This window comes from Serratia sp. T13T92, from assembly GCF_047530105.1.
Classification (GTDB): Bacteria; Pseudomonadota; Gammaproteobacteria; order Enterobacterales; family Enterobacteriaceae; genus Chania; species Chania fonticola.
Genome location: NZ_JBLJAK010000030.1, coordinates 1 through 57,671, shown reverse-complemented (window position 1 = coordinate 57,671; position 57,671 = coordinate 1). Strand labels below are relative to the sequence as shown.

Here is a 57,671-nt window from a genome sequence, read left to right as displayed (position 1 = left end):
CGCCATCACCGGCTATGGTGGCCTACAGGCCAGCCAGGATTACTACGCCCTGCAGTTGGGGGCGGCGGTTGGCACGCCGATTGGTGCCTGGGCATTAGATGTTACGCAGGCGCGTACCCATTTGGGCAACCGCACCGATGCCAATGGCCGACATGAGGCGGGTAATAGCCTGAGTGGGCAAAGCTATAAGGTGAGCTACAGCAAGCTGATCAGCGAAACCAACAGTAACCTGTCGCTGGCGGCGTACCGCTTCTCAACCGATGGCTTTATGGACTTTATGACCGCGATGCAGACTCGTGACGCGGTAGCACAAGGGTTCTCGCCGGAGTCGATCTCGCGAGCCAAAAATCGCCTGACGGTGACCGCGGGACAAGGTCTGCCGGATAACTGGGGCCAGTTGTATATCAGCGGCTCCTTGCAGAATTACTGGAACAAAGACGGCAGCGAGAAGCAGTACCAGGTAGGTTACAACAATCGCTACAAGGACCTGTCCTACGGCCTGAGCATTAACCGCAGTTTTTCCAGCCTGGGCACTGCGCAGACCAACTATCTGTTGAGCTTCAGCCTGCCGTTGGGGCGTAGCGACGCAACCCACACGCCACAGTTGCGGATGGATTTGTCGCATGACAGCAGCGGCCGTTATGGCCAGCAGGCTACGGTATCCGGCACCACAGGGCAGGATAACCAGTTCAGCTATGGCGTTACTGCGATGAATGCCAATCAGGGCATGGGCTCCAGCGGCTCGCTGAGCGGTAACTACCGCAGCCCGGCCACGGCGTTGAGCGGTACTTACAGCACCGGTAAAGGCTATCAAAGCGCCTCTGCCGGGATGAACGGCACGGTGATCGCCCACTCTGGTGGGGTGACCTTTACGCCGTACACGTCGGACACCTTCGCGCTAGTGGAAGCCAAGGGTGCAGAGGGAGCGAAAGTTTCCTCCTATCCGGGCGTGAGCATCGATTCACGGGGTTACGCGATAGTGCCTTACCTGAATCCGTACCAGATGAACGAGATCAGTCTCGATCCTAAAGGGACGGCGGCCGGTGTGGAATTGGATAACACCAGCCAGAAAGTGGCGCCATATTCCGGTGCGGTGGTGAAGGTGAAATATACTACTAAGCAAGGGACGCCAATTCTGGTGAATGCGACCTATCAAGGGGAGCCGGTACCGTTCGGGGCCGATATCTTTGATAGCAAAGGCAATAGCGTAGGTTCCGTAGGCCAGGGTGGGCAACTTTATGCGCGTGTGGCGCAAGACAAGGGCCAATTGCAAGTGAAATGGGGCGAAGGCGGTGAGATGCAATGCACCGTCAGCTATATGCTGATGCCCATGGCCAAGGGCCAGGCGCAGATACAACAATTCAATTCGCCTTGCACGACGACGGCCCCCGCCAGTTCCCTGCGGTCGAAACTGGCGAACAATGACACGAGATCGGCTGTTAACCATGGTTAACAGCCAGGTATGACAACAGTTTTCCTTTCTGGTATCGCCTGCCAGAAAGAGGGTTAATGAAAGATGAAATTATCAATAAATAAAGTGTCGGGTCTGCTCGGCGGTATTTTATTAAGCGTTACCAGCGTCAATAGTTGGGCTGTGGCGAATTGTTCGTTTCCGGCTGGCTCAACTCAGACTGAAACGGTGCCGTTGAGCCCGCCGGTGATTTCTGCCGGGGCCGATATTCCCGTGGGGACAGTGCTTTATCAAGGCAGCTGGTTGATGAAAAATACCATTATGGAATGCCAGTGGGCACAGGCCGATGTAGGTAAATCATTTTGGTACAGTAACTCAACGCTGATTAGCAATGCTCCGTTGCCTCTCAGCAACTTGGCGACCGGCCCGTTTGCGGGGGCGGTCTATCAGACGAATATTCCAGGGATTGGCGTGGTGATTTCACGCTCCCCTGATGGCAATCCGATAATACCTAATAGGCCTGCAGTGACCACCGATGCAGAGAACCCTATCAGGCAGGTTGGCAATGAATTAGGTGGAGCCTTGAATTTTGCTGGTTCGACACGTTATGTCTCGCTCATTAAAACAGGGCCGATCACGCCCGGCAGCTTTTCCTTGAGCGGGGCAAATCTCCCGAGTATCAAGACAGCGCTTGAACCACCGGTAAATAGCCATCCTGGTTCCGTTGCCGTCACCGGGCTGCCGTTTACTTTTTATAATATCAATTTCCAGGGAACCCTGACGATCTCTACGCAAACCTGCACCACTCCGGTGGTTGCTGTTTACATGGGAGCTTATGACATTAATGAATATTTGGGCCGAGTGGGAGCGGCAACACCTTGGATTGATGCGTCTATCAATCTGACCAACTGCCCGACATTTCACGGTTTTTATAATGCGACCAATACTACGTCACTGATGAATTACAACACGGGATTGGCGACGGTTTCCAATGCACTAAATAACAATATTGGTGTGAGATTAACCCCGACAACGTCGGTGATTGATGCGACCAATGGGGTGATGGCTATTGATTCTACGGTATCTGGCGCGGCTTCAGGCGTAGGCATCCAGATTGGCTGGGGTGAAAAAAGCCAAGCGCCGACGCTGTTTAATTTTGCCGCAGAGCAAACGGTCACACTGCCGAAAGATGGCAGCCCAACCATTCGCATCCCTCTGTCTGCCCGTTATATTCAAACGGCTGCGAACCCTACGCCGGGTCAGGCGAATGGCAAAGTGACGTTTACGATTAACTACTATTGAGCAACAACAAATTCGCCTCTCGGATAAATAAAGACGGTTGACCCTAGTTAGCGCAGCCACTAAATCCAACTTTATTCTTTCTGTCATGGCCTACATAGAATATGAGAAGGAAGATGTTACTCATGAAAAGATCGATAAATAAAGTATCAGATTTGCTGATGGGTATAGTGCTAACGTTTGTCTCTTATCCTGGTTGGGCAATATTGACCGTAACACAAGGAAGCGCTCCGCAAACGGTCATCGTTCCCGTTAATCCACCGGTGATTTCGGCAGGTGTAGACGTACCCGTGGGGACGGTGATTTATCAGGCAAGCCTGATTATGAAAGATACCTATGCTGAGACAAAATGGGTGACCGCCGATATTGGAAAATACCTGTATTATGCGACATCATTGAATTTGATCACTACGCCAAAGCCTCTCTCTGGCCTGACAACCGGACCTTATGCTAATGGGGTCTATGAGACCGGTATACCCGGTATCGGTGTGGCGATTATAACCGGCGTGTCAAATAGAGCGCTAACCACAACCAAACTTTATGCTGAGGGGCAGAATTTATTAGACTCATCATTAGGTTTGAGGATTACCGGAGCAGGTGCAAGCTCACCGAGAGCTGTCGTACTGGTTAAAACCGGTCCTATTGTACCAGGAAGTTACACTATCAGTGCTGCCAATTTCCCTACCGCTCGCGAGGGGATGGAAGTTTCGCAAACCAGCCACACTAACGCCGCAACAATCAGTGGGTTGCCATTGTATTATTGGATCTTCAGTTTCCAAGGCAATATAACCATATCTGCGCAAACCTGCACCACACCAGACGTTACCGTTAACTTGGGGAGTTATGATATAGCTGAACATTTTAGCACGTCGAATGCGACCACGCCTTGGGTTGATGCCTCCATTAACCTGACTAACTGCCCTACATTCCACGGCTTTTATAATTCGACTAACGCACCGCTATTAATGAATTACAATACCGGGAGCAGTACCAGCACCATCTCGCTAAATAACAGCGTAGGCGTACGCCTAACGCCAACGACCACGGCGCTGGATGCCACCAATGGCATTATGGCTATCGACTCGACGGTATCCGGAGCGGCATCGGGCGTCGGGATACAGCTGGGTTGGGGGGAGAGTGCCCAAACGCCGACGCTGTTTAACTTCTCGGCAGAACAGAGCGTCACATTACCGAAAGACGGAAGCTCAACCATTCGTATCCCCTTGGCTGCCCGCTATATTAAAACGGCTGCAACACCGACGCCAGGCAAGGCGAATGGCAAAGTGGTATTTACCATTAACTATTATTGAGTTGTGGCCTGTAGATAGCATAACTCATGACTATGCAAACGTTCCACTCGCCATATTTGGGCCTCGATTTGCTGTGGCAGCGATGAGGTGGAGATTTATTTTTTATAAAGGAATGCCATTAATATGCCTGGGAAAATTAATATAATTACCGATAACTACTATTTTTTTGTTGGGCTCAAGGCGTATTTGCATGCCGAGGGTAGAGTGATTAACCAAATGGCACTCAATGAACTGAAAAACACCAGCACCAGTAGCTTTGGCAAAGAAGATGTGCTGGTTTTTCATATGTTGAATTCAATCAGTGAGATGTCGTTCTTGATTGCGGTTGCTAAATTCCCGGGGAAAATAATTTTTTTGCCACGTGAAATGAAAATAAAATTCAACCTGGATTTTGGGCGGAATATTGCCTTTGCAGAGGATGCTGATGTAGACGCGGTGTTCAATGAGTTAGTCAAGATAGTCGGTGGGGAGCTTCCCGTAGCGACTTTTCTCCAGGATAGCTTAACCCGCAGAGAGAAGGCCGTACTGCTGTCTATGATCGATGGCATGAATATGCAGGCCATCGGCCACAGTTTACGTATCTCAACCAAAACCGTGTATACCCACCGGCGTAATGCCTTGCAAAAGCTGGGGGTGCGCAACCTGTTTCAGGCGTGCCCCATAAAAACCAGCGTGCTCAATTCGGCTATTTTTGCCAGTTGAAAACACGGCCAGCGCCCAGGGGGCACTGGCCGTGGTTAACCGACCTTATTTCGTTGGTGCCGGGCCGATGTTGTCATCGATACGCTTGAGCATATAAGGGAAGAACGGGTTTGAGGACAGACGCATCAGTGAGTCCAGCCCGACCACAAGCACCGCCCGCTCGCCACGTGCGGCAAAGGTCCCCAAGCTGATGCCGTATTGATTGCGCGGTTCTGGGTAACGCCCGTACAGGGAATCACTCAGCGGGAACGGCAAGGCGACGTGCGACAGCGAGAAGATATCCGGCAAGTAGGTGATACCGAGCGGATCCGTGGTCTCTGCCGTTTGTCCTGCGACGATGGTACGTGCCTCAGTATCCGTGGTTTCTGGCGTAACGTTAGTGACGATGGTGGCCGTATAGTTACGCGGTGCCGGTGGCAGCAGCCGCGGCAGCGCGGTATAGGATGAACTTCTGAGTAACGGCCCAAACGCCACCGCCTGGTTTAAATCAAATAACACCACCTCACTGCCGTTGGCTGGCAGGTGGTTATACAGGGCGGTGATCACCGCGCGGGTACTGACGGTAGAATCCATCACCGATTGGAACGTCAGGATCGGCGGCAATTCGCCCATTTTGCCGTTGCGCGAATCGGCGGCAATCTGCTTTTGCAATGCCTGGGTTAGCTGGAAGGACTGGCGTGCCGCATTCACCGGGAACGAATTGTATTTGAACGGGTTAAACTCTGGCACGATCCCCAACCACGCTGCTTTGGCAAACGCAGGGAAGATGGCTGGCCAACCGGCAATACCGGCAAAACGGGCAAAGCTGGTGACGCCAATCATCGGCGAAATCAGCACCACGCGTTGGGGTTTCGTCAGCCGAGGGTCATCCAACGCATCTAACGTGTATTTCATCGCCAATGCGCCGCCGTTGGAGAAGCCAACGATATGCAGCGGTACGTCGTCACCCGCCAGGCGTTTGGCTTCACGGATCGCCAGCCGTGTCGCGGCCATCCAATCCTGCCAGTCTACGTCGGTCAACGCACCCGGTACGGTGCCGTGCGCCGGTAAACGAATACCGACCGCCACATAACCATATTCACGGTAATTATCCGCGATATGCCGCAGGCTGTAAGGGGTATCGGTCAAACCATGTAACAGCACCACGGCGCCTTTCGGTTTGCCGTCCGGCATCATGATGTAGGAGCGGTTCCAGTCGGTGGGAAACTTTTCGGGATAGATTGGGCTGTCGGCATAGTAGCGGTTCAACGAGGTTTGTTGGCTGCTGTCCAGCTTGTCGGTCACATTCTGGCGGACCTCTTTGAAAATGGCGTCCTCGGCAGTCAGATAATCCGCCCAACTGGCCTTATCGATCTCATCGGCGCGCATTTCATTTGGGACAAAGGTATGCCAAAGCTCTAACGATGGCCCACGCTGAGTATCATAAACTCGCATGCCTAGCGCACCGACGATTAACACCACCAGCAGCAGGGCAATGCGTTTAATCCATTTGATAAACATCAGGTTTAACTCCGTTTTTTATTGTAATGGCCGAGCCGGAAAACTCGCTATTATCCCGCAAGGGGAGTTCGTCCCTGAATTCTGTATCCTATCAGCAAGGGGGCCATGTTGCGGCCTGACACCTAAACCGTGAAGCAACTTGTTCCCTTTAGCGTGGTGATACGGTGGTGGTGCTGCCATTGGTCACCAGAGCGACGCGCTGCCCGTTATGGAACTGGGTTGAGCCCTGTGCCTGAACGACCACGATATTCACGCCATCATCCCGGCGCACTTCCAGTTCCACCCCGGCGCTGCGGTTCATGGCGCTTTGGATCCCTGAGCCAGCAGCTGCGCCCCCCACGGCACCCGCCGCCGTTGCCAGGCTGCGTCCTGAGCCGCCACCCACGGTATTACCCAGGAAGCCACCGACCACGGCCCCACCAATAGCCCCAGCGGCGTTGGTGCCATCACCACCCTGGATGGTTACCGGACGCACGGAGACCAGCGTGCCATAAGTGACGAAGTTGGCCTGCCTGGCCTGTGCTGCTGTAAAGGTATCGCCGGAAGCGGTGCGATTAGCGTTACATCCGCTCAGAACGGCGGCAGCAAGAGCGACAACAATGATTGTTTTATTCATGAGAAAACTCCGAGCAAGTTAAGTGCGCAAAGAGACAGTCGTTGTCTCATGCAAATAAGTATGGCAGGAACTTGATTTTATTCAGGTGGTACAACAAAAAATTATATTCGGGCGTAAGAATAGAGATTGAGAGTTTTAGTATGTTGTTTTGCGTCAATTTTCCAAGAATATTCTCATTAATAAGTCTTAAATCAGTCTTATTAATTGTTCTTTAGGGGGGAATGAATAGCGGGGTGACAGCCTGAGCGATTCTGGAATGGCGAAGAGTTGGCGGGAGAAACCAGAACAGGTCTGGTGTTCTCCCGATTTTATCTGAGGGTAATGTCAGGGCTTAACGGCAGCCGCGTCCGCCGTGCATCCCCGCTCCGCCCATCCCATGGCCCATCACTGGCACACCGGCCTTGGCCAAATCGGTATCCAGCGCCACGCGTTGTTGGTACAGACTGTCACGCAATGCGGTAACTTCTTTGCTCACGGCTAAGACTTTTTGTTCATCCAAAGGTTTGCTGGTCAGCAGCGCCTGATATTCGTATTGCTTGGACATCAGCTGTTGGCGCAGATCGGCGGTTTTCGACTGGAACTCATCAAAGGCTTTCTGGCTGACGGCTTGCTGTTCAGGCGTCAAGTTCGCGCGGTTACCGTGCTGATAACCCATCCCCTGATGAGTTCCCTGCGCATTGGACATGTTTGCGTGGTAACCATTTTGCGCCAACGCGGTAGTGCTAACACCGGCCAGCAAGGCAACGGAGATAATGGCGGCGAAGGTGGTTTTAGTTAGCGTCATGATTGATTTCCTTTTGTTTAGGGTTCATGGATTCCATTTCTTTAGTTGCAACCCGCGTGCCAGCTTCAGGCTGGCATGGGAATTGTATAGATCCAGGATCGCCGTTAGGGCTTGGCTATCTCAGCCAACGGGCGCCAGCCAAGGAACTCCAGCATGCAGCGCGTTAAGTTTATGACAGTAATAAAAATAACTGAGGGTGGAGGATGGCCGTTGGCTGGTCGCAATCCAGAGATAAAGTGGGTTATTTTTACTCGCCATACTGATAGTGTGGGTAATAATTACCCGCACGCTGGCGTGCCGGTTGCAGAGGAAGCCAATGGAATTTAAAACCAAATCGACGCTCTTACCTGCCTGGATTGCGATCGCCGCGGTCGCGTTACTGCTTGGCATTATCATCACGCTGGCCATTAAAGATCTGCAGCGTGGGCGTGAGGTGGAGATCCAAACGCTACGAGAGAAAAGCGCGGTGTTGATGAGTTCATTTGAATCTGGTGCTCGTACCGGTATGGGCATGCGCTGGCGTCACGATCAGCGTCAAACCCTGTTGGAGGAGATGGCCTATCAGCCAAACGTGCTGTACATCGCCATTACCGATCGTTCTGGCCGCATCCTGGCGCACAGCGATCCACAACGCGTTGGCCAGCAGCTGTATAGCCCGGAACAGATGGATGAGCTGAAGGTCTCCAGCGAAGCACAGTGGCATATGACGACCTTTGATGATCCGCAGGCTCAGCAGCAGACTGCTTTCGAAGCCTACCGTTGGTTTAAGCCGCTCAAGCGCGGTAGCGGCCACTCTGGCCATATGATGAACCGATCGCGTATGCAGGAGGCTGCCGAGCCTCAGGATGATGAGCAGGCCGTTATTTTTGCGGCGTTAGACACCGTCGCGCTGGATGCCGCCCAGGCAAAGGATATGCGCAACACCTCGATTTTGCTGTCCATCCTGCTATTGCTGGCGTTAGCCAGTTTGTTGGCGCTGTTCTGGGGGCGGCGTTATCAACGCTCCAGCCAGCAGTTGCAGGACTCAAGGGCCTTCTCCAGCGAAATTATCAGTAACTTGCCGATGGGCTTGATCACCACCAATGATCAGCACCAGATCCGGGTGGTTAACCATGCGGCAGAAGTGATGCTGGGTTGTAGCGCCGCCGAGCTGTTTGGCCAGCCTAGCCATCAGGCGCTGCCAGCCGAATGGCAGCAACTGGCGCAGAAAAGTAGCCACGGCCAGCCGATTATCGAACAGGATATTGACCATCGTCTGGCTGGTGGGCAGAGCCTGCCGTTGAGCCTCAGCGTGGCGAATATTGTTAATCACAGCGGCCATTTTCTGGGTAACGTATTTATCTTCCGCGATATGCGGGAAATTCGCCAACTGCAAGAGGAGATCCGCCGCAAAGAAAAACTGGCGGCTATCGGCGATTTAGCGGCTGGCGTGGCCCACGAGATCCGCAACCCGCTTTCCTCCATTAAAGGCTTCGCCAAGTATTTTGCCGACCGCTCGCCTGCGGGTAGCGAACAGCATGAACTGGCCAAGGTGATGGCGAAAGAGGTCGATCGTCTCAACCGGGTGATCACCGAGTTACTGGCGCTGGTGCGCCCTGCCGATCTGCGTTTGCAGCGGGTGGCGATTAACGAGGTGATCGAACATTCGCTGCACCTGATCCGTCAGGATGCAGAGAGTAAAAATATCGTCCTCCGCTCCCGTTGTGATGAAGCTTTGCCGCTGGTGGAGATCGATCCCGATCGCCTCACTCAGGTGTTGTTGAATCTGTATCTCAATGCCATCCAGGCGATTGGCTCGGATGGCGTACTCGAGGTTGACGTTGAAGCGACCAAGGAGGGGGCGATGCGCATTACCGTCTGCGACTCGGGTGCTGGTATCCCACCTGACGAGCTTGGAAAAATCTTTAACCCTTACTTCACCACCAAGGCGGCGGGGACTGGCCTGGGCCTGACTATGGTGCAGAAAGTGATCGAGGAGCACCAGGGGACGATCGCCGTTACCAGTTGCCAACCAACGGGCACCCGATTTGAAATAGTGATCCCGCTCAGGCACAACAATCAACAAGGGGAGGCTCATGCAGACGTCTAATGCACATATTTTGCTGGTTGAGGACGATCTCAGCCACTGCACCATCCTCCAGGCGCTTATTAGCGGCTGGGGCTACCGGGTCAGCGTGGCGCATAACGGTCGACAAGCGTTGGAGCAGGTCAGGGCACAGCCGTTCGATCTGATCCTCAGCGACGTGCGAATGGCGGAAATGGACGGCATCGCGGCGCTGAAGGCCATCAAAAGCTATAACCCGGCGATCCCGATCCTGATCATGACCGCCTACTCCAACGTGGAGTCTGCCGTTGAAGCGATTAAGGCGGGGGCTTATGACTATCTGACCAAGCCTCTCGATTTCGATACGTTGCAGCTCACATTGGCACGCGCGCTGGAGCATACCTCGTTAAAAAGCGAGAACCAGGATCTGAAGCAGCGTTTGCGGTTCGATCAGCAAAATTTTATTGGCCGCAGTGAACCGATGCGCAAGCTGCTGGAAATGATCGCCATGATCGCCCCTTCTGATGCGACAGTGTTGATCAGTGGCGAATCAGGCACCGGCAAGGAACTGATAGCTAGAGCCGTGCACGCCAATAGCCTGCGCAAGGAGCGGCCATTGGTGAGCATCAACTGCGCCGCCTTGAGCGAATCTCTGCTGGAGTCGGAGCTGTTCGGTCATGAGAAAGGGGCATTTACCGGTGCCGATAAACGCCGGGAAGGGCGTTTTATGGAGGCCGATCAGGGTACGCTGTTCCTGGACGAGATTGGAGAAGTCTCGCCGTTGATGCAGGCAAAATTACTGCGGGCAATCCAGGAGCAGGAGATCCAGCGGGTGGGCAGTAATCAGACCCTGTCGGTGGATGTACGCCTGATCGCAGCGACCAACCGGGATCTGTTGGCGGACGTGGAGGCTGGCAGGTTCCGCCAGGATCTCTACTATCGGCTGAACGTGGTGACGGTGGACAGCCCGCCGCTGAGGGCGCGCCGCGAAGACATTCCCCTGTTGGCGATGCACTTTCTTGCCAAATTTGCCGAGCGTAACCGTAAGCCGGTTAAGGGATTCACCCCGTTGGCGATGGATATGCTGCTGAAATACCCCTGGCCGGGCAATGTGAGGGAGTTGGAAAACAGCGTTGAGCGCGGGGTGATCCTGCTGAGTGGGGACTTTATCAGTGAAAAAGAGCTGCCGCTGAGCATTAGCCAGTGTGTTGATGTGCAGCCGGATCGCCAATGTGGGCAAGCGATCCAGCCGTTGGAGCAGGTAGAGAAACAGGCGATTTTGGCGGCGCTGGAACAAACCGCCGGTAACAAGACCGAGGCGGCCAAACAGCTGGGCATTACCCGTAAAACGCTGTTGGCCAAGTTACAGAAGTAGCTTCTGGCTTTCGTTCACACCCCTCACCCTAACCCTCTCCCACAGGGAGAGGGGACCGATCGAGTGGGGCTGAAAGTGTAGTAATTCTTAATAAGCACCGGTGGTTGAAGGGACAATCAAAGGTTGCTGATATAACCTCCGTTCTTCCAAAAGAGCAGGGGCTATCAGCTCCCTCTCCCTGTGGGAGAGGGTTGGGGTGAGGGGTCAGTCTCCGCGCGTAGTTCAGCCACCCGTTGTTGCAAATCAGGCCACGGTTTTTGCTTGGTAAAGTCCTGCCGTAGATACTGCAGCAGCGCAGCGATTTGCTCGTCGTTGAGGTTATAACGGAACGCAGGCATATAGCCCAATTCGCCTTTGGCCGGATGCTGGATACCGGAAAGCACCACGCGGATGGCATTATCCGGGCTGTCGCTATACAGGTTGCTGTTCAGGGCCAGGGAAGGGCGTACGCCCTGCATCTGCGCGCCTTTCTCCTGAGAGTGACAAGCCATACAGGCACCGGAGAAAATCCGCGATCCCTGCGAAGTCAGCGGCTCAACCCTTTGCTCCGCCAGCCGGTTAATCTCTGTGGCTTTACCGGGGGGGCTTTCATCCTGAGGATGGAAAGAATGCAGATAGGTAGTAATGGCCTGCAAATCCTCTGGTGGCAGTTGAGAAAGACCTTCCTCGATCACCGGCGCCATCGGCCCTGCAGCCACACCGTGGTTAGCGGAGTAGCCGGTTTGCATAAAGGTCAGCAGATCCTGCTGGCTCCAGGCCAGCGGCAACTGAGGATTAGCGGTCAGGGCCGGAGCGGTCCAGCCTTCTGCGACACCGCCGCTCAAGTGTTTGCTGCCCCCTTGCTCGCCAAACAGGAAGTTTCGTGGCGAATGGCAGGCGCTGCAATGGCCCAACCCCTCCGTCAGATAGGCCCCCCGATTCCACTCTTTACTCTGGCTGGCGTCTGGCTGCATGGCACCGGGCGTCAGATAGAGCCAGTTCCAGGTCACGATCCCCTGACGGATATTGAACGGGAAATGCAATGAGGTTTTCGGCGGCTGGTAGTGCACCGCTGGCTGCGTCATCAGGTAGGCGTACAGTGCCTTGAGATCTTCGTCACTGGTGCGCGTAAATGCGGTATAGGGGAAAGCCGGGTAGAGGTAATTGCCCTGGCGATCGACCCCGTGTCGCATGGCGCGCTCAAAGGCGGGATAGGACCATCCGCCAATCCCCGTTTCCAGGTCGGGCGTAATATTGCTGGTATAGATGGTACCGAACGGGATTTCCATTGCCAGCCCGCCGGTATTGCGTTCGCCACCGGGGCGCGTGTGGCAAACCGCACAATCACCAACGGCGGCCAGACGCTCACCTTTTTCAATCTGCGCCTGGCTGAAGGTATGGGTATCCAGACGATCGATTTGCACCATTTCTGGCTGCCAGGTGGCAATCGCCCCCACGGCGACGATGATGGCAACGGCCAGCGCGCCCAGCCCGGCGATTTTCTTTATCTTGTGCATAATGTGTTACCCGTTTGCATGGCTGGAAGAGGTGGCAGTAGCTAAAGCCTTCAGGATCCGTTCCGGGGTGAAGGGGACTTCGCGCAGCCTGACGCCCAGCGCATCAAATAACGCATTGGCGATGGCGGCAGCGCTCGGTACGGACGCGGATTCCCCTGCTCCCATCGGCGGCTCATGCGGGTTATCCAGCAGTTGGATATCCACCTCTGGCAGTTCGTCAAACCGCAGCAAGGGGTAACCGCCCCAATCCAGTGAGGTCACACCGCTGCTGTCAAAAGTGACAAACTCTTTCAGGACCCGGCTGGCCGACTGGATGATGTTGCCATGCACCTGATGGCGCACCCCGGCCGGATTGACGATTTGCCCGCAGTCGTGGGCCACGTAGATCTTGTTCAGTTTGATCTGCCCGTTGCGGCGATTAACACTGAGATCGCAGACCCAGGCTGCCCAGGCGGCACCAAACCCGGGGAATTTGCTGTGGAAGTAACGGGCATAGGCGAAACCTCGGCCATTGACCACCTCTTGATCCTCGGCCACCGGATTACGATGGGCGGGGCCATCCTGCCAGTTGGCCTGTTTTTTCAGCGCGTGGATCAACGTAATGGCGCGCGGATCGGTTAAATATTGCAGCCGATAGGCGATCGGATCCTGTTTGGCGAGGTAGGCCAATTCGTCGATCCAGCTTTCATGGGCAAACACGTTCGGCAGCGCCGACACGCCACGCATCCAGGAAGCCCGCACGATGGGGGCCGCATCTTCTGAAATCACCCGCATATGCGGATATTCATACTGCGGCACGGCGGTACGGTCCCCCATCTGCTGTACGTCTGGCCGATTGGCGACCTTGCCGGTTAATACCAGCGGCAGGGTGACGGCGTTGTTGGAGGGATAGCTGGTTCTCAGCTCGTAGGCGGCGACCTGATGATTGGCATCCAGCCCGCCACGTACGCGGATCAATTGCCCGGTACCTTTTGGCTCCCAACCGGCTTCCTGCTCGCGCATCAACTGCACCCGTACCGGCTTGCCGGTGGCATGTGACAGTAAGGCCGCATCTGCCGAAACGTCGTCGGCGCAGTTACGACCGTAGCAGCCGGAAGCTTCCATGCGGTTGATATGCACCTGCTCCGGCTCACGGCCAAGCAATTTAGCAATGTCTTTGCGCAGGTCGTGGGGGTTTTGCGTACCGGACCAGATTTCCACCTGATGCGCGTTTACCTCGGCCACGGCACAGGAAGGGCCGATAGAGGCATGTAAATGATATGGCCAGACGTAGTCGACATTGACCGGCGTTGCGACTGCGGCAAGGGCGTCGGTGGTGCCCGGATCGTCGCGCAGAATTCGCTCGGCTTTCGGCATGGCTTCCAGCGTAGCGTGCAGCTTGTCCAAAGATAGATCCGGTAACCCGGCCCAGGGCTGCCATTGCACCTTCAGTTGGCGCATGGCTGCGATCGCCTGTTCCTCACGCTCGGCCACGATACCGATAAAGTCATTGATGACCACCAGTTTGACAATACCGGGCAGGTGGGCGATAGAGCCCCGATCGACGGAGATCATCGCTTTTCCCAATGGCGCGCTGCTGTCTGCTCCGGCATAAGGCGGGCGCACTACCCGGCCATGTAACATGCTAGGTAGGCGCATATCGTGCACATAGGTCAGTTGGCCGCGAACCTTGGCCGGAATATCGACGCGCGCGACCGGTTTGCCCACATACTGGCCGCTTTGCGGGCTTTTCAGCACCACATTGCTGTCCAGCGGCAGATGCAGATCCTGCCCACGCGCCAGTTCGGCGTAGCTCAGGCGGGCTGAGGGGGCATCTGGGGCAAACACGAAGCCATTGGCGGTTGTCAGCTGTGCGGCCGGGCGCTTGAAGGCAAGAGCAGCCAGTTCCACCAGCAATTGCCGCACCTGCGCTGCCGCCTGACGCAAGGGAACCGAGGTTACCTGAATGGTGGCGCTGGCGATGGTTGGGCCTTGATCGGGCGTGCGATTGGTATCGCCCAGGATCAGCGTGACATCGTCGAAAGCCACGTCCAGCTCATCGGCGACAATCTGCGCCAGTGAGGTGCGTATGCCGGTGCCGAGATCGACGTGGCCGTTAAACGCGGTCACTTTGCCGTCGGCACTGAGGGCAATAAAGCTGCTGATACGGTCCAGGGGGATCGCTTTGCCTGCGGCGGCAGGGCTGCCTGCCAGCGCGTTGAAGGGTAACAGGCTGCTGACCATCACTACGCCACCCGCCTGCAGCAGGCGGCGACGGGTTATTTGCATTTCCATCATTGGGCACCGCGCTCGGCCAGTAGCCGCTTGGCCTGTTGCGCCGCAGCCAGAATTTCCAGATGAGTACCGCAACGGCACAGGTTGAAGGCTAATTCGTTTTTGATCTGTTGCTCGCTGGCTTCGGGATCGCGTTCAAACAGCGCCACCAGCGTCATAATCATGCCGTTGGTGCAGTAGCCACACTGTGCGGCCTGTTCATCGATAAAGCCCTGTTGCACCGGATGTAAATGGCCTTCCTGGCTTAGCCCTTCCAGCGTGGTGATCGCTTTCCCCTGGGCAGCAGAAAGCGGGGTGGAACAAGAGCGGGCCGCAACGCCGTCGATCAGTACGGTACAGGCACCGCATTCACCCAGGCCACAACCATATTTGGGGCCGTTGAGTTGTAGATCGTTGCGAAGGACATACAGCAGGGGAGTCTCTGGTGGGATATTGCTCAGTGCGACCAAACGGCCATTAACCTTAATTTCCATGTAAAACCCTATCCTTGATGAGTTTAATTTTTTGTGAATTCTATGTTGATGGCTGGAGGCTTGTTTGATCAAAAGAGGGATTTTCAATAATTAGCAGAATAATTATTGAAACAGGATGTGATGTAATGCATTGATACTCAAGAAGAGTTATAAGCAGCGGCGAGCCAATGCCCACCGCTGTTGTGAGGGGTTACCTAAGGGTTAAGCGAGAAACTCAACTTTGCCGCCGTCCAGGTGGTACATGCTGCCTACAATCTTGATTTTTCCTTCCTCTTCCAGTTTTTTCAGTACCGGGCTGTTTTTGCGGATATCGGCGATGGTCATCTCGACGTTGGTTTTGGCGACGGCATCGACAAATTCATAGTTGCTACCGCTGCGTTCGCCTTTAAATTCGGTCTTGTCGATGGCCGGTTTGATCTTGTTGAGCAGCCCGGTAAGGTTACCCAGCTCGACATTTTCGATGGCTCCTTTTACCGCACCGCAGGCGGTATGCCCCATCACCAGTACCACTTTGGCTCCGGCAGCGGCGCAGGCAAATTCCATGCTGCCCAGAATGTCGTCATTCTGGATATTACCGGCAACGCGCGCGTTAAAGGTTTCACCGATGCCGGTGTCCAGCAGGATCTCCGCCGGAGCGCGTGAGTCAATGCAGCTTAAAATGACTGCCGCCGGGAACTGCCCCTGAGCGCTGGCCTGCTTCTGGGCAACATAGTCATGCTGCTGCATTTTGCCTTCCCGAAAGCGCATATTACCTTGTTTAAAGCTGGCAATGATGTCGTCCGGCGTCATTTTATCGCGCTGTTCTTTGGTCATCGCGGCGGCAAAGGCCACTGAAGGCGCGGTGAAACCGGCTATGCCGGTCATGGCTAATACTGAAAGGGCTGCGGTACGTTTTAGCAGGGCACGGCGTGGCGGTTCTTGATCGGGGAGCTTACTCATATACGTTATTCCTCGTGTGCTGTTTTGGAGAGAAAACACGTTGATTGCGCCAGTTCCCAGGGGCAATGAAACAACCGGGCGTGGTGGCGTTGAACGGGTATCGCCTTGATAAAGGTAAGCACTAGTAAGTGTATATGTGTCCTTGCTTTTCAGCTGGGTATTTTGTGAACAAAATGAGGTCACCGGGGACCAGATTCCTGTTTGTTCGCGCCAGACAATGGCTTAACATAGCGACAACTATTTTTGCCTGGCCTATATGGATATCCGATGCGTCATCTGGTTACGCTTTTACCCCTGATCCCTTTGCTGGCTGCCTGTAGCAGCGAGCCTAAACCTACCGAGCAATTGGCTCCCCCAGAGAGCCTGGTGCAGAGTGGTTTTGTGCTTGAACCGGAGCATGCCATACATCCACTCGGCGGCGACTTTGCCAATAATCCGGCGACGGCGCGCTTTATCGACAAGATGGTGCAGGAGCACGGCTTTGAGCGCCAGCAGTTGCATGACGTACTGGCCCAGGCCAAACAGCTGGACTGGGTGGTGGCGCTGATGGATAAGCAGGCACCCGCGGGTAAGCCTGCGACGTCGCCAAACGGCGCCTGGATCCGCTATCGCAACAAGTTCCTGACGCCGGACAACGTGCAGAATGGGGTGGTGTTCTGGAATAAGTATGAGGCGGATCTCCAGCGCGCCTACCAGGTTTACGGCGTACCGCCAGAAATTATCGTGGGCATTATCGGGGTGGAAACCCGTTGGGGCCGAGTGATGGGCAAAACGCGCATTATCGATGCGTTGGCGACGTTGTCGTTTAACTACCCACGCCGTGCCGAGTACTTTAGCGGTGAATTAGCCACCTTCCTGCTGATGGCGCGCGCCGAAGGTGACGATCCGCTTTCCCTGCGCGGCTCCTACGCCGGTGCGATGGGCTATGGCCAGTTTATGCCTTCGTCGTTCAAGAGCTATGCGGTTGATTTCAACGGCGACGGCCATATCAACCTGTGGGATCCGGTGGATGCCATCGGCAGCGTAGCCAACTACTTCAAAGCTCATGGCTGGACGCGTGGGGCAACGGTGGCGGTGCCGGCTAATGGCCAGGCTCCTGGTTTAGAGACGGGTTTTAAAACCAACTATTCGGTCGCTACGCTGGCTGCTGCTGGGTTGACGCCGCAAGGCTCGTTGGAAGGGAATCAGCAGGTCAGCCTGCTGCGCCTGGATATGGGCAACCGTTATCAATATTGGTACGGTCTGCCGAACTTCTACACTATCACCCGCTATAACCACAGCGTGCATTATTCGATGGCGGTGTGGCAGTTGGGTGAAGCGGTGGGCAGGGCACGGCGCGGGCAGTGAGTTTTACTGATTTTGAGCGAATTTCAGGCGTAAAAAAACCCGATGGTGAATCGGGTTTTTTTACATTCTGGCGCTGAGTTGGTGGCTCTGGCCAGGATGAGAACATCATCATCTAACAACCCAATATTATTACCTTAAAGGTAATTTCGCAAATTAGGTGCTGAGTTCATCCCCTCACCCTAACCCTAACCCTCTCCCATAGGGAGAGGGGACCGAATGTGCTCACCATTGGCTGCTGTGATTAAATCTAACTCATTGTTAATTAAGTTATTTTATTTAGAGCTTTGTATTTGACTACAGCTCCGGGCTGCTCCCTCTCCCTGTGGGAGAGGGTTGGGGTGAGGGGTCATTAACGCTCGCGAAGTGACTCTTTCACCTTGTTCAGCGGTTTGATCAGGTAATCCAGCACGCTTTTCTGCCCGGTCTTGATCTCCACGCTGGCCACCATTCCCGGCACAATCGGGAACTTCTTGCCCGCCTTATTCATCAGCTCCGCCTGCTTGGTGCGCACGTAAACCCGGTAGTAATACTGGTCACGTTTGACCTCGTCCTGAATGGTATCCGGGGAAACGTTCTCCACCTCTCCATTCAGGTTGCCGTAGATCGAAGAGTCGTAGGCGGTTACTTTGACGGTGGCGGGCAGGCCAGGGCGGATATAGGCGATATCGCGTGGGTTGATGCGGGTTTCGATCAGCAACTGATCTTCCAATGGCACGATCTCCATCAGCTTGCCGCCTGGCTGCAACACGCCGCCCACGGTGGTCACCTGAATATCCTTCACGATCCCACGCACTGGCGAGACCATGGTGGCGCGATCCAACTGATCTTCCTTACCATTCACCAGCTCCAACTGGGCGTCCAGATCGGCGTTGTTTTTTACCTGCTCCTCACGCGCCCGCACGGCATACTGGTTAATTGCCTCGTCAATCTTGCCGCGCAGTTCGCTGACCTGTCGCCGCAGGCGGATCACTTCAACCTGACCGGCGGCCCCTTTGGCGACCAGCGGCTCGGTCATGCGTAACTCCTGCTGGACCAACTGCATCGACTGTTGCAGATTGCTGACGGTCTCATCGCGGTTGCGCTTGCGGGATTCATACAGCTGGCGTTCACGGGCCACCAGACTTGGTTCTTTCAACGTATCGGCGCTGAACTGCAGTGGCTCGCCGGTCAGCTCGGAACGCAGGCGTTCGGCGGAGGCGCGCAGGGTGCGCACGCGGGAAAAGGCCTCGCCATAGTTGGACTGGAAGCGTTTTACATCCAACTGCGCCAGTTTCTGGCCCTTGTTGACGATGTCCCCTTCGTGCACATACAGGTGATCGATAATCCCACCGTCCAGGCTCTCAATCAGCTGCGCCCGGCTTAAGGGCGTGACCTTGCCGGTGCCGACGGTGACCTCATCGAGTATGGCAAAATAGGCCGAGACCACAAACAGGATCATCCCCAGCAGCGTCAACCAAAGTACCGAGGAATGCCGCCGCCCCTGGCGAGCCAGATCGTCTTGCATGGTGATATTGCTCATTGCTCGCTCCTCATGCTACGCCCTGTTCTTTATTGATCGGCTTATTGGCTGCTTGCAGGATCTGATCCCGTGGCCCATCGGCCACCACGCGGCCGTTATCCAGCACCACGATGCGATCCACCAGCTTCAACAGCGCTGGCCGATGGGTGACCAGCACCAGCGTACGGCCGCTGAGCCAGCCGTGCATCTGGCGGATCACGTACTCTTCCAACTGTTCATCCATGGAGGCGGTAGGTTCATCCAGCAGCACGATTTGCGGGTTGCGCAGGATCATACGGCTCAGCAACACCATCTGGCGCTGGCCGCCGGACAGGCCGCGGCCTCCTTCATGAATAATGCGATCCAGGCTGGCGGCATCTTGTTGCACCAGGCTCAGTGCCCCCGAGATCCGCAGCGCCTGGAGCATTTCCGATTCGGTAGCATGGGGGTGGCCGAGCATCAGGTTCTGGCGCAGGCTGCCGAAGAACAGCCGCGACTCCTGCGAGAGAAAGCCCAGTTGGCGGCGCACATCGCTGGGATCGATATGGCTGATATCGACACCGTCGATGATCACCTTGCCCCGGGTGGCGCTGGCCTGGCCGGAAAGCAGCTTCAGCAGCGTCGATTTCCCCGCACCGACCTTGCCGAGGATCGCTACCCGTTCGCCGGGTTTGATCTCCAGATTATTGACGGTGATCGAGTTATCCCCTTTCTCCACGTCGTAGCTGTATTGCAGATTACGCAGCTGGAAATGGCCGCTGAGCACCGGGCAATGAGCCATCTTGCCCTCTTCCGGCTTGTCGAGCGGCTTCTTCAACAGATCGTCAAGGCCGGTCATGGCGGTTTTGGCGTGCTGCCAGCGTGAGAACACCATGGTCAACTGCATCAGCGGGGCGATGGTGCGTGAGGAAAGCAGGCTACAGGCCACCATGGTACCGGTAGTGATATCGCCAGCGAGCACCAGATAGCTGCCAAACACCAGCATCCCGGCATAGGTCAACTGCTGTACCGTTGAGGCCCAACCGCTGAGCCGAGCGCCCCACAGCCGCTGCTGCATACCGATGTTGGCGCTGACCGCGTGGGTCTGTTCCCATTGGCGCTGGAAGTAGGGCTCGGCTTGCAGTGCCTTGATATCTTCAACCCCTTCGATCGACTCAACCAGCACCGCGTTGCGCAGAGCGCTTTCCCGCATGCCTTCCTTCGCCAGCCTGGCCATCGGCCATTGCAGCAAGATGCCAGGAATGACGATCAGCGGGATTGCCAGCATCGGGATAAACACCAGCGGGCCGCCGACCAGCGCCATAATGGCGAGGAACAGCAGCACGAACGGCATATCCGCCGCCGCACCCACGGTGGTGGAGGTCAGCAATTCCCGTACCTGATCGATCTCCCGCAGCTGCGAGATAAACGAGCCGGTCGATTTTGGCCGCGCTTCGTTTTTGATTGCCAGGGCGCGGGCAAACAGCATGCCGGAGATCTTCAGGTCGATTTTCTTGCCCATCAGATCGGAGATCACGGTGCGCGACAGGCGGATGGCATACTCCAGCGCCGCCGCGATCAGCACCCCAAAGAACAGCACCCACAAGGTGGAGTAAGACTGAGCCGGAATAACCCGGTCATAGACCTGCATCGAAAACAGAATACCGGCGAGTGCCAGTACGTTGCTGATGATCGAGGCCAGCGAGATCTCGCCGATTTGCCGTTTCGCCCCGCGAAAATGTTGCCAGAACCAGTGTTTGCGGTAGGGCTGTACGAAGTCGTCGATACGCGCATCCTGCCCGCGCTCCGCCGCCCCCAGCAGCACAATGCTGCCTTGCCCTTTCAGCAGCAACTCCACCAACTCGGCCTCTCGTTGCACGTCGCCGCTGTCGTTGAGCCAGTACAGCGCCTTGCCTTCGCTGTCGAGGGATTCGATCACCATCAGGCCGCCGTCGTCGATCTCGATCAGGGCGGGTAGGATCTCGTTACGCCAGCGGACTTTCTCCCGCGGCTGCAAGCTGACGCTAAGCCCCATCAGGTGGCCCAGACGTTCCAGCCGGCGCGGGGCAGGCAGTTGTTCATACCAGCGCATTTGCTGGCGGACGGATTTGATATCGACAGCCAGACCGTAGCCGTTGGCCGCCCGGGCCATGGCTGCGATCCAGGCTTCGAGTGATGCAGGTTGTGACATAAGCGCTCCTGGCAAAATCATTCAGACTACAGCGACGGTAAGCTGTCGCCACTGGCTCGTTGGCGCTCGATACCCAACATATCCAATAAGTTGTCGACCGCGGAGGCGTAGCGCACCGCCGCGTCCCAGCCGTCGTACAGGGCGGTGACGCGTGAGGTTTCTGCCTGCAGTACGTCTTGTTCCACGCTGAGCAGGTCGTTCAGGCTGCGCTTGCTGAGCTTGTACTCGTCCTGGTAGACGCTGCGGGTATAGTCCGCGCTGCTCAGCTGTTGCGCTCCGGCCAGCTCCCGCTGCTGCGCACCGATCAGATCGGCATAGGCGGTGGAGGCTTTCTGGTTCATATCCAGCTTGGCGGCCTCGACCTGAGCCTGTGCCGCCTGGCGGTCGCCCTCGGCGGCATCGACCTTGGCATTGACCGCACCGCCCTGATAGATCGGTGCCTGCACGACGAGCTGCAGTTGATCGTTCCAGTATGATTGGGCGTCGTTGCCATCGCTCTCATAGCGGGTGCGGCCGGCCTGAACCGAGATGGTAGGCCAGTGCTGGGCCTCGGCCTGGCGAATGCGCTGGGTAGCGGCTTCCTGCTTGGCCTGGGCGCTGAGCACCGCATTGCTTTTTTGATAGGGCAGCGACTTGAGGGTGATTTTCTGTTGCAGCAGTTGCTGCGGCAGGTCCGGCAGTTTATCCGGCACGACGCCGGTCAATACGGTAAGTTGCGCCAGGGCCGAACGGTGTTGGGCGCGATACTGTTCCAGCGTGGCGTTCATCCCGGCGATGCGGGTTTGCGCCTGTAACACGTCGGATTGTGAACTGAGGCCAGCATTGGCCCGCAGCTCGGCAATTTCCTTGACCCGGTTCAGCGACACCAGGTTGCGCTCCGCCGCAATGCCCAAGTCCTGATAGCGTTTGACCTGTAGGTAAGCCTGCAGCGTTTGTTGGCCCACCTCGGTCATGGTTTGGTACAGCGTGTAGCGATAGGCGTCGGAGAGGTTATTTTGCTCCTCAATGCTGCCGCTGGTTTTGCCGAAGTCATACAGCAACTGGTTCAGGGTCACGCCTGCCGAGGCGTTGTTGTTCAAGGTACCGGAAGAGTCGGTCTGGCTGGATTTGCCAAAATTGCTGTTGAGGGCAATTTGCGGGAACCAGGCGCTTTGCGCCAGCGCCAGATCGGCTTTACCCACGTTAATCTGCGCCGAAGCCTGGGCGATCTGCGGGTTACGAGCAAAGGCTCGTAGGATCGCATCCTGTAACGTCAGCGTCATTACCGAACGTTCTGTTGGTGCGGCTTGCCAGTTAAATTCGACTTGCGGTGCGGCGAGAGTCTGACCAGTCAGCCCGCCTAATCCGCCCAAAAACAGTCCGATTGTGGCCGCACGCCGTAGCGTGAGCCGAGCTCCATCCATGCCATAAAGGTGTCTTTTCATTATCGCTACCACATCTATGCCGATAACTGCGCTTGGTTGCCGTTTCGGCTTTGTTATTGTGACGATCGTTAATTTCGGCGGCCCGTCTCCCGAACGGAACCGCCGCACTGCCTTGGCCTGAACTCTGTCATTCCCATGCCACTGGCTTGCTGCGTACGAGCCAGTGGCTGACGGAGAGGCCGGGTACTACACCAGGTTGACGTGCAGGCCTTGCTGCACCAGAACATCTCCCAGGGTGTTGCCGCTTTCGAGGGCGGAGTTGTGGTAAACGTCGAACACTTGGCCATCGACCGTCCGTTGACCCACTGAGCTCCAGGTGCCGCCTTCGGCCTGGGTCAGATTGACCTGGTCACCGACGCTGCCCTTGATCAGCAGGTTGTCGCTGGCAGCATCCTTGACGTTCAGCGCCTCGTGCAGATCCAGCGTGATGCTGTTGGTGCCGCTGGTGCCCAAATCGAAGATATCGATGTGTTGCACCTTCAGACCCAAGGCCGTCAGATCCAGGTTGAGGTTTTTGCCATCCAGCTCCAGGGTATCGATACCCGCGCCGCCGTCGATCGACAGGAAGTCGAGGGCGTTGACGTGGATCACATCGTTACCGCTGCTGCCATGGATGGTGTCGCCGCTGGCAGTAGTGCCATCCGCCAGATTGATGGTGACGCCGCCAATGCTGAAGGTGGTGTCTTCAACCGTGGTAACACCAGCGGTATCCACCGGCAGCGTTGGGTTCACCACCAGCGTGCTGGTGACTGGCTCGCTGGTATCTGTGGTGGTCTGGGTAGTGCTGACCTCGCTGGTTGGCGTGCTGGTCTCGGTGGTGGTGTGCTGCACTGCAGCTACCTGAGTATGCTGTACAGCGGTGTTATCGGTGGTGCTGTCGGTGCCGGTGTTTTCTGAACCTGACGTATCCAGCGACAGCGTTTCGACCGCCGCGTTGGCCGTCAGCAGCAGTGGCAGTTCGATACCGGAAGTCAGCCCCGCAGAGACGCTGACCCCGTTACCCGCCAGGTCGGTGACAGAAGCCGCCACCACGGTGCCCAACAGGGTAGGTATCAGGTTGAGCACGTTCAGACCCTTGAGGGCGTTGGTGGTGTCGAATTTCACCGTCCAATGTCCGGTGGCATCCACGGTGCCTTGCAAGGTGCTGCCCAGCAAGGTCACGCTAACCTTCGCGCCTTGTTGCACGTTCAGGCTGGTACCGCTGACGGTCAGGCCGTTGGTCAGAATGCCCAGAGCACCCGTCAGGGTTCCTAGGGCATCGATGCCCAACAACGGCAGCGCGTGGGTTTTCACCGTTGCGCTGGCGTTGGCCGAGCTGGTGTTACCGTAGCGGTCGGTGACGGTAACACCGACCGACAATGGCCCATCAGCCAGATTGACCAGGTTCAGGGTAGGAACGCTGACGCTCCATTTCCCGTCGTTGCCTACGGCGGCGGTCAATACCAGCCCTCCCACATTGACGCTGACGCTACCGCCGATGGCGTTGGTGGTGGTGCCGCCGATCAGCTGGTTCAGGTTGGCTTCGCTCAGGTTGAGGAAACCATCGCCAAACAGGCTGCCCAGGTTAACGGTCGGCAGGTTGTGGATGCCCACGCCCAGATCGGCGCTGATGCTGCCGGTTTTCCCTGCGGAGTTGGTTACCGAAACGCCCAGTGACAGATTGCCATCCAGCAGGCTGGACAGGTTGAGCGGCGTCAGGCTGAGTGACCAACTGCCATCGGCCTTCACCTGGGTGGTGAAGGTATTGCTGCCGAGGTTAACCTGAATGGTTGAACCCGGCGCGTTGGTGGCGTGACCGCTGATGATCTGGTTGCCGGTCGCTTCCAGCGCATTCAGCAGGCCATCACCGCCAAACAGCGGATCCAGCGTCAGGGTTGGCAGGGCGTTGATCAACACGTTGAGCGGGCTGGCCTGGCTCACGGTGTTACCTGCCGCATCGGTGAGGCTGGCGGTGACGTTGGTCACGCCATCCAACAGTCCTTGCAGATCCAGAGTTGGGATCGGCAACTGCCATTTGCCGGTGGCATCGACGCTGGTGGTGTAGGTGTGGCTGCCCAGCGTCAAGGTGATGGTGGTCCCTGCCGACACGTTACCTGCGTTACCGCTCAGGATCTGCGGTGACAACAGATCGCTCAGATCCAGCGTGCCGTTGCCAAACAGTGGGTTCAGCGTCAGCGTTGGCAGGATGGTCGCTACGTTGAGGCCTACGCTGGCACCGCTGGTGTTACCTGCCGGATCGGTGACCGTGGCGCTGACGATCAGATTACCCGCCGCCAGATCCGCCAACTGCAGCGGATTGATGGTGGCGCTCCAGCCACCATCGGCATCGACAACGGCATTCAGTTGCAGCGTGCCGACCTTGATTACCACCTGGGAACCCGCCGCCGCATTGGTGGTGGTACCGCTGATGGTCTGGGTCAGCAGCGCTTCGGCCGCATTGAGGAAGCCGTCACCGCCAAACAGCGGGTTGAGTGCCAGCGTTGGCAGCTTGTTGACGATCACATCAATCGCCGTATTCAGCACGCCGGTGTTACCTGAGCCATCCAGCACCGAAACGCCAACGTTGATATTGCCGTCCAACAGGGTGTGCAGATCGGCAGGTTGCAGCACCAGGCTGAACTTGCCGTCGCCACCGACGGTGGTCAGGAAGTTTTTACCGCCAAGAGAAACCTGTACCTGCGCACCTGCGCTGGCAAAGGCCACGGTACCACTGACGGTTTGTGCCACTAACGCTTCGGCCGCGTTGAGGAAGCCATCACCACCAAACAGCGGATCGAGCGTGATCACCGGCAGTAACACATCCAACTGTAGCCCGGCAGTGGCGCTGGTGGTGTTACCTACAGCGTCGGTCGCCGAAGCGGTGACGGTAAAGTTACCGTTGCCCAGCCCTTGCAGGATACCGAGGATATCCGGCGTGACGGTGGCGCTCCACTTGCCGCCGTCGCCCACGATGGCCGTCAGTGTCTGCGAACCGGCAATATCCAGATTGATGGTGGCGCCCTTCGCCAGATTGGTGACGGTGCCGCCGATGGTCTGGTTCAGCAACAGGTCTGCCACGTTGAGGATGCCGTCGCCAAAGATCGGATCCAGCACGATGTTCGGCAGATTGTGGATGATGGCGGTGATATCGATATTTTTGCTCACCACGTTACCGGCAGAGTCGGTCACCGAGACGCCCAACGCCAGATTGCCGTCGCTCAGGGCAGCCAGATCCAGCGGTGGGATCGCCAGGCTCCAGGTACCGTCACTGCCAACGCTGGCGGTGTAGGTTTTGGTGCCCAGGCTGACGCTAACGCTGCCACCGCCGATACCGAGACCGTTAATCACCCCGCTGACAGTCTGTGATACACCGGCTTCTACCGCATTCAGCAGGCCATCGCCAAAGGCGGTGACCGGGCCGATCACCGGCAGGTTCTGCGTAAGGACATCTATATCGATCAGGTCGTTGACCACGTTGCCGTGGGAATCGACGATTTGCACCTGTATCTGCGCCAGACCGTCACCCAACAGGCTCAGTTGGCTTGGCAGCAGCGAGACGCTCCACTGGCCATTGCCGCCCACGTTGGCATCCAGCGTTATCCCGGCAACGGTGACATGTACCACCGCACCGTTGTAATCGCCGGTGGCGTTACCGCTGATCACCTGAGTCAGCAGCGATTCGGCCAGGTTTAGCACGCCATCACCGCCAAATAGGGCGTTAACCCCCGCACCGAGCGTTTTGTTCAACGCCACGTTCAGCGTTACGTCGGTATGGCTGCTGTTGCCAGCGGTGTCGGTCAGCGTGACGCCGATGATCTGCGGCCCATCGGTCAGGCTTTGCAGGTTGAGCGACGGCAGTGGAATGCTCCATTTGCCATCCGGGCCAACCACCACGCTGGCGGTCAATGGCCCCAACGTAATAGTGACGGTTTCGCCAATGCCGCCAGTACCGGTCAATGCCTGGCCGAGCAGGGCTTCTGCCAGCGTCAGGATATTGTCCCCGGCCAGCAGATCGACCGACAGCAGCGGTGCCGTGGTATCGGTAGTAATGACGTGCGTTGCTGGCGTGGTGTTGCCTGCGGCATCGCTCAAGGTCGCATTGATGGTGTTGCTACCCTGCGGCAGGTTAACCAGATCTGCCGGTGGCACATTGACCGACCAAGTGCCAGTGCCACTGACTTGCGCACTGTAGGTTTTACCATTCAGCGTGACCGTGACAATGCGACCCGCTTCCGAGACCGAGGCGGTACCGGAGATTGCCTGGGCGACGGTGCTTTCACTGGCGTTCAACACGTCGTTACCCGCGAAGGTATTGATGGTGAGCGTCGGTGGAATGCGGTCGACCAACACGGTTTCGCTGGCGGTGAAGACGGTCGGTAGCGGCGTCAGCAAGGTGGTGCTGGCGGAAACCACGATATTGCCGTCAACCGGGAAGGTCACCACGGTGCTGAAGGTGCCATCCGCCAAGGTAGTGACCGGAATACCCAGTGGTAAGCCACCCACGGTAATGGTGACGACCTGCCCAAGGCCGATCCCACCGACCACTTTACCGGTCAGGTTGATGATCAACCCGACTTCACTGGCGTTAACGATATTATCGCCGGTGATCGGATCAACGGTAATAATCTGGCCCGGAGGCGTCAGGTTAACGTTGAAGCTGTGGTTATCGACGGCAAGGTTCCCGGCCTGATCGCTGACCTGAGCCGTGATGCTTGGCGTCCCGCTCAGGGCTTTCAGATCGGCTGGTGGCACCGATACGCTCCAGCTGCCATTCGCCAACACCACCCCGGTATAGGTTTTGCTGTTGAGCGTAACAGTCACCTGTTGCCCAACCGCGACGTTAGTGGAGGTACCGCTAATCAGCTGTACCGATTGGCTTTCGGCATAGTTGATGGTGTTATCCGCTGTGAAGTTAGAGATGGTCACGGTTGGCAGAGTGGTGATTGAGACATGCACCGAAGAACCGGCCGTGCCCTGGTTGCCAGCGGCATCCGTGGCGGTCACGGTGATGGTGTTATCACCTTCAACCAGATCTCTGAGCGCGCCGCTGTTGAGCGCCAGGCTCCAGGTACCATCGCCGTTGACCTGAGCAGCAAAGTTGATGTTGCCGATCTTCACGTTGACCGCAGTCGCATCACCGGCGCTACCGGTCAGGGTTTGCCCCAGGTTGGTTTCGGCCAGGTTGAGGAACCCGTCACCGAACGGTGTGTTGATGGTTGGTACCGGTGCGGTGAGATCGCTAGTGAAGTTCAGGGCGCTGCTGTTGGTGTTGCCCGCGGCATCGGTCGCCGTGACGGTCAGCACGTGTGGCCCATCCAGCAAGGTGCTCAGGGTGGCCGCAGGCAGCGGTAACGACCAGTTGCCGTTGATATCAACCTGCGCGTTGTAACTGACGCCATTGACATCGATCACCACTTTCACCGCCTGGCCTGCGCCATTCACCCCGGTGGTGCCGGTGATCGTCAGCGCACCGGCGGCTTCGCTGATGCTCAGCACACCGTCAACGCCAAACGGCGGAATGATGGTAGGAGTCGGCAGCGTCAGCAGGGCGTTAACGTCCAGCGGCGCGGTGGTGGCCGTATTGCCGCCACGATCCTCGACGGTGACCTCAACGGTATGCTGCCCGTTGGTGAATACGGCAAGCTGTGCTGCGGTGAGTTGCAGAGACCAGCCACCCAGCCCATCGGCCTGAGCGGTAAAGGTCTGCTGATTTGGCAGACCTTCGTCCACCGTCACCGTGACGATCTGGCCGCTGCCGATCAGACCGGTTTTGCCGGTCAGGGTTTGCGTCAGCGCGGCTTCGGCAATATTCAGCAAGCCATCGCCAAACGGCAGGTCCAGGGTTGGCAACGGCAGCTTGTTGATCAGGATATCGACCGATCCGTTGGTGCTACTGGTGTTACCCACGCTATCCGTTACGGTTACCGTGATTGGCCAGGTGCCATCCGGCAGGCCAAGCAGGGTGGCACTGTCGAGTGGCAGCGTCCAGCTACCGTCGGCATTTACCGTGGCGTTCAGGGTCAGGCCATTAACGTTCACTTTCACGGTCTGGCCAAGATTGCTGGCGATGCCGGTGGTACCGGTGAGGGCTCCGCCCAGCAAGGCTTCGGCATGGTTGACAATGCCATCGATAAACGGCGTGTCGAACCCGGCGACCGGCAGCCCGGTGAGGATGCTGTCAAAGTCCAGCGTCGCGCCGTGGCTGTTGCCGCCTTTATCAGTAGCAACCACGCTGATGGTGTGTGGGCCATCCAGTAGCCCCAGCAGATCGGTGGTTGGCAGGGGGACGCTCCATTGGCCGTTGTTGCCGACCGTGGCGTTGTAGTCTTTACCGTTGAGGCTGACCACCACCGTTTGGCCGTTGCCGATAATGCCGGTGGTGCCGGTCAGCAGCTGATTGACCCCGGCTTCCACCAGGTTCAGAGCGCCGTCGCCAAACGGCAGGTTAATGGTTGGATTCGGCAGGAGATGAGACAGGATCTCCAGCGAACCGCCCGCACTGGCTGGGTTACCTGCCGCATCCACGGCGGAGACCACCACCTGCACGGTGCCGTCTGCCAGCAAGGCCAGGGCATTGGCTGGGATCAGCGCGCTCCAGGTACCATCGTTATTCACGATACCGTTCACCACGTAGGTACCAATCTGGACCAATACCGTGGTGTTAACCAGCAGGTTGGCTGCTGCACCGCCGATTGGCGTAGCGATCCCAAGTTCGGCAATATTAAGAATATTGTCACCGAACAGCGGGTTCAGCGTCAGCGATGGCAGCGTATGGGTGTTGACCGCCACCGTGATGGAGTCTGACACGCCGTTACCTGCGGCGTCGGTGACGCTCACGCCGATGGTCACGTTACCATCCAACAGCCCTTGCAGGATATTGCTTGGGATATTGACGCTCCATGCACCGGTCGTCGGATCCGCCAGGGCGGTGTAAACGTTGGCACCCAGCGTGACGGTAACGGTCAGACCCGGGTCGGTATGCCCGCTCAACACTTGCCCCAGCAGCGCTTCCGCCAGGTTCAGGATGCCGTCACCAGCGAAGATATCGATCTCCAGTAATGGTGGCACGGTGTCAACAGTGACGTTATGGGTGGCGCTGGCCGGGTTCTCGGCGATATCGGTCACCGAGGCTGTCACGGTCTGCGGGCCTTGTGGCAATGCCTGCACGTCGGCTGATGGAACCGTCGCGCTCCAGCTACCGTCTGCTTGTACCACTGCGGTGTAGGTTTTGCCGTTAAGCAGCACGCTGACCACTTGGCCAGGCTGCACATGGCTGGATCCTCCGCTGATGATGATGGCAGCATTCGCCTCATTGGCGTTGATGATGTCATCACCGGCAATCACGTTGACCGACAGCTGCGGCAGATTACCCGCATCGGTGATCACGGTGAGGTTGTGGTTGGCGGTAGCCTGGTTGCCAGAGGTATCGCTAACCGTGGCGGTGAGGGTGTCTTTACCGTCTGGCAAGGCCCCCACATCCACAGCCGGAACCTGCAGGCTCCAACTGCCGTCCGCGCCGACGATGGCGGTATAGGTTTTGCCATTGAGCGTTACGGTGACCTGTTGCCCCTGTTCGACGCGTTGGCTACCCCCGCTGATGGTCAGCGGCAGGTTGGATTCCGCCAGGCTGAGGTAGTCATCGCCGGACAGGGTGTTGATGGTCAACAGCGGCGCCTGGGCCGGGTCGGTATCCAGGGTGATGCCGTGGCTGACGCTGCCGGTGTTGCCAGCGGCGTCGGTCAAGGTGGCGGTGATGGAGGAGGCACCGTTCGGCAGGTTAGCCAGATCGCCAGCCGGAATGGTGACGCTCCAACTGCCATCCGCCAGCACCAGCCCGTTATAGGTCAAGCCGTTGATGGTGACTTTCACCACCACTGGCTGACCGCTGTCGTTGATCGGTGCGGTACCGGTGATTTGCAGCGCTTGCTGGCTTTCGGCGATGTTGATGATGTCATCACCGCTGATGGTGTTGATGGTCAGCACCGGCACGGTCAGGTCGACCGTGGCGCTGGAGGTGATGCTGGAAGTGTTGCCAGCCACGTCGCCGACGGTGACCCCAATGCTGGTTGGGCCGTCAGGCAGAGCCGCCAGATCGGCACTTGGTACGCTCACGCTCCAGTTGCCGTTGTTATCGACGATGCCGGTATAGGTTTTCCCTCCCAGTACCACGCTGACGGTTTGCCCGCTACCGCTGACGCCGGTGGTGCCGCTCAGCGTTTGATCGCTGGTGGATTCCGCCTTGTTCAGATAGCCATCACCAAACGGTGTGTTCAAGGTGGCAACCGGCAGGCTGTTGATCAGCACACCCAACTGCTGCGAACCGGTGACCAGATTGCCCGCTTCGTCGGTGGCACTGACGGTGACGGTCAGGTTGCCATCGCCCAGGATCGTCAGGTCGGCTGAAGGAACGGTCGTCGTCCAACTGCCATCGGCCTGCACGATTGCTTCGTAGAACTTACCGTTAAGCGCGATGGTGACGCTGGCTCCGGCGGCAACGTTGGTGGAACTCCCGCTGATGCTGATCCCTGCGGCGGCTTCGATGGCGTTCAACTGGTTATCGCCAGTGATTGGGGCAATCGCCAGGGCGCTCTGGGTTAGATCGACCGTAACGTCATGGGTGGCGCTGGCCGGGTTACCGGCTTTATCGGCCACTTCGGCGGTGATCGTTACACTGCCGTTGGTCAGCAGAGCCAGATCGGCCGCCGGTACGCTGGTGCTCCAGGAACCGTCTGCCTGCACGGTGGCGGTATAGGTTTTGCCATTGAGGGTGATGGAAACGATCTGCCCGGCTTCAACATTCAGACTGCTGCCGCTCAGAGTTTGCGTTGCCTGCACCTCGGCACCGTCAATAATATTGTTGCCCGCAAAGGTGCCGATGGTCAGCACCGGTGCGTTCAACGCGCTGGCATCAACCCCGATGGCGTGGGTGACGCTGGTGCTGTTACCGGCGCTATCGCTCAGGGTGGCGACCAGGTTATAGCTGCCATCGGACAGTGCGGTGAGATCGGCGGTTGGCAGTGAAGTGCTCCACGAACCGTCCGGCTGAACCACCGCAGTGTAGGTTTTACCGTTCAACGTCAGCGTCACGGTACGACCTGCATCCCCGATGGAGGCGGTGCCCGAAACCGTCTGGTTGAGCAGCACTTCTGCGCTGTTAAGCACGTCATCCCCGGCAATCACGCTGACGGTGAGGGTCGGAGCGACCTTATCGACCACTACGGTACCACTCAGGGTGTTGCTGTTGCCTGCAGAATCGGTGACCACTAAGCTGAGCAATGGCGTCCCATCCGGCAGTGCCTGCAAATCGCCAACCGGAACGGTGACGCTCCAGTTGCCGCTACCGTCCACGGTACCGGTGTAGGTTTTATCCCCAAGAGTCACGGTGACGGTTTGCCCCGGCGTGGTGATGCCGGTGGAACCGGTGATGGTCTGCGGTTGGCCTGCTTCCGTACCGTTCAGGATTCCATCGCCAAACGGCGTGTTCAGGGTGGCGTCTGGCAGATTATGGATAAACACGCCCAAGGTATGGCTGCTGCTGACCGGGTTACCGGCCTGGTCGACAGCGGAAACGCTCAGGTTGATATTGCCGTCTGCCAACAGCGCCAGATCGGCCGGTGGTACCAGCACGCTCCAGGAACCGTCCGCCAGCGTAATGCCGGTGTAGGTTTTGCCGTTCAGCGTCACGGTCACGCTTGCGCCGGTAGCCAGGTTGAGGCTGCTGCCGTTGATGGTTAATGGCAACAGGCTTTCGGCCAGGTTCAGCTTATCGTCACCGGCAATCACGTCGATGGCGATGCCGCTCAGGGCCGTGTTGACCACCACGTTATGCGTTGCCGATGCCGGGTTGCCGGAGGTATCGCTAACGGTGACGCTAATGGTGCTGTTGCCCTGAGCCAGTTGGCCCAGATCGGCGGCGGATACGCTGGTGCTCCAGGTACCGTCCGCCAGCACGGTGGCGGTGTAGGTTTTGCCATTCAGCGTGATGGTTACCAACTGGCCCGCTTCGACGTGGGTGGTGGTGCCGCTCAGCGTCTGGCTGGTTTTCACCTCTGCGCCGTCGATAATATCGTTACCGGCAAACACATTGATGCTCAGGGTTGGCAGATCCAGCGGATTGGCGTCGATCGTCACGTTATGGGTGACGGTGGTGGTGTTGCCCGCCGCATCGCTCAGGGTGGTGGTTAATGGATAACTGCCATCACCCATTGCTTGCAGATCGGCGCTTGGGATGGTGGCACTCCAGGTGCCGTCGTTGGCGACTACCCCGGTATAGGACTTACCGTTGAGGGTCACCGTGACGGTACGCCCGGCATCGCCGATGGAAGCGGTGCCGGAAACCACCTGGTCGCTGAGGCTTTCCAGGGCGTTAACCTTGTCATCCCCGGCAAACGGCTTGACCGCCAGAGTTGGTGGCACCAGATCGACCTGTGCCGTAGTGCTGCCAGGCACGCTGTTACCTGCGGAGTCCGTAGCGGATACGCTGATGGTATTGCTGCCCGCTGGCAAGTTTTGCAGATCGGCCGATGGGATGGAAACGCTCCAGTTACCGCTGCCATCCACGGTTGCGGTATAGGTTTTGCCACCCAGAGTGACGATCACGCTTTGTCCCGCACCAGGGATGCCGGTGCTGCCGCTCAGCAGTTGTGCCGTGGCGGCCTCAGCCTGATTGAGGAAACCATCGCCAAACGGCAGGTTGATGGTTGGCTCCGGCAGGGTATGGATATGCACATCCAGTGAATGACTGTCGCTGACCGGATCGACACCCGGGTTGGAGACGCTGGCGGTGACCGTCGTCAGGCCGTCTTGCAGTGCCAGCAGATCGGCGCTGTTCACCGATACGCTCCAACTGCCGTTGGCCAGAACGACGCCGGTGTAGGTTTTACCGTTCAAGGTGACGGTAACGGTTTGGCCTGCGTTCACATTGACCGTGGTCCCGCTGATGGTCAGCGGCTGTGAGGCTTCGGTCAGGTTCAACTGATCGTCACCGGCAATCAGGTTGATGGCAATGCTTTCCACCGCCGTATCAACGCTGATGGTATGGCTGCTGGTGGCCGGGTTGCCTGCCTGATCGCTGACGCTGGCGGTGATGGTAGCCTGGCCATTGGCCAGCAGCGCCATATCTGCCGCCGGAACGTTAACGCTCCAGCCGCCGCCCAACTGCACGGTGGCGAAGTAGGTTTTGCCGTTCAGGGTTAGCGTCACGGTCTGGCCGACTTCGACATGGGTGGTGGTACCGGACAGGGCCTGAGTGACCAGCGCTTCGGCCCCGTTAACGATATCGTCCCCGGCGAATGCGCCGATGCTCAGCGTTGGCAGATTGGCCGGGTTGGCATCGATATTGAGGCTGTGGGTGACGCTGGTGCTGTTGCCAGCCGCGTCGGTGAGGGTAGCGACCAGATCGTGGCTACCGTCGGTGAGTGCTTGCAGATCGGCGGCAGGCAGGCTGGTGTTCCACGAGCCATCCGGTTGCACTACGGCGGTGTAGGTTTTGCCGTTCAGCGTCAGGGTCACGGTACGGCCCGCATCTGCTACCGAGGCGGTGCCGGATACGCTTTGTGCCACCAGCACCTCGGCGGCGTTCAGCACATCATCCCCGGCAACCAGACCCACGGTCAGGGTAGGCGCAGTTGCATCGACGGTGACGGTGGTGTTCAGCGTATTGCTGTTACCGGCGGCATCGGAGACCACTACGGACAAGGTTGGTGTACCGTCTGGCAACGCTTGCAGATCGGCCGCAGGGATGGTGGCGCTCCAGTTACCGCTGCCGTCTACGGTGCCGGTATAGGTTTTGCCGCCCAAAGTCACGGTAACGGTTTGCCCAGGCGTGGTGATGCCGGTAGAACCCGTGATGGTCTGTGGTTGACCCGCTTCCGCGCCGTTCAGAATGCCGTCGCCAAACGGTGTATTCAGGGTGGCTTCTGGCAGGCTATGGGTAAAGACGCCCAGGTTGTGGCTGTCGCTGACCGGGTTACCGGCCAGATCGGTGGCAGTGACTGTCACGGTAGAGTTGCCATCGGCCAGCAACGCCAGATCGGCGGCAGGCACGGAGACGCTCCAGGAGCCATCCGCCAGCGTGGTGCCGGTGTAGGTTTTACCGTTCAAGGTCACGGTAACCGTGGCGCCGACCGCCAGATTGGTGCTGCTACCGTTGATGGCCAGCGGCAGTTGGCTTTCCGCCAGGTTGAGTTTGTCATCGCCCGCGATCACGGCGATAGACAGGCCGCTGAGATCGGTATCGACGGTCACGTCATGATTGGCAGTTGCTGGGTTACCGGCGCTGTCGCTGACGGTGGCGGTAATGGTGGTCTGGCCGTTGGCCAACAACGCCAGGTCGGCAGCCGGAACGCTGGTGCTCCAGGAACCATCGGCCAGCACGGTCGCCGTGTAGGTTTTACCGTTCAGCGTAATGGTCACGATCTGGCCCGCTTCCACATGGGTGGAGGTGCCGGACAGGGTCTGAGCAGTTTTGACTTCCGCGCCGTCGACAATGTCGTTACCAGCAAATACACCGATGCTGACGGTCGGCAGGTTGGCCGGGTTGGCGTCGACGTTGATGCTGTGAGTGACGCTGGTGCTGTTGCCTGCGGCATCGATGAGGATTGCCACCAGATTGTGGCTACCGTCGCTGAGCGCCTGCAGATCGGCAGCAGGTACGCTGGTGCTCCACGAACCATCCGGTTGCACCACGGCGGTGTAGGTTTTGCCGTTCAAGGTCAGGGTCACGGTGCGACCCGCATCCGCGATCGAGGCGCTGCCGGAGACGCTCTGTGCCACCAGCACTTCGGCGGCGTTCAGCACATCATCGCCAGCAATCAGGCCCACGGTGAGGGTAGGCGCGGTTGCATCGACGGTGACGGTGGTATTCAGCGTATTGCTGTTACCTGCGGTGTCAGTAACCGTGACGGTCAAAGCTGGCGTGCCGTCTGGCAGCGCTTGCAGATCGGCAGAAGGAACGCTGACGCTCCAGTTGCCGCTGCCGTCCAAGGTGCCGGTATAGGTTTTACCGCCCAGGGTGACCGTAACGGTCTGGCCTGGTGTGGTGATGCCGGTAGAGCCCGTGATGGTTTGCGGCTGGCCCGCTTCTGTGCCATTCAGGATGCCGTCTCCAAACGGCGTGTTCAGGGTGGCGGCTGGCAGGCTATGGATAAACACGCCCAGATCGTGGCTGCCGCTAACCGGGTTACCGGCTAGATCGACGGCGGTCACGCTGAGGGTGGCGGTGCCATCGGCCAGCAAGGCCAAGTCGGCCGCAGGCACGGTGACGCTCCAGGAACCGTCTGCCAGCGTGGTGCCGGTGTAGGTTTTACCGTTGAGCGTGACGGTCACGGTTGCACCCGTGGCCAGATTGGCACTGCCGCCGTTGATGGTGAGTGGCAGCAGGCTTTCGGCCAGATTCAGCTTGTCGTCACCGGCAATTACGGCAATCGACAGGCCGCTCAGGTTGGTGTCGACGGTCACTTCATGGTTGGCGTTGGCCGGGTTCCCGGCACTGTCGCTGACGGTGGCGGTAATGGTGGTCTGGCCGTTGGCCAACAGCGCCAGATCCGCCGCCGGTACGCTGGTGCTCCAGGAACCATCGGCCAGCACGGTGGCGGTGTAGGTTTTACCATTCAGGGTGATGGTGACGGTCTGGCCCGCTTCCACATGGGTGGTAGTACCAGACAGGGTCTGGGCGGTTTTCACTTCGGCGCCGTCGATAATGTCGTTACCGGCAAACACGCCGATGCTGACGGTTGGCAGGTTGGCCGGGTTGGCATCGACGTTGATGCTGTGGGTCACGCTGGTGCTGTTGCCCGCGGCATCGGTGAGGGTAGCGACCAGGTTGTGGCTACCGTCGCTGAGCGCTTGCAGATCGGCAGCAGGCAGTGAAGCGTTCCAGGTGCCGTCCGGTTGCACCACCGCGGTGTAGGTTTTGCCGTTCAAGGTCAGGGTCACGGTGCGGCCCGCATCACCAATCGAGGCGGTGCCGGACACGGTCTGCGCTACCAGCACTTCGGCAGCGTTCAGCACATCATCGCCAGCAATCAGGCCCACGGTCAGGGTTGGTGCGGTTGCATCGACGGTGACGGTGGTGTTCAACGTGTTGCTGTTGCCAGCGGCATCGGTGACCACTACAGACAAGGCCGGTGTGCCGTCTGGCAGCGCTTGCAGGTCGGCTGCTGGGACGGTGACGCTCCAGTTACCGCTGCCATCCACGGTGCCGGTGTAGGTTTTACCGCCCAGGGTGACCGTAACGGTTTGCCCCGGCGTGGTGATGCCGGTGGACCCCGTGATGGTCTGCGGCTGGCCTGCCTCCGTGCCGTTCAGGATGCCATCGCCAAACGGCGTGTTCAGGGTGGCGTCCGGCAGAGTGTGGATAAACACGCCCAGATTATGGCTGTTGCTGACCAGGTTGCCGCCCTGATCGACGGCGCTGACGCTGACGGTGGCGGTGCCATCGGCCAGCAGGGCCAAATCGGCGGCCGGGACCTGAACGCTCCAGGAACCGTCTGGCAGGGTCAGGCCGATGTAAATCTTGCCATTCAGCGTCACGGTGACGATGGCACCGAGCGGCAGATTGGCGCTGTCGCCGGAGATCGTCAGCGGTTGCAGACTTTCGGCCAGGTTGAGTTTGTCATCCCCTGCGATCACGGAGATGGACAGCCCACTGAGGTTGGTATCGACGGTCACATCATGGCTGGCGTTGGCCGGGTTACCTGCAGTGTCGTTGACGGTGGCGGTAATGGTGGTCTGGCCGTTGGCTAACAATGCCAGATCGGCAGCCGGTACGCTGGTGCTCCAGGAACCATCAGCCAGTACGGTGGCGGTGTAGGTTTTGCCGTTCAGGGTGATGGTGACGGTCTGGCCCGCTTCCACATGGGTGGTGGTACCGGTCAGGGTCTGAGCAGTTTTCACCTCCGCGCCGTCGACAATGTCGTTACCGGCGAACACGTTGATGCTGAGCGTCGGTAGGTTGGCCGGGTTGGCATCCACACCGAGGACATGGGTAGTGCTGGTGCTGTTGCCCGCGGCATCGGTGAGGGTAGCGACCAGGTTATGGCTGCCATCGCTGAGTGCTTGCAGATCGGCGGCGGGCAGGTTGGTGCTCCACGATCCGTCTGGTTGCACTACGGCGGTGTAGGTTTTGCCATTCAAGGTCAGGGTGACGGTGCGGCCCGCATCGGCGACCGAGGCGGTACCGGACACGGTCTGCGCCACCTGTACTTCGGCGGCATTCAACACATCATCCCCGGCCACTACGTTAACGGTGAGGATTGGAGCAGTCTCATCGACGGTAACGGTGGTGTTCAGCGTATTGCTGTTACCGGCGGCATCCGTAACGGTTACGGACAGGGTAGGCGTGCCGTCCGGCAGCGCTTGCAGATCGGCAGAAGGAACGCTGACGCTCCAGTTGCCGCTGCCGTCCACGGTGCCGGTGTAGGTTTTACCGCCCAGAGTCACGGTGACCGTTTGCCCTGGGGTGGTGATGCCGGTAGAACCCGTAATGGTCTGCGGCTGGCCTGCCTCCGTGCCGTTCAGAATACCGTCGCCAAACGGTGTGTTCAGCGTGGCTTCTGGCAGGCTATGGATAAACACGCCCAGATCGTGGCTGCCGCTGACCGGGTTACCGGCCTGATCGACGGCAGTAACGGTCACGGTGGTGGTGCCATCGGCCAGCAACGCCAAGTCGGCCGCAGGCACGGAGATGCTCCAGGAGCCATCTGCCAGCGTGGTGCCGGTGTAGGTTTTACCGTTCAAGGTGACGGTGACCGTAGCCCCGACGGCCAGGTTCTGGCTGTTGCCATTGATCGCCAGCGGCAGTTGGCTTTCGGCCAGGCTGAGTTTGTCGTCACCGGCGATCACGGCAATCGACAGCCCGCTGAGATCGGTATCGACGGTCACGTCATGATTGGCGCTGGCTGGGTTACCGGCGCTGTCGCTGACGGTGGCGGTAATGGTGGTCTGGCCGTTAGCCAACAGCGCCAGATCGGCTGCCGGTACGCTGGTGCTCCAGGATCCATCCGCCAAGACGGTAGCGGTGTAAGTTTTACCGTTCAGGGTGATGGTGACGGTCTGGCCCGTTTCCACGTGGGTGGTGGTGCCGGACAGGGTTTGAGCGGTCTTCACCTCCGCGCCATCGACAATGTCATTACCGGCGAACGCGCCGATGCTGACGGTTGGCAGGTTGGCCGGGTTGGCGTCGACATTGATGCTGTGGGTGACGCTGGTGCTGTTACCTGCAGTATCGGTGAGGGTGGCGACCAGGTTATGGCTGCCGTCGCTGAGTGCCTGCAGATCGGCGGCGGGCAGTGACGCACTCCACGAACCATCCGGCTGCACCACGGCGGTGTAGGTTTTACCGTTCAAGGTCAGGGTGACGGTGCGGCCCGCATCACCGATCGAGGCAGTGCCGGACACAGTCTGCGCTACCAACACTTCGGCGGCGTTCAGCACATCATCCCCGGCAACCAGGCCCACGGTGAGGGTTGGCGCAGTCTCATCGACGGTGACGGTGGTGTTCAACGTGTTGGTGTTACCGGCGGCATCGGTGACCGTGACGGTCAAGGCTGGCGTGCCGTCTGGCAGCGCTTGCAGGTCGGCTGCAGGAATGGTCGCGCTCCAGTTGCCGTTGGCATCCACGGTGCCGGTGTAGGTTTTACCACCCAAGGTGACCGTAACGGTCTGCCCAGGCGTGGTGATGCCAGTGGTACCCGTAATGGTCTGTGGTTGACCCGCTTCCGCACCGTTCAGAATGCCGTCGCCAAACGGTGTGTTCAGGGTGGCTTCTGGCAGGGTATGGGTAAAGACGCCCAGATCGTGGCTGTCGTTGACCGGGTTACCGGCCTGATCGACGGCGCTCACGGTCACGGTGGTGGTGCCATCGGCCAGCAACGCCAAGTCGGCCGCAGGCACGGTGACGCTCCAGGAGCCGTCCGCCAGCGTGGTGCCGGTGTAGGTTTTACCGTTGAGCGTGACGGTCACGGTTGCACCCGTGGCCAGATTGGCACTGCTGCCGCTGATGACCAATGGCAGTTGGCTTTCTGCCAGGCTGAGTTTGTCGTCACCCGCGATCACTGCGATAGACAGCCCGCTGAGATCGGTGTCGACGGTCACGTCATGACTGCCGTTGGCCGGGTTCCCGGCGCTGTCGCTGACGGTGGCGGTGATGGTGGTCTGGCCGTTGGCCAGCAGCGCCAGATCCGCAGCCGGTACGCTGGTGCTCCAGGAGCCATCTGCCAAGACGGTGGCGGTGTAGGTTTTACCGTTCAGGGTGATAGTGACGGTCTGGCCCGCTTCCACATGGGTGGTGGTACCAGACAGGGTCTGGGCGGTTTTCACTTCTGCGCCATCGACAATGTCGTTACCGGCAAATATGCCGATGCTGAGCGTTGGCAGGTTGGCCGGGTTGGCGTCGACGTTGATGCTGTGGGTGACGCTGGTGCTGTTACCTGCTGCATCGGTGAGGGTGGCGACCAGATTGTGGCTGCCGTCGGCCAGGGCGGCGAGGTCGGCCGCAGGCAGGCTGGTGCTCCATGAACCATCTGGCTGCACCACGGCGGTGTAGGTTTTACCGTTCAAGGTCAGGGTGACGGTGCGGCCCGCATCACCGATCGAGGCAGTGCCGGACACAGTCTGCGCTACCAACACTTCGGCGGCGTTCAGCACATCATCGCCAGCAATCAAGCCCACGGTCAGGGTTGGTGCGGTCTCATCGACGGTGACGGTGGTGTTCAGCGTGTTGGTGTTACCGGCGGCATCGGTGACCGTGACGGTCAAGGCTGGCGTGCCGTCTGGCAGTGCTTGCAGGTCAGCGCTTGGCAGCGTGACGCTCCAGTTGCCGTTGGCATCCACGGTGCCTGTGTAGGTTTTACCACCCAGGGTGACCGTAACGGTCTGCCCAGGCGTGGTGATGCCAGTGGTGCCCGTGAGGGTCTGGGATTGGCCAGCTTCTGCACCGTTCAGGATGCCATCGCCAAACGGCGTGTTCAGCGTGGCTTCTGGCAGGCTATGGGTAAATACGCCCAGGTTGTGGCTGTCGCTGACCGGGTTACCGGCCTGATCGACAGCGGTCACGGTGACAGTGGTGGTGCCATCGCCCAGTAACGCCAAGTCTGCTGCAGGCACGGTGACGCTCCAGGAGCCGTCTGCCAGCGTGGTGCCGGTGTAGGTTTTACCGTTCAAGGTCACGGTAACCGTAGTCCCGACGGCCAGGTTGGCGCTGCTGCCGTTGATGGCCAGCGGCAGTTGGCTTTCCGCCAGGCTGAGTTTGTCGTCACCGGCGATCACGGCGATAGACAGCCCGCTGAGGTCGGTATCGACGGTCACGTCATGATTGGCGCTGGCCGGGTTACCGGCGCTGTCGCTGACGGTGGCGGTAATGGTGGTCTGGCCGTTGGCCAGCAGCGCCAGATCGGCTGCCGGTACGCTGGTGCTCCATGAGCCGTCTGCCAATACGGTAGCGGTGTAGGTTTTACCGTTCAGCGTGATGGTGACGGTCTGCCCGGCTTGCACGTGGGTAGTAGTACCAGACAGGGTCTGGGCGGTTTTCACCTCTGCACCATCGATAATATCGTTACCGGCGAACACGTTGATGCTGAGCGTTGGCAGGTTTGCCGGGTCAGCATCGACGCTGACGCCGTGGGTGACGCTGGTGCTGTTACCTGCGGCATCGGTGAGGGTGGCGACCAGATTATGGCTGCCGTCGGCCAGAGCGGCGAGGTCAGCTGCTGGCAGTGAAGCGCTCCAGGTGCCGTCCGCTTGTACCACCGCGGTGTAGGTCTTGCCGTTCAAGGTCAGAGTGACGGTGCGGCCCGCATCGGCAACGGAAGCGGTGCCGGACACGGTCTGCGCCACCAGCACCTCGGCAGCGTTGAGGATATCGTCGCCCGCAATGGTGTTGATGGTGAGGCTTGGCGCGGTCTCATCGACGGTGACGGTGGTGTTCAGCGTATTGCTGTTGCCCGCCGCATCGGTAACGGTAACGGTCAAGGCTGGCGTGCCGTCAGGCAATGCTTGCAGATCGGCGGCTGGAATGGTGACGCTCCAGTTGCCGCTGCCATCCACGGTGCCGGTGTAGGTTTTACCACCCAGGGTGACCGTAACGGTCTGCCCAGGCGTGGTGATGCCGGTGGAGCCGGTAATGGTCTGTGGTTGACCCGCTTCTGCACCGTTCAGGATGCCATCGCCAAACGGTGTGTTCAGCGTGGCCTCTGGCAGGCTATGGGTAAATACGCCCAGGTTGTGGCTGTCGCTGACCGGGTTACCGGCCTGATCGACAGCGGTCACGGTGACAGTGGCGGTGCCATCGGCCAGCAACGCCAGATCTGCCGCAGGCACGGTGACGCTCCAGGAGCCGTCTGCCAGCGTGGTGCCGGTGTAGGTTTTACCGTTCAAGGTCACGGTAACCGTAGTCCCGACGGCCAGGTTGGCGCTGCTGCCGTTGATGGCCAGCGGCAGTTGGCTTTCCGCCAGGCTGAGTTTGTCGTCACCGGCGATCACGGCGATAGACAGCCCGCTGAGGTCGGTATCGACGGTCACGTCATGATTGGCGCTGGCCGGGTTACCGGCGCTGTCGCTGACTGTGGCGGTAATGGTGGTCTGGCCGTTGGCCAGCAGCGCCAGATCGGCTGCCGGTACGCTGGTGCTCCATGAGCCGTCTGCCAATACGGTAGCGGTGTAGGTTTTACCGTTCAGCGTGATGGTGACGGTCTGCCCGGCTTGCACGTGGGTAGTAGTACCAGACAGGGTCTGGGCGGTTTTCACCTCTGCGCCGTCGACAATATCGTTACCAGCGAACACGTTGATGCTGAGTGTTGGCAGAGTGGCCGGGTCGGCATCGACGCTGACGCCGTGGGTGACGCTGGTGCTGTTACCTGCGGCATCGGTGAGGGTGGCGACCAGATTATGGCTGCCGTCAGCCAGAGCGGCAAGGTCAGCTGCTGGCAGTGAAGCGCTCCAGGTGCCGTCCGCTTGTACCACCGCGGTGTAGGTCTTGCCGTTCAAGGTCAGGGTGACGGTGCGGCCCGCATCGGCAACGGACGCAGTGCCGGACACGGTCTGCGCCACCTGCACCTCGGCAGCGTTGAGGATATCGTCGCCCGCGATGGTGTTGATGGTGAGGGTTGGCGCGGTCTCATCGATGGTGACGGTGGTGTTCAGCGTATTGTTGTTGCCCGCCGCATCGGTAACCGTGATGGTCAAGGCCGGTGTGCCGTCTGGCAACGCTTGCAGATCGGCGGCAGGGATGGTGACGCTCCAATGGCCGCTGCCATCCACGGTGCCGGTATAGGTTTTACCGCCCAGGGTGATGGTGATGGTCTGGCCCGGGCTGGTGATGCCGGTTGTGCCGGTAAGCGTCTGTGGCTGACCCGCTTCTGCGCCGTTCAGGATGCCGTCACCAAACGGCGTGTCCAGAGTCACCGCAGGCAAATCATGAGTGTAAACGTCCAGATTATGCGTGGTGGTCACGGTAGAACCATCGTTACCTGTAACGCTGGCAGAAATACTGTTGCTGCCTTCGGCCAGCAGTTGCAGATCGGCGCTAGGCACCTGCAATGTCCAACTGCCGTCCGCCAATACCAGTGCGGTATAGGTTTTGCCATTTAGCGTGACGGTAACGGTAGCCCCGGCAGCGACGTTGGCCGTGGTGCCGCTGATGGCAAGAGGAAGCCCGGCTTCGACGGCGTTGAGTTTATCGTCTGAAGAGACAATACCGATATTGATTGCCGAAGCATTGCTGTCTACGGTGATCACTTGTGGGGCGGTAGTGGTGGTATTGCCTGCCTGATCGCTGAGCGTGGCGATCATCTCATAGCTACCGTCGATCAACGCGGCCATATCCGCGGCTGGCACGCTGATGCTCCATTTGCCATCGGCACCTACGATGCCGGTATAGGTTTTGCCATTGAAGGAAACGCTGACCACCTGCCCAGCTTCGCTGACGGAAGCGGTGCCGGTGATGTTTTGCGCCGATTTTTGCTCGTCGACGGTGATCAAATCGTCGCCGGTAAATTTATCCAGCGTCAGCACCGGTGGCACGGTATCTACCTGCAAATGCTCCGTTACGGTAGTGCTGTTGCCTGCGGCGTCGGTAGCCGTCACGGTGAGGGTATTATCCCCTTGAGCCAACGCCTGCAGGTCTGCGGCAGGCAGTACCAGGCTCCACTTACCATCCCCGCCAGTGACTGTCGTGTAGGTTTTACCATTCAGGGTAACGACAATGGTCTGGCCCGGATTGCTGGTGCCGCTCAGGGTCTGTGATGTTTGCGCCTCGGCGGCGTTGAGTACGTCGTCTCCGGCCAGTTTGTTGACGGTCAGCACCGGGGCGGTCAAATCGACGGTGATGTTCTCATGCGCATTGGCGTTTTGGCCTGCTTTGTCGGTGACGGTGGCATTGAGCGTGATCGAGCCATTAGCCAGCGCAGCCAGATCGGCGGCAGGCAGTGAAAGTGACCAGCTGCCATCGCCTTGAACCACGGCGCTATAGGTTTTGCCGTTCAAGGTGATGGTAACGGTTTGCCCCGCTTGAACATTTTGCGTATGGCCGCTCAGCGTTTGGGTGCTTTTCGCTTCGTTGGCGTTGATTACGTTATCGCCGGTCAGGGCGTTAATCGTGATCTGCGGGGTAGGATTAACTACGGTGGTATCAACCGAGATCTGATGATCGACCGTGGTTTGGTTGCCCACTTTATCGACGGAGGTCACGATTAACTCGTAGTTACCGTTTTTCAGCAAAGCCAGATCTGCCGCAGGCAGTTGTAAGCTCCATTTGCCGTCGCTACCCACCGTCGTGGTGTAGGTTTTACCGTTCAGGGTAATGGTAATTGTCAGCCCGGCTTCGCCGGTACCGCTCAGCGCCTGTGCCGCTTTTAACTCGGCACCGGTCAGGTGGTCATCGCCGGTCAGCTTATTGACGGTCAAGGCTGGCGGGGTGGTATCGACCAGTACGCTGATCGTTTTTTCGACGCTGATCCCATCCTGATTAGTCAGTTTAACTGTCAGTTGATAATTGCCATCTTTCAGGCCAGCAAGCGCGGCGGAGCTAAAGTCAAAGTTCCACTTGCCATCGGCCCCGACGGTAGTGGTGTAACTTTTGCCGTTGAGCGTCAGCGTGATGGTCACGCCCGCGGCAACGCCGGTGGTCAGGCCGCTCAGTAACTGGGCAATTTTAACTTCACTGGCGTTCAGAACGTTGTCCTTGCCCAGTTTCCCGACGGTCAGGGTCGGTTGTTCTGGCGGTACGGACGGTTCGTCATTGTTGTGGTCGTTCTTCCCCGTCCCGGTAGCAATGGCGACGCCAGCCCCCAGCGCCAGGCCAGCCAGAATGGCGGCGATGGCACCGTTGGATAAATCATGATCGGTAATTAGCAGAGACGAAACATCAGAGAGTGACTCAAACTGCGGTGTGATCAGCGTTGGCTCAGCGGTGGCGGCGGTTGCCGGGAATATCGCGTGCTGGATGGCGCCATTGCCATCATCAAACACCAATTCGCTGTGTTTGCCGTCGGCGTCCACCTCAAAGAAGCTCTGATAACGCACCGTGGTGCCATCTTTCATGTGTACGATCAGATCGTTACCTTGGCGTTCATAGCTGCTCACCAAAGCCTGAGTGCCATGGATCCGCACAATACTGCTTTGCGTCAGGCTTACGGAACGGGCGCCGCTTGCGACGTCAGCGATTCTTGCGCCGCCGTGACGAGCAATAATATCAACAGCCCCAAGGGTAAAATTGGATTGTGCCATGTGGTTAGCCTCTGAACGCCAAAGTTAATTTGCATAGCGCGCAAAAGCCGCTTGTGTGGCTTTTGTAGGCGCGCTGGAATGCCCAAGGGGGTGCCCTAGAGCTAAATTTAACCTGGTGTTTAGATGACTAATTAATACAAAGTTAACACTAAACTCATCCCTGAAAGGGTTTTATGATTAAGTTTCCTAACTTATCTGTGAGGTAAGGTATAAGCGAGCTTTGATAAAAATGCCATAGGCAGCAATGATTATTGTGCGGATTAGCTATTGATAAAAATTCATATTTACCAAAGTGGGTAAGTACCCATGGATAATTGATGGTTTCTTAATCCAGCAGGGTGTTTTAATTTTAAATTAGATAATTTGTATTTGCCCCACCATTTAAATTAGCCGTTATTATGGAGTTACCTAATTGTAATCAATGGCTTAAAATTTTTATTCTAAAGGTTTTACTTATTTTATAAGTGGTGCTACCGGGTGGGGTAAATAAGATAATTACATTACAAAACTAACGGTTGTTACAGATTTTAATGGCATATCTTTGCGGGCTAATAAAGAGGTGTTTTTTGAAAGTGTGAGGCTAATACTTTTTATTTATTAGTTATGCTACTGATTTCTCTATGCGTCATAAGAAAATCTTCATATTGTGAGGTGGAGAGGCATGGCGGGCCATGCCTGGCCAATTTATAGCATGGTGTAGGCTTTTTTCAGCCCGGTGTCGTCTTCGGGATCTGCACCTTGAGGCTGGGCTGGCTCTTCTTCCGGCAGAGGTTCCGCCAATGGAGCTTCTGCTAGCGGATCGGGAGCGGCCTCTGGCGCTGGCATCGTATCTTGAATGGTCTGCTCATCGAACGTCGGGTTTAATGCCGGGGAAAGTGGGGAACTGGAGAGGCTGTCTGGCATGGCGATATGGGGCACAGGCGCATCCTGTACAAACTGCGACTCATCCTGTTTGACCGTTCTGCTACAGGCCATAATCAATAGACCACACAGCGCGAAAAACACGTACAGGATATTCCCACCCAAAGGCTGGATCAGCGCACCGACGGCCAGCGGCCCGATGCTGGCCCCCACGCCAAATGCCATGAGCAGACAGGCGGCCAGGGAGACGCGGCGTTCTGGCTCAATCATGTCGTTGGCCAACGCTACTGCCAACGGATACAGCGTGAACTGCAACATGCTGACCATGAAGCCGACGATCAGTAACACCGGGAAATCGATATGGGGCAATAGGGCCAGTGGTAAGGCGGCAATCACCAGCAGCAGGGCGTTAACCCGCATCAGCAGCGTGCGGTTGTATCGGTCTGACAACCAGCTCAGCGGAAACTGCGCCACCAGCCCGGCAAAGATAGCAATGGCCATAAACAGACCGGTTTGCTGAGTGGTTAATGCCTGCTGGCTGGCATATACCGGCGCCAGCCCGTAGAAGGAGCCTACCACCATGCCGATCACCAGCGTGGTGGCCAACACTTTAGGGATAGCATGCACAAAATAGCGTAGCTCCATGGGGGCGGGCGACATATGCCGGGCATTGGTGCGGGTTGTCAGGGCGATCGGCACCAGGCAGAGGGAAAAACACAGCGCGATGAGCAGCAGCGTGCTGATGCCAAGGTTGGCTTGTAACATAAGCACGATCTGCCCCAGCGACATGCCAAGGTAGGAGGCCGCCATATAAAAGCCGAATACCATGCCGCGCTGATTGGATTCGGACTGATCGTTCAGCCAGCTCTCCAGCACCATGTACTGACACATCATACACAGGCCGATAATCAGCCGTAGCACCACCCAAACCGGGATGTATTCCGTCAGGCCGTGGCCTAGCACCGCTGCGGTAATGATCCCGGCGCAGGAGACATAGGCGCGGATATGCCCTACGCGAGCAATCAGAAAGTGGCCGACCTTGCCGCCGATCACCAGGCCGATGTAGTTGGCGGCGATAATGGCCCCGATCAGGGCGCCACTGACGTTGATGGAGGTTAACCGCAGGGAAATGTAGGTGGTCAGTAACCCTGAACCCAACAGCATCAGCAGGGTGGTGGTATACAGCGGAAAGAATACACCTAACGTTTTTTTCACTCGGCCTTCCTGTTTTGGTCGAAGATTGAGGCAAACGGGTTTGCCGCAACAAGCTGGACGTATCCCCGATACTAGCAGTTAGTACAACGGCTTAAAACCGTAGCGCTGCGAAGCGCATGGCATTTCGGCCGGTAAAATGCCGTAGAGGCTTGATAAATGCTACCATCAGGCGCATATACCTTGATTGCTGACAAAGTGACAATGTTGCTGAATTGGCAGAAGACACACATATTCGACCGTAGGGGCGCTGCATGCTGCGCCCGTCTAGCAGTACCCTTTACGTTGTGAGCCTGTTGGGGAATGTCTGCAGTTTTATAAACCATTGATTAATGGAGAGGCCATGAGTGAGAAGCGGTTGCGTGAGCTCAGTATTGCCGTCGGACAAAGGCTAAAGGCCAATGGGCGTTGGATCAGCTGCGCGGAGTCCTGTACGGGCGGCGGTATTGCCAAGGCAATTACCGATATCGCCGGCAGCTCGGCCTATTTCGATCGCGGCTTTGTCACTTACAGCAACGCGGCAAAGCACGAACTGTTAGGGGTGGCGGAAGCGACCTTGCAGGCTCATGGCGCGGTCAGTGAGGAAGTGGTGCGCGAGATGGCGCAGGGCGCGATGCACGCGGCCAAAGCCGATCTGGCGCTGTCGGTCAGTGGCATTGCCGGCCCAGACGGTGGCAGTGTGGAAAAACCAGTAGGTACCGTCTGGTTTGGTTTTGCCGAACGTTCCGGCCGGGTGCTGGCGCGCAAAATGCAATTTACCGGCGATCGCGATGCGGTGCGCCTGCAGGCAACCCTTTTTGCGCTGCAAACGGCGCTTGATGAATTTTTGTAAAATTAGGCTTGATACTGTATGACCATACAGTATAATTAGCGACAATTTCCTGCACAACATACATTCAGCGGCAATGTGAGTCACTCTGACATTGCGCAACGAAGGAGCAAAAATGGCTATTGATGAGAACAAGCAAAAGGCGTTAGCTGCAGCACTGGGCCAGATTGAGAAACAGTTCGGCAAAGGCTCCATCATGCGTCTGGGTGAAGACCGCTCCATGGACGTAGAAACGATCTCCACCGGCTCGCTGTCACTTGATATCGCACTGGGCGCAGGCGGCTTGCCAATGGGCCGTATCGTCGAGATTTATGGCCCGGAATCCTCCGGTAAAACCACCCTGACTCTGCAAGTTATTGCCGCTGCGCAGCGCGAAGGTAAAACCTGTGCGTTTATCGATGCCGAACATGCGCTGGATCCTATCTACGCCAAGAAACTGGGCGTGGATATCGATAACCTGCTGTGTTCTCAGCCGGATACCGGTGAGCAGGCGCTGGAAATCTGTGATGCGCTGACCCGTTCTGGCGCGGTTGACGTCATCATCGTCGACTCCGTAGCGGCGCTGACGCCGAAGGCGGAAATCGAAGGTGAAATCGGTGACTCACATATGGGGCTGGCGGCACGTATGATGAGCCAGGCCATGCGTAAATTGGCCGGTAACCTGAAGAACGCCAACACCTTGCTGATCTTCATCAACCAGATCCGTATGAAAATTGGCGTGATGTTCGGTAACCCGGAAACCACCACCGGGGGTAATGCCCTGAAGTTCTACGCTTCTGTCCGTCTGGATATCCGCCGTATCGGTGCGATCAAAGAAGGTGATGAAGTGATCGGCAGCGAAACCCGCGTGAAAGTGGTGAAGAACAAAATCGCTGCACCGTTCAAACAGGCAGAGTTCCAGATCCTGTATGGCGAAGGGATCAACAGCCGTGGCGAACTGGTCGATCTGGGTGTGAAACACAAAATGATCGAGAAGGCCGGTGCCTGGTACAGCTACAACGGTGAGAAGATCGGTCAGGGTAAGTCCAATGCCTGTAACTTCCTGAAAGAAAACCCGGCCATTGCTGCGGAACTGGATAAAAAACTGCGTGACCTGTTGCTGCACAGCAATGGTGAACCGGCTGCTGCCAGTGCCGAGAAGGCCGATGACAACGAAGCAGAAACCAGCGAAGAGTTTTAATCTTTGCCGGTGGGTATACGCCCCTTAGGGCGTATACCGATCACCAAGGCTTGCAGATATGAATGACGTAGGCTTCCAGCCTTCAGGTAATCAGCAAAATACGTTGATTAGCCGTGCGATGCGGCTATTGTCCCAACGCGATCATAGTGAAGCCGAACTGCGCCGCAAACTTGCGGCGCCACCATTTATGGCGAACGCCAGATTCGGTAGCAAATCCCCTACAGAACCCCCCGAAGAACCCGTCGATCCTGTAATCATTGAACAGGTGATTAGCTATTGCTACCAGCATAACTGGCTGGACGATCGGCGTTTCGCCAATAGCTTTATCGCCAGCCGCAGCCGCAAGGGATATGGCGCGCAACGTATTCGCTCAGAACTGATGCAAAAGGGCGTAGATAAAGAGATGGTGCAGGACGCCTTGGCGGAATGCGAAATTGACTGGTGTGAGCAAGCCAGGGAGATCGCGCTGCGCAAATTTGGCGATCCGTTACCGGTAGAATGGAAAGAGAAGGCCAAGGTGTTGCGCTATCTGCTCTATCGCGGCTTCTTCCAGGAGGAAATTCAGTCGATTTACCGTGATTTTGCGCAATGAATGCACACGGCGTTTTACTTCCCCCCGAAGAAAATTTATCTTATCCCCACATTTAGTTCGTGAACCAGAGGATATCGTCAGGATGTCGAGCCTCTTTCACGCATCGTTATTCTAGTCTTTCCGGGAAAATTATGAGCAAGAGCACCGCTGAGATCCGTCAAGCGTTTCTCGATTTCTTTCATAGTAAAGGCCACCAGGTTGTAGCAAGCAGCTCCCTGGTACCTAACAATGATCCGACATTGCTGTTTACCAATGCCGGCATGAACCAATTTAAAGACGTTTTCCTGGGGCTGGACAAGCGCGCCTACTCGCGTGCCACCACTTCACAGCGTTGCGTGCGTGCCGGTGGCAAGCACAACGATCTGGAAAACGTCGGCTATACCGCCCGTCACCATACTTTCTTTGAGATGTTGGGCAACTTCAGCTTCGGTGACTATTTCAAGCACGATGCCATCAGCTACGCGTGGGAACTACTGACCGGTGAAAACTGGTTCAACCTGCCGAAAGAAAAGCTGTGGGTCACCGTCTATGAGACCGATGACGAAGCCTTCGACATCTGGCAAAAACAGATTGGCGTGCCTGCGGAACGTATCATCCGCATCGGCGATAACAAAGGCGCGGCCTTTGCTTCCGATAACTTCTGGCAGATGGGCGACACCGGCCCATGCGGCCCGTGCACCGAGATCTTCTTCGATCACGGCGACCATATCTGGGGTGGCCCTCCGGGTAGCCCGGAAGAAGATGGCGATCGCTATATCGAGATCTGGAACATCGTGTTCATGCAGTTCAACCGTCAGTCGGATGGTACCATGCTGCCGCTGCCGAAGCCTTCGGTGGATACCGGTATGGGCCTCGAGCGTATCGCTGCGGTGCTGCAACATGTCAATTCCAACTACGAAATCGATCTGTTCACCACCCTGATTGCCGCCGTCGCTAAACTGACCGGCGCAACCGATATGGGTAACAAGTCGCTGCGCGTGATTGCGGACCATATCCGTTCTTGTGCCTTCCTGATCGCCGATGGCGTGATCCCGTCGAATGAAAACCGTGGCTACGTGCTGCGCCGTATCATTCGCCGCGCGATCCGTCATGGCAACATGTTGGGCGCGAAGGATACCTTCTTCTACAAGCTGGTTGCTCCGTTGATCGAAGTGATGGGCCCGGCTGCCGAAGAACTGAAACGCCAGCAGGCACAGGTTGAGCAGGTACTGAAATCCGAAGAAGAACAGTTTGCCCGTACGCTGGAGCGCGGTTTGGCGCTGCTGGATGACGAACTGGCCAAGCTGCAGGGCGATACCCTGGATGGCGAAACGGCATTCCGTTTGTATGATACCTACGGTTTCCCAGTGGATCTGACCGCTGACGTCTGCCGTGAGCGTGGCCTTAAGGTTGATGAGCAGGGTTTTGAGCAAGCCATGGAGGCTCAACGCCGCCGTGCGCGTGAGTCCAGCGGTTTTGGCGCGGACTACAACAGCCTGATCCGTGTTGACGGCGCAAGCCAGTTCAATGGTTACGATCGCGAAGAGCAACAGGCGAAAGTGACCGCTCTGTTCCGTGATGGTCAGCCGGTGGATGAGATCCATGCGGGTGAAGAGGCCGTGGTGGTGCTGGACGAAACGCCATTCTATGGCGAGTCGGGTGGCCAGGTCGGCGATAAAGGCTTGCTGAAAGCGGCTGGCAGCGAGTTCGTCGTGAGCGATGCGCAGAAATATGGCCAGGCTATCGGTCACCTGGGCAAGCTGGCTAGCGGCTCGCTGAAGCTGAATGACCGCGTTGATGCGGTAATCGACAGCGAACGCCGTAACCGTATCCGCCTGAACCACTCCGCCACTCACCTGCTGCATGCGGCATTGCGCCAGATCCTGGGTGAGCACGTAGCGCAAAAAGGCTCGTTGGTTAACGACAAGTACCTGCGTTTTGACTTCTCGCACTCCGAAGCGATGAAGCCAGAACAAATCCGCGCGGTAGAAGATTTGGTTAACCAGCAGATCCGTCGTAACCTGTCGGTCCAGACCGAAGTGATGGCGTTGGATGATGCCAAAGAGAAGGGCGCTATGGCGCTGTTCGGCGAGAAGTACGATGATCACGTGCGTGTGCTGACCATGGGCGATTTCTCCACCGAACTGTGTGGCGGTACGCATGCTAACCGTACCGGTGACATCGGCCTGTTCCGCATCCAGAGTGAGTCTGGTACCGCAGCCGGTATCCGTCGTATTGAAGCTGTGACGGGGGAAGGGGCGATAGCGACCTTGCATCAACAGAGTGACTTGTTACAGGATGTTGCTCACCTGGTGAAGGGTGACAGCAATAACCTGACTGATAAGGTGCGTGCGGTACTCGATCGCACTCGCGCGCTGGAAAAAGAGCTGCAACAGCTGAAAGATCAGCAAGCTGCGCAGGAAAGTGCTTCGCTGTCGAGTCAAGCCAAGCTGGTCAATGGCGTGAAGCTGCTGGTCAGCCAGCTGGATAACGTTGAGCCGAAGATCATGCGTACCATGGTTGACGATCTTAAAAATCAGCTGGGTTCTGCGATCATCGTGTTGGCCACGGTGGAAGAAGGCAAAGTCAGCCTGATTGCGGGTGTTACCAAAGATCTGACCGACCGGGTTAAGGCCGGCGAGCTGATCGGCAACATCGCACAGCAGGTTGGCGGCAAGGGCGGTGGACGCCCTGATATGGCAATGGCTGGGGGCAGTGATGCCAACGCCTTGCCTGCGGCATTAAACAGCGTAGAGGCCTGGGTGGCCGCGAAACTGTGAATATAAATAAATAGGCGCGTTACTGACGCCGTAAGCCACTGTGGCTTATGGCGTTTTTAGACTGTGCTAACACAATGTAGTGACAATTGCGGGAACAAAGTTTTCCAGGTCGGCTAAACTTATTCTTAATCTGGAGTGACACCAAGTCTGCTTACATTTATTGTGGGTTCTTGACTTACGTTTTCACTGCATATAATGGATAATGGCGGGGAAACTGAGAGACCCGACTCTTTTAATCTTTCAAGGAGCAAAGAATGTTAATTCTGACTCGTCGAGTTGGTGAAACCCTCATGATTGGCGATGAGGTTACGGTCACAGTGCTAGGGGTTAAAGGCAACCAAGTTCGTATTGGTGTGAATGCCCCCAAAGAGGTGTCTGTTCACCGCGAAGAAATCTACCAGCGCATCCAGGCCGAGAAGTCTCAACAGACGACTTACTGATTTCTAAGTAGCGTCTCGTTCTACAACGAGACGCTTCTTGCTTTTCTTGACCCGCTTTCCCCCTTCTTTTCACACTAACTGTTATCTCCCCCCATTTTTTTGCCAATAACTTTCCCCTGCGATCAAACTCCTATCCGCGGTAGCACGGCATTTTCTTGTTGATAAAGCACTCTTTTTGCCGCGAAATCACTCATGTTGCCTGTGATTTGTGCAAACGCGCGAGAGTTGGGAAAAATTGTTTGACTTATAAACCCACGAAAGTAATATGTGCGCCACGCAGTGCCGATGAGCTTCTCTAAAGCAAGTTAGGCACGATTCGCAAGAAGCGTACTGGTGAGGTGGCCGAGAGGCTGAAGGCGCTCCCCTGCTAAGGGAGTATGCGGTCAAAAGCTGCATCCGGGGTTCGAATCCCCGCCTCACCGCCATTTGCATCCATAGCTCAGCTGGATAGAGTACTCGGCTACGAACCGAGCGGTCGGAGGTTCGAATCCTCCTGGATGCACCATATTTTGCAGTATGGTGGGGTAGTAACGACATACCATACGGTATCAAAAAAGAATTCCTGTGCATCCATAGCTCAGCTGGATAGAGTACTCGGCTACGAACCGAGCGGTCGGAGGTTCGAATCCTCCTGGATGCACCATTCTTCAGTGACGTTTCACGGAACGAAACAAATTCGCTACAAAAATTAGATTGCATCCATAGCTCAGCTGGATAGAGTACTCGGCTACGAACCGAGCGGTCGGAGGTTCGAATCCTCCTGGATGCACCATCTTCTTAGAGAAACCCGCTTCGGCGGGTTTTTTACTTTTCATTTCTAAGTTCCCACCTTCTGTTTTCTGTCTTACGCAACCTCTTATCTACACCGCATTTTCCGTCATGCTCTGGCAGCGACAACCTTTCGGCTTTACGCTAAAGTAGCTTTCTTTGCTCAATGGTCATGGAGTCACGATGTACGATCGCTATCAGGGTCTGATCTTCGACATGGACGGTACCATTCTGGACACCGAGCCAACGCATCTCAAGGCGTGGCACGAGGTGTTGGCACGTTACGGAATGAAGTTTGATGCGGCCGCCATGACAGGGCTGAACGGTTCACCTACCTGGCGCATTGCTCAGGCGGTGATTGCCGCACATCAGGCCGATCTTGATCCTCATCAACTGGCCGCCGAGAAAACCCGCGCGGTAGAAAGCATGCTATTAGACACGGTGCGTCCGTTACCGCTGATTGAGGTGGTGAAGTCTTATCATGGCCGCCGTCCCATGGCGGTAGGGACGGGCAGTGAGCACCGGATGGCGGAGATGTTGCTGCGTCATTTAGGGCTATTCGACTGCTTTGATGCCATCGTCGGGGCTGATGATGTTCAACGCCACAAGCCGGAGCCGGATACCTTCCTGCGCTGTGCGGAGTTGATTGGCGTGCCTCCTGAGCACTGCGTGGTGTTTGAAGATGCCGAATTCGGCATTCAGGCCGCCAGAAGCGCCAATATGGCCGTGGTAGACGTTCGCACGCTGTGAGTAGTACGCTGGCGGTCATGTCGCTGTTTGGCAGCAGCTTCCTTAGTGCGACGCTGTTGCCTGGCAATTCAGAGATCGTGTTGGTTGCGTTGTTGACCAACAGCAGCGCTTCACCAGGTTTACTGGTGCTGGCTGCAACGTTGGGAAATACCCTGGGTGGGTTGACCAACGTCATTATCGGGCGCCTGTTACCGGCGTTGAAACCACAACGCGGGCTGGAAACGGCTCTTGGTTGGTTACAACGCTTTGGCCCGGCTGCGCTGTTGCTCAGTTGGGTGCCGGTTGTGGGCGATTTATTGTGCGTGTTGGCAGGCTGGCTGCGCATGCCATGGGGCTTTGTCACGCTGTTTCTGTGTATCGGAAAAGCGTTGCGTTACATCATCTTGACGATGATTACGCTGCAGGGTATCGCCTGGTGGCATTAACCAAGTGAATATAACTCAATATTCTCTAGGGAGCGGATTCAGTATGCTTACAGCTATCGTTTTTAGAAGCGGGAGGTCAATTTGATCCCGGACGTATCACAGGCGCTTTCTTGGTTGGAAGCCCACCCTCATGCATTAAAAGGGATCCGGCGCGGTATTGAGCGTGAAACACTGCGGGTAACCGCAGATGGCACGCTAGCCAGCACGGGTCATCCAGAACAACTGGGGGCGGCATTAACGCACCATTGGATCACTACGGACTTTGCCGAGGCGCTGTTAGAATTTATTACACCGGTTGATGATGACCTCGATCACTTGCTGACGTTCCTGCGTGACATCCATCGTCACGTAGCGCGTAATCTGGGTGATGAGCGCATGTGGCCACTGAGCATGCCGTGCTTTATCAACGCCGAGCAGGATATCGAGCTGGCGCAGTTTGGCACCTCCAATATTGGCCGGATGAAAACGCTGTACCGGGAAGGGTTGAAGAACCGCTACGGTGCGTTGATGCAAACCATTTCCGGTGTGCACTACAACTTCTCCCTGCCGCTGGAGTTTTGGCAGGCGTGGGCTGGCGTTGAGGATGAAGAGAGTGGTAAAGAGCAGATCTCTGCGGGATATTTCCGCCTGATCCGCAACTACTACCGCTTTGGTTGGGTGATCCCATATCTGTTCGGGGCATCGCCAGCCATCTGTTCCTCGTTCCTCAAAGGCCGGGAAACCGATTTGCCGTTTGAGCGCAATGAACGGGGCATGTGCTATTTGCCTTATGCCACCTCGCTGCGCCTGAGCGATCTGGGCTATACCAATAAGTCGCAGAGCAATCTGGGCATTACCTTTAACGATCTGCAAACCTATGTGCAAGGTCTGAAACGCGCTATTGCGACGCCTTCAGAAGACTATGCCAAGCTGGGAGTGAAAGAGGGCGATCGCTATCTGCAACTGAACAGCAACGTGTTGCAGATCGAAAACGAACTCTATGCCCCGATCCGGCCAAAACGCGTCACCCACAGCGGTGAGACGCCGTCAGATGCGCTGTTACGCGGCGGTATCGAATATATCGAGGTGCGCTCGCTGGACATCAACCCATTCTCGCCAATCGGTGTGGATGCGGTACAGGCGCGTTTCCTGGATCTGTTCCTGGTGTGGTGCGTATTGGCGGATGCGCCAGAAATGAGCAGCGATGAGTTGCTGTGCACCCGTAAAAACTGGAACCGGGTGATTTTGGAAGGGCGTAAGCCAGGCCAGACCATCGGCATCGGCTGTAACGATACCCGTGAACCGTTGGATAAGGTCGGCAAAGCGCTGTTTGGCGATTTGAAGCGCGTGGCCGAGGTGTTGGATAGCGAAGCGGGCGATCGACAATATCAGCAGGTGTGTGAACAACTGGTGGCGGCGTTTGACGATCCGGAGCTGACGTTCTCGGCCCGTATCCTCAAGGAAATGAAAGCGCAAGGCACCGGTAACGTTGGCCTGGAACTGGCGGAAAAATATCGCAAAATGCTGATAGAGGAGCCGTTGGAACTGCTGACCGAAGAGCAACTCGCTCAGGAGCAGCAGGCCTCGTGGCAACGCCAGCGCGACATAGAAGCCAGTGATACGCTAAGCTTTGAACAGTTCCTGAAGGAAAACGGCGGGGGCTGAAAAAGAAAAAGGCCACATCACTGTGGCCAAATACACATCTCTGAAAACAGTGATGATGATAACAAATGCGCGTCTTTCATAGATTAAGACCCGCAGGGTTGGAAAAGGTTTCATCGGTACGAAAAAAGTTTCGAAATAAATTCATTTTACCAAGAGGTGATGACATGCCACTGCTGGATAGCTTTACCGTAGATCATACTCGCATGGCGGCGCCGGCTGTCCGCGTTGCTAAAACCATGCAAACCCCTCATGGGGATACCATCACCGTATTCGATCTGCGTTTCTGTCGCCCGAATCTGGAAGTGATGCCAGAGCGTGGGATCCATACCTTGGAACATCTGTTCGCTGGCTTCATGCGCGACCATCTGAACGGTAACGGCGTGGAGATCATCGATATCTCGCCAATGGGCTGCCGTACCGGCTTTTATATGAGCCTGATTGGCGTACCGGAAGAGCAGCGCGTGGCCGATGCCTGGCAAGCCGCGATGGCTGACGTGCTGAAGGTGACTGACCAGCGCAAGATCCCTGAACTCAATGAGTTCCAGTGCGGTACCTACCATATGCACTCGCTGGAAGAGGCGCAGGAAATCGCCAAGCATATTCTTGAGCACGGCGTGGTAGTGAACCATAACGAAGAGCTGGCACTGCCGAAAGATAAGCTGCAAGAGTTGCACATCTAGATTCGGTGCAAAAACGCAGTGAAAAAAAGACGCGAAAGCGTCTCAGATTGATGACAAAGTCCTGGCCGTGAGGCCAGGACTTTGATCTAATAAGGTCAGTGCAAAAAACGGACTGACTGCCATGCTCAAAGAACCTTCTCCCCATCAGTACCAGTTTGAAACCATTAC

General features: G+C 57.3%; 29 protein-coding genes and 4 tRNA genes (1 of these 33 running past the window's edge). 21 read left to right on the top strand and 12 right to left on the bottom strand.

The window, feature by feature from the left end:
* From ACMV5I_RS21590 to ACMV5I_RS21575, 4 genes are all read left to right on the top strand, one after another.
* Positions 1-1,453, top strand: the 3' portion of a protein-coding gene (locus ACMV5I_RS21590; protein ID WP_414825231.1) for a fimbria/pilus outer membrane usher protein. 1,196 nt of this gene lie to the left of the window's left edge; 1,453 of the gene's 2,649 nt are visible here — the last part of the coding sequence; the start codon falls outside the window, past its left edge; its stop codon occupies positions 1,451-1,453.
* Between the two features lie 63 nt (positions 1,454-1,516).
* A complete protein-coding gene (locus tag ACMV5I_RS21585; RefSeq protein ID WP_414825230.1) occupies positions 1,517-2,713 on the top strand; it encodes a fimbrial protein in 1,197 nt (398 codons plus the stop codon).
* A 122-nt stretch (positions 2,714-2,835) separates the two neighbouring features.
* Positions 2,836-4,020, top strand: coding sequence for a fimbrial protein (locus tag ACMV5I_RS21580; protein ID WP_414825229.1), 1,185 nt, complete (start codon positions 2,836-2,838; stop codon positions 4,018-4,020).
* 123 nt (positions 4,021-4,143) lie between these two features.
* Positions 4,144-4,722 (top strand): helix-turn-helix transcriptional regulator, encoded by a 579-nt coding sequence (locus tag ACMV5I_RS21575; RefSeq protein WP_414825228.1) that lies wholly within the window; start codon positions 4,144-4,146, stop codon positions 4,720-4,722.
* A 45-nt stretch (positions 4,723-4,767) separates the two neighbouring features.
* Here ACMV5I_RS21575 and ACMV5I_RS21570 read toward each other — a convergent pair whose 3' ends face one another.
* The 3 genes from ACMV5I_RS21570 to ACMV5I_RS21560 all read right to left on the bottom strand — a co-directional run bounded on the left by ACMV5I_RS21570 (position 4,768) and on the right by ACMV5I_RS21560 (position 7,622).
* A complete protein-coding gene (locus ACMV5I_RS21570; RefSeq protein WP_202671576.1) occupies positions 4,768-6,222 on the bottom strand; it encodes an alpha/beta hydrolase in 1,455 nt (484 codons plus the stop codon).
* A gap of 148 nt (positions 6,223-6,370) precedes the next feature.
* Positions 6,371-6,838: a glycine zipper 2TM domain-containing protein gene (locus ACMV5I_RS21565; protein ID WP_024484153.1), complete on the bottom strand. Its 468-nt coding sequence runs from the start codon at positions 6,836-6,838 to the stop codon at positions 6,371-6,373.
* 331 nt (positions 6,839-7,169) lie between these two features.
* The gene (locus ACMV5I_RS21560) at positions 7,170-7,622 is read right to left on the bottom strand and encodes a periplasmic heavy metal sensor (RefSeq protein WP_414825227.1); all 453 of its coding nucleotides are present in this window, start codon (positions 7,620-7,622) and stop codon (positions 7,170-7,172) included.
* A gap of 153 nt (positions 7,623-7,775) precedes the next feature.
* Between ACMV5I_RS21560 and ACMV5I_RS21555 the strand changes: the two genes are divergently transcribed.
* The 3 genes from ACMV5I_RS21555 to ACMV5I_RS21545 are packed head-to-tail and all read left to right on the top strand — an operon-like array spanning position 7,776 to position 11,041.
* Positions 7,776-7,949 (top strand): hypothetical protein, encoded by a 174-nt coding sequence (locus tag ACMV5I_RS21555; RefSeq protein WP_158645280.1) that lies wholly within the window; start codon positions 7,776-7,778, stop codon positions 7,947-7,949.
* Complete coding sequence (locus tag ACMV5I_RS21550; RefSeq protein WP_414825226.1) at positions 7,939-9,711, top strand: ATP-binding protein; 1,773 nt, start codon at positions 7,939-7,941, stop codon at positions 9,709-9,711. The genes ACMV5I_RS21555 and ACMV5I_RS21550 overlap by 11 nt, the downstream gene beginning before the upstream one ends.
* Entirely contained in the window at positions 9,698-11,041 is a 1,344-nt protein-coding gene (locus ACMV5I_RS21545) for a sigma 54-interacting transcriptional regulator (RefSeq protein ID WP_414825225.1), read from the top strand. Before ACMV5I_RS21550 ends, ACMV5I_RS21545 begins: the two co-directional genes overlap by 14 nt.
* Before the next feature lie 164 nt (positions 11,042-11,205).
* On the opposite strand, the gene ACMV5I_RS21540 is transcribed toward ACMV5I_RS21545, so the two are convergent.
* The 4 genes from ACMV5I_RS21540 to ACMV5I_RS21525 all read right to left on the bottom strand — a co-directional run bounded on the left by ACMV5I_RS21540 (position 11,206) and on the right by ACMV5I_RS21525 (position 16,223).
* Positions 11,206-12,537 (bottom strand): c-type cytochrome, encoded by a 1,332-nt coding sequence (locus ACMV5I_RS21540; RefSeq protein ID WP_414825224.1) that lies wholly within the window; start codon positions 12,535-12,537, stop codon positions 11,206-11,208.
* A gap of 6 nt (positions 12,538-12,543) precedes the next feature.
* Positions 12,544-14,814, bottom strand: a complete 2,271-nt coding sequence (locus tag ACMV5I_RS21535; RefSeq protein ID WP_414825223.1) for a molybdopterin cofactor-binding domain-containing protein — start codon at positions 14,812-14,814, stop codon at positions 12,544-12,546.
* Positions 14,811-15,284, bottom strand: coding sequence for a (2Fe-2S)-binding protein (locus ACMV5I_RS21530; RefSeq protein WP_121608794.1), 474 nt, complete (start codon positions 15,282-15,284; stop codon positions 14,811-14,813). Before ACMV5I_RS21530 ends, ACMV5I_RS21535 begins: the two co-directional genes overlap by 4 nt.
* A gap of 201 nt (positions 15,285-15,485) precedes the next feature.
* Positions 15,486-16,223, bottom strand: a complete 738-nt coding sequence (locus ACMV5I_RS21525; RefSeq protein WP_202671583.1) for a carbonic anhydrase — start codon at positions 16,221-16,223, stop codon at positions 15,486-15,488.
* 267 nt (positions 16,224-16,490) lie between these two features.
* On the opposite strand from ACMV5I_RS21525, the gene mltB reads away from it, so the two are divergent.
* Positions 16,491-17,570, top strand: a complete 1,080-nt coding sequence (gene mltB, locus ACMV5I_RS21520; protein WP_121608795.1) for a lytic murein transglycosylase B — start codon at positions 16,491-16,493, stop codon at positions 17,568-17,570.
* Positions 17,571-17,919: 349 nt separating this feature from the next.
* Here the strand turns inward: mltB and ACMV5I_RS21515 are convergent, their stop codons facing one another.
* From ACMV5I_RS21515 to ACMV5I_RS21495, 5 genes are all read right to left on the bottom strand, one after another.
* Positions 17,920-19,089 carry an HlyD family type I secretion periplasmic adaptor subunit gene (locus tag ACMV5I_RS21515; protein WP_414825222.1) on the bottom strand — a complete coding sequence of 390 codons (1,170 nt, stop codon included), beginning with the start codon at positions 19,087-19,089 and terminating at the stop codon, positions 17,920-17,922.
* 10 nt (positions 19,090-19,099) lie between these two features.
* Entirely contained in the window at positions 19,100-21,238 is a 2,139-nt protein-coding gene (locus ACMV5I_RS21510) for a type I secretion system permease/ATPase (protein WP_024484161.1), read from the bottom strand.
* Between the two features lie 26 nt (positions 21,239-21,264).
* Entirely contained in the window at positions 21,265-22,662 is a 1,398-nt protein-coding gene (locus ACMV5I_RS21505) for a TolC family outer membrane protein (RefSeq protein WP_414825221.1), read from the bottom strand.
* A 186-nt stretch (positions 22,663-22,848) separates the two neighbouring features.
* On the bottom strand, positions 22,849-45,363 hold the full coding sequence (locus ACMV5I_RS21500) for an Ig-like domain-containing protein (RefSeq protein WP_414825220.1): 22,515 nt from the start codon (positions 45,361-45,363) through the stop codon (positions 22,849-22,851).
* Between the two features lie 684 nt (positions 45,364-46,047).
* Complete coding sequence (locus ACMV5I_RS21495; protein WP_202671586.1) at positions 46,048-47,439, bottom strand: MFS transporter; 1,392 nt, start codon at positions 47,437-47,439, stop codon at positions 46,048-46,050.
* A 340-nt stretch (positions 47,440-47,779) separates the two neighbouring features.
* Here ACMV5I_RS21495 and pncC point away from each other — a divergent pair, with 340 nt between their 5' ends.
* The 13 genes from pncC to luxS all read left to right on the top strand — a co-directional run bounded on the left by pncC (position 47,780) and on the right by luxS (position 57,503).
* Positions 47,780-48,268: a nicotinamide-nucleotide amidase gene (pncC, locus tag ACMV5I_RS21490; protein ID WP_059199884.1), complete on the top strand. Its 489-nt coding sequence runs from the start codon at positions 47,780-47,782 to the stop codon at positions 48,266-48,268.
* A 112-nt stretch (positions 48,269-48,380) separates the two neighbouring features.
* Positions 48,381-49,445, top strand: a complete 1,065-nt coding sequence (gene recA / locus ACMV5I_RS21485; protein ID WP_065686951.1) for a recombinase RecA — start codon at positions 48,381-48,383, stop codon at positions 49,443-49,445.
* A 58-nt stretch (positions 49,446-49,503) separates the two neighbouring features.
* Complete coding sequence (gene recX, locus ACMV5I_RS21480; protein ID WP_414825219.1) at positions 49,504-50,037, top strand: recombination regulator RecX; 534 nt, start codon at positions 49,504-49,506, stop codon at positions 50,035-50,037.
* A 131-nt stretch (positions 50,038-50,168) separates the two neighbouring features.
* The gene (gene alaS / locus ACMV5I_RS21475; protein ID WP_414825218.1) at positions 50,169-52,796 is read left to right on the top strand and encodes an alanine--tRNA ligase; all 2,628 of its coding nucleotides are present in this window, start codon (positions 50,169-50,171) and stop codon (positions 52,794-52,796) included.
* A gap of 254 nt (positions 52,797-53,050) precedes the next feature.
* Entirely contained in the window at positions 53,051-53,236 is a 186-nt protein-coding gene (gene csrA / locus ACMV5I_RS21470; RefSeq protein ID WP_004091602.1) for a carbon storage regulator CsrA, read from the top strand.
* A 332-nt stretch (positions 53,237-53,568) separates the two neighbouring features.
* Positions 53,569-53,661 (top strand) — tRNA-Ser (locus ACMV5I_RS21465).
* Between the two features lie 3 nt (positions 53,662-53,664).
* A tRNA-Arg gene (locus ACMV5I_RS21460) sits at positions 53,665-53,741 on the top strand.
* A 61-nt stretch (positions 53,742-53,802) separates the two neighbouring features.
* Positions 53,803-53,879: transfer RNA gene (locus ACMV5I_RS21455), tRNA-Arg, on the top strand.
* Between the two features lie 52 nt (positions 53,880-53,931).
* Positions 53,932-54,008: transfer RNA gene (locus ACMV5I_RS21450), tRNA-Arg, on the top strand.
* Between the two features lie 179 nt (positions 54,009-54,187).
* A complete protein-coding gene (gene yqaB, locus ACMV5I_RS21445; RefSeq protein ID WP_121608801.1) occupies positions 54,188-54,754 on the top strand; it encodes a fructose-1-phosphate/6-phosphogluconate phosphatase in 567 nt (188 codons plus the stop codon).
* Complete coding sequence (locus ACMV5I_RS21440) at positions 54,751-55,179, top strand: YqaA family protein (RefSeq protein WP_039996317.1); 429 nt, start codon at positions 54,751-54,753, stop codon at positions 55,177-55,179. The genes yqaB and ACMV5I_RS21440 overlap by 4 nt, the downstream gene beginning before the upstream one ends.
* Positions 55,180-55,260: 81 nt before the next feature.
* A complete protein-coding gene (gene gshA / locus ACMV5I_RS21435; protein WP_121608802.1) occupies positions 55,261-56,823 on the top strand; it encodes a glutamate--cysteine ligase in 1,563 nt (520 codons plus the stop codon).
* A 164-nt stretch (positions 56,824-56,987) separates the two neighbouring features.
* Positions 56,988-57,503, top strand: a complete 516-nt coding sequence (gene luxS / locus ACMV5I_RS21430; protein WP_021182180.1) for an S-ribosylhomocysteine lyase — start codon at positions 56,988-56,990, stop codon at positions 57,501-57,503.
* Positions 57,504-57,671 lie beyond the last annotated feature (168 nt).

Bases quoted from the DNA above. Each gene is read 5' to 3' on its own strand.
- ACMV5I_RS21585 (WP_414825230.1), top strand. From the start codon at position 1,517: ATGAAATTATCAATAAATAAAGTGTCGGGTCTGCTCGGCGGTATTTTA.
- ACMV5I_RS21580 (WP_414825229.1), top strand. From the start codon at position 2,836: ATGAAAAGATCGATAAATAAAGTATCAGATTTGCTGATGGGTATAGTG.
- ACMV5I_RS21575 (WP_414825228.1), top strand. From the start codon at position 4,144: ATGCCTGGGAAAATTAATATAATTACCGATAACTACTATTTTTTTGTT.
- ACMV5I_RS21570 (WP_202671576.1), bottom strand. From the start codon at position 6,222: ATGTTTATCAAATGGATTAAACGCATTGCCCTGCTGCTGGTGGTGTTA.
- ACMV5I_RS21565 (WP_024484153.1), bottom strand. From the start codon at position 6,838: ATGAATAAAACAATCATTGTTGTCGCTCTTGCTGCCGCCGTTCTGAGC.
- ACMV5I_RS21560 (WP_414825227.1), bottom strand. From the start codon at position 7,622: ATGACGCTAACTAAAACCACCTTCGCCGCCATTATCTCCGTTGCCTTG.
- ACMV5I_RS21555 (WP_158645280.1), top strand. From the start codon at position 7,776: ATGCAGCGCGTTAAGTTTATGACAGTAATAAAAATAACTGAGGGTGGA.
- ACMV5I_RS21550 (WP_414825226.1), top strand. From the start codon at position 7,939: ATGGAATTTAAAACCAAATCGACGCTCTTACCTGCCTGGATTGCGATC.
- ACMV5I_RS21545 (WP_414825225.1), top strand. From the start codon at position 9,698: ATGCAGACGTCTAATGCACATATTTTGCTGGTTGAGGACGATCTCAGC.
- ACMV5I_RS21540 (WP_414825224.1), bottom strand. From the start codon at position 12,537: ATGCACAAGATAAAGAAAATCGCCGGGCTGGGCGCGCTGGCCGTTGCC.
- ACMV5I_RS21535 (WP_414825223.1), bottom strand. From the start codon at position 14,814: ATGATGGAAATGCAAATAACCCGTCGCCGCCTGCTGCAGGCGGGTGGC.
- ACMV5I_RS21530 (WP_121608794.1), bottom strand. From the start codon at position 15,284: ATGGAAATTAAGGTTAATGGCCGTTTGGTCGCACTGAGCAATATCCCA.
- ACMV5I_RS21525 (WP_202671583.1), bottom strand. From the start codon at position 16,223: ATGAGTAAGCTCCCCGATCAAGAACCGCCACGCCGTGCCCTGCTAAAA.
- mltB (WP_121608795.1), top strand. From the start codon at position 16,491: ATGCGTCATCTGGTTACGCTTTTACCCCTGATCCCTTTGCTGGCTGCC.
- ACMV5I_RS21515 (WP_414825222.1), bottom strand. From the start codon at position 19,089: ATGAGCAATATCACCATGCAAGACGATCTGGCTCGCCAGGGGCGGCGG.
- ACMV5I_RS21510 (WP_024484161.1), bottom strand. From the start codon at position 21,238: ATGTCACAACCTGCATCACTCGAAGCCTGGATCGCAGCCATGGCCCGG.
- ACMV5I_RS21505 (WP_414825221.1), bottom strand. From the start codon at position 22,662: ATGAAAAGACACCTTTATGGCATGGATGGAGCTCGGCTCACGCTACGG.
- ACMV5I_RS21500 (WP_414825220.1), bottom strand. From the start codon at position 45,363: ATGGCACAATCCAATTTTACCCTTGGGGCTGTTGATATTATTGCTCGT.
- pncC (WP_059199884.1), top strand. From the start codon at position 47,780: ATGAGTGAGAAGCGGTTGCGTGAGCTCAGTATTGCCGTCGGACAAAGG.
- recA (WP_065686951.1), top strand. From the start codon at position 48,381: ATGGCTATTGATGAGAACAAGCAAAAGGCGTTAGCTGCAGCACTGGGC.
- recX (WP_414825219.1), top strand. From the start codon at position 49,504: ATGAATGACGTAGGCTTCCAGCCTTCAGGTAATCAGCAAAATACGTTG.
- alaS (WP_414825218.1), top strand. From the start codon at position 50,169: ATGAGCAAGAGCACCGCTGAGATCCGTCAAGCGTTTCTCGATTTCTTT.
- csrA (WP_004091602.1), top strand. From the start codon at position 53,051: ATGTTAATTCTGACTCGTCGAGTTGGTGAAACCCTCATGATTGGCGAT.
- yqaB (WP_121608801.1), top strand. From the start codon at position 54,188: ATGTACGATCGCTATCAGGGTCTGATCTTCGACATGGACGGTACCATT.
- luxS (WP_021182180.1), top strand. From the start codon at position 56,988: ATGCCACTGCTGGATAGCTTTACCGTAGATCATACTCGCATGGCGGCG.